Origin of the sequence: Micromonospora sp. NPDC050980 (assembly GCF_040653835.1) — a bacterium.
Lineage (GTDB): Bacteria > Actinomycetota > Actinomycetes > Mycobacteriales > Micromonosporaceae > Micromonospora.
The window spans coordinates 57672-115342 of sequence record NZ_JBFAGS010000004.1; the positions used below are offsets into that span (position 1 = coordinate 57672).

51 protein-coding genes (2 of these 51 cut by a window edge) are annotated in these 57671 nt (G+C 73.8%); 21 read left to right on the top strand and 30 right to left on the bottom strand.

All coding sequences use genetic code 11. From position 1 onward, the window contains the following. Window positions 1-359 carry the 3' end of a hypothetical protein gene (locus AB0H28_RS08605; RefSeq protein WP_358036063.1) on the top strand. Its footprint begins 2461 nt before the window's first position, so 359 of the gene's 2820 nt are visible here — the last part of the coding sequence; its start codon lies beyond the left edge, outside the window; it ends in the stop codon at window positions 357-359. On the opposite strand, the gene AB0H28_RS08610 is transcribed toward AB0H28_RS08605, so the two are convergent. The 4 genes from AB0H28_RS08610 to AB0H28_RS08625 are packed head-to-tail and all read right to left on the bottom strand — an operon-like array spanning window position 356 to window position 2947. After that, complete coding sequence (locus AB0H28_RS08610) at window positions 356-1024, bottom strand: hypothetical protein (protein ID WP_358036065.1); 669 nt, start codon at window positions 1022-1024, stop codon at window positions 356-358. The genes AB0H28_RS08605 and AB0H28_RS08610 overlap by 4 nt on opposite strands. Beyond that, entirely contained in the window at window positions 1021-1290 is a 270-nt protein-coding gene (locus tag AB0H28_RS08615) for a zf-HC2 domain-containing protein (protein WP_358036067.1), read from the bottom strand. Before AB0H28_RS08615 ends, AB0H28_RS08610 begins: the two co-directional genes overlap by 4 nt. Then, window positions 1268-2524 (bottom strand): GNAT family N-acetyltransferase, encoded by a 1257-nt coding sequence (locus AB0H28_RS08620; RefSeq protein ID WP_358036069.1) that lies wholly within the window; start codon window positions 2522-2524, stop codon window positions 1268-1270. The genes AB0H28_RS08615 and AB0H28_RS08620 overlap by 23 nt, the downstream gene beginning before the upstream one ends. A 54-nt stretch (window positions 2525-2578) precedes the next feature. Beyond that, window positions 2579-2947 (bottom strand): DUF3499 domain-containing protein, encoded by a 369-nt coding sequence (locus AB0H28_RS08625; RefSeq protein WP_358036071.1) that lies wholly within the window; start codon window positions 2945-2947, stop codon window positions 2579-2581. 155 nt (window positions 2948-3102) lie between these two features. Here AB0H28_RS08625 and AB0H28_RS08630 point away from each other — a divergent pair, with 155 nt between their 5' ends. Then, the gene (locus tag AB0H28_RS08630) at window positions 3103-3552 is read left to right on the top strand and encodes a metallopeptidase family protein (RefSeq protein WP_018787548.1); all 450 of its coding nucleotides are present in this window, start codon (window positions 3103-3105) and stop codon (window positions 3550-3552) included. A 57-nt stretch (window positions 3553-3609) separates the two neighbouring features. On the opposite strand, the gene AB0H28_RS08635 is transcribed toward AB0H28_RS08630, so the two are convergent. From AB0H28_RS08635 to AB0H28_RS08660, 6 genes are all read right to left on the bottom strand, one after another. Continuing rightward, window positions 3610-3870 (bottom strand): WhiB family transcriptional regulator, encoded by a 261-nt coding sequence (locus AB0H28_RS08635; RefSeq protein ID WP_013284161.1) that lies wholly within the window; start codon window positions 3868-3870, stop codon window positions 3610-3612. 455 nt (window positions 3871-4325) lie between these two features. Next, entirely contained in the window at window positions 4326-4664 is a 339-nt protein-coding gene (locus AB0H28_RS08640; RefSeq protein ID WP_358036073.1) for a phospholipase, read from the bottom strand. A 12-nt stretch (window positions 4665-4676) separates the two neighbouring features. Then, on the bottom strand, window positions 4677-6074 hold the full coding sequence (locus AB0H28_RS08645) for a DUF4331 domain-containing protein (protein WP_358036075.1): 1398 nt from the start codon (window positions 6072-6074) through the stop codon (window positions 4677-4679). 72 nt (window positions 6075-6146) lie between these two features. After that, window positions 6147-6437 carry a hypothetical protein gene (locus AB0H28_RS08650; RefSeq protein ID WP_358036077.1) on the bottom strand — a complete coding sequence of 97 codons (291 nt, stop codon included), beginning with the start codon at window positions 6435-6437 and terminating at the stop codon, window positions 6147-6149. 151 nt (window positions 6438-6588) lie between these two features. After that, window positions 6589-9084: a bifunctional FO biosynthesis protein CofGH gene (locus AB0H28_RS08655; RefSeq protein WP_358036079.1), complete on the bottom strand. Its 2496-nt coding sequence runs from the start codon at window positions 9082-9084 to the stop codon at window positions 6589-6591. A 97-nt stretch (window positions 9085-9181) separates the two neighbouring features. Next, window positions 9182-10246, bottom strand: a complete 1065-nt coding sequence (locus AB0H28_RS08660) for a hypothetical protein (RefSeq protein ID WP_358036081.1) — start codon at window positions 10244-10246, stop codon at window positions 9182-9184. A gap of 99 nt (window positions 10247-10345) precedes the next feature. Between AB0H28_RS08660 and cofD the strand changes: the two genes are divergently transcribed. Beyond that, entirely contained in the window at window positions 10346-11293 is a 948-nt protein-coding gene (gene cofD / locus AB0H28_RS08665; protein ID WP_358036083.1) for a 2-phospho-L-lactate transferase, read from the top strand. Next, window positions 11290-12375, top strand: a complete 1086-nt coding sequence (locus tag AB0H28_RS08670; protein WP_358036086.1) for a coenzyme F420-0:L-glutamate ligase — start codon at window positions 11290-11292, stop codon at window positions 12373-12375. The genes cofD and AB0H28_RS08670 overlap by 4 nt, the downstream gene beginning before the upstream one ends. A 118-nt stretch (window positions 12376-12493) precedes the next feature. On the opposite strand, the gene AB0H28_RS08675 is transcribed toward AB0H28_RS08670, so the two are convergent. Continuing rightward, complete coding sequence (locus tag AB0H28_RS08675; protein WP_358036088.1) at window positions 12494-13492, bottom strand: winged helix-turn-helix domain-containing protein; 999 nt, start codon at window positions 13490-13492, stop codon at window positions 12494-12496. A gap of 294 nt (window positions 13493-13786) precedes the next feature. Here AB0H28_RS08675 and AB0H28_RS08680 point away from each other — a divergent pair, with 294 nt between their 5' ends. Further along, window positions 13787-14365, top strand: a complete 579-nt coding sequence (locus tag AB0H28_RS08680; protein WP_358036090.1) for an NUDIX hydrolase — start codon at window positions 13787-13789, stop codon at window positions 14363-14365. Window positions 14366-14395: 30 nt separating this feature from the next. Here AB0H28_RS08680 and AB0H28_RS08685 read toward each other — a convergent pair whose 3' ends face one another. Beyond that, entirely contained in the window at window positions 14396-15487 is a 1092-nt protein-coding gene (locus AB0H28_RS08685) for a sugar phosphate nucleotidyltransferase (RefSeq protein WP_358036092.1), read from the bottom strand. Window positions 15488-15554: 67 nt separating this feature from the next. Next, window positions 15555-16700, bottom strand: a complete 1146-nt coding sequence (locus AB0H28_RS08690; RefSeq protein ID WP_358036094.1) for a glycosyltransferase family 1 protein — start codon at window positions 16698-16700, stop codon at window positions 15555-15557. Window positions 16701-16850: 150 nt separating this feature from the next. On the opposite strand from AB0H28_RS08690, the gene AB0H28_RS08695 reads away from it, so the two are divergent. Beyond that, entirely contained in the window at window positions 16851-17540 is a 690-nt protein-coding gene (locus AB0H28_RS08695; protein ID WP_358036096.1) for a TIGR03089 family protein, read from the top strand. Between the two features lie 83 nt (window positions 17541-17623). Here the strand turns inward: AB0H28_RS08695 and AB0H28_RS08700 are convergent, their stop codons facing one another. Continuing rightward, window positions 17624-19591 carry an acetoacetate--CoA ligase gene (locus AB0H28_RS08700; RefSeq protein WP_358036098.1) on the bottom strand — a complete coding sequence of 656 codons (1968 nt, stop codon included), beginning with the start codon at window positions 19589-19591 and terminating at the stop codon, window positions 17624-17626. A 299-nt stretch (window positions 19592-19890) separates the two neighbouring features. Then, window positions 19891-20406, bottom strand: a complete 516-nt coding sequence (locus AB0H28_RS08705) for a hotdog domain-containing protein (protein ID WP_358036100.1) — start codon at window positions 20404-20406, stop codon at window positions 19891-19893. 23 nt (window positions 20407-20429) lie between these two features. Between AB0H28_RS08705 and AB0H28_RS08710 the strand changes: the two genes are divergently transcribed. Further along, the gene (locus AB0H28_RS08710) at window positions 20430-21089 is read left to right on the top strand and encodes a hypothetical protein (protein ID WP_358036102.1); all 660 of its coding nucleotides are present in this window, start codon (window positions 20430-20432) and stop codon (window positions 21087-21089) included. 95 nt (window positions 21090-21184) lie between these two features. Here AB0H28_RS08710 and AB0H28_RS08715 read toward each other — a convergent pair whose 3' ends face one another. Next, the gene (locus AB0H28_RS08715; protein ID WP_358036104.1) at window positions 21185-22348 is read right to left on the bottom strand and encodes an acyl-CoA dehydrogenase family protein; all 1164 of its coding nucleotides are present in this window, start codon (window positions 22346-22348) and stop codon (window positions 21185-21187) included. A gap of 245 nt (window positions 22349-22593) precedes the next feature. Here AB0H28_RS08715 and AB0H28_RS08720 point away from each other — a divergent pair, with 245 nt between their 5' ends. Next, window positions 22594-24021, top strand: coding sequence for a UDP-glucose/GDP-mannose dehydrogenase family protein (locus tag AB0H28_RS08720; protein WP_358036107.1), 1428 nt, complete (start codon window positions 22594-22596; stop codon window positions 24019-24021). Window positions 24022-24173: 152 nt separating this feature from the next. Next, window positions 24174-29087: a permease gene (locus tag AB0H28_RS08725; protein WP_358036109.1), complete on the top strand. Its 4914-nt coding sequence runs from the start codon at window positions 24174-24176 to the stop codon at window positions 29085-29087. Between the two features lie 358 nt (window positions 29088-29445). Here AB0H28_RS08725 and purE read toward each other — a convergent pair whose 3' ends face one another. The 3 genes from purE to AB0H28_RS08740 all read right to left on the bottom strand — a co-directional run bounded on the left by purE (window position 29446) and on the right by AB0H28_RS08740 (window position 33321). Beyond that, window positions 29446-29937, bottom strand: a complete 492-nt coding sequence (gene purE, locus AB0H28_RS08730) for a 5-(carboxyamino)imidazole ribonucleotide mutase (RefSeq protein WP_358036605.1) — start codon at window positions 29935-29937, stop codon at window positions 29446-29448. Between the two features lie 110 nt (window positions 29938-30047). Continuing rightward, the gene (locus tag AB0H28_RS08735; protein WP_358036111.1) at window positions 30048-31208 is read right to left on the bottom strand and encodes a 5-(carboxyamino)imidazole ribonucleotide synthase; all 1161 of its coding nucleotides are present in this window, start codon (window positions 31206-31208) and stop codon (window positions 30048-30050) included. A gap of 76 nt (window positions 31209-31284) precedes the next feature. After that, the gene (locus AB0H28_RS08740; protein ID WP_358036113.1) at window positions 31285-33321 is read right to left on the bottom strand and encodes a thioredoxin domain-containing protein; all 2037 of its coding nucleotides are present in this window, start codon (window positions 33319-33321) and stop codon (window positions 31285-31287) included. A gap of 143 nt (window positions 33322-33464) precedes the next feature. Between AB0H28_RS08740 and AB0H28_RS08745 the strand changes: the two genes are divergently transcribed. Further along, window positions 33465-34490: a phosphatidylinositol-specific phospholipase C domain-containing protein gene (locus AB0H28_RS08745; protein ID WP_358036115.1), complete on the top strand. Its 1026-nt coding sequence runs from the start codon at window positions 33465-33467 to the stop codon at window positions 34488-34490. Window positions 34491-34631: 141 nt separating this feature from the next. Here the strand turns inward: AB0H28_RS08745 and AB0H28_RS08750 are convergent, their stop codons facing one another. From AB0H28_RS08750 to mca, 3 genes are all read right to left on the bottom strand, one after another. Next, the gene (locus AB0H28_RS08750) at window positions 34632-37121 is read right to left on the bottom strand and encodes a bifunctional diguanylate cyclase/phosphodiesterase (protein WP_358036607.1); all 2490 of its coding nucleotides are present in this window, start codon (window positions 37119-37121) and stop codon (window positions 34632-34634) included. Window positions 37122-37342: 221 nt separating this feature from the next. Continuing rightward, window positions 37343-37627: a hypothetical protein gene (locus tag AB0H28_RS08755; protein WP_358036117.1), complete on the bottom strand. Its 285-nt coding sequence runs from the start codon at window positions 37625-37627 to the stop codon at window positions 37343-37345. 48 nt (window positions 37628-37675) lie between these two features. Next, the gene (gene mca, locus AB0H28_RS08760) at window positions 37676-38557 is read right to left on the bottom strand and encodes a mycothiol conjugate amidase Mca (RefSeq protein WP_358036119.1); all 882 of its coding nucleotides are present in this window, start codon (window positions 38555-38557) and stop codon (window positions 37676-37678) included. A gap of 245 nt (window positions 38558-38802) precedes the next feature. Between mca and AB0H28_RS08765 the strand changes: the two genes are divergently transcribed. Together AB0H28_RS08765 and greA are read left to right on the top strand one after the other, a co-directional pair. Further along, window positions 38803-39237, top strand: coding sequence for a DUF4307 domain-containing protein (locus tag AB0H28_RS08765; protein ID WP_358036121.1), 435 nt, complete (start codon window positions 38803-38805; stop codon window positions 39235-39237). A gap of 148 nt (window positions 39238-39385) precedes the next feature. After that, window positions 39386-39886: a transcription elongation factor GreA gene (greA, locus tag AB0H28_RS08770; protein ID WP_091060540.1), complete on the top strand. Its 501-nt coding sequence runs from the start codon at window positions 39386-39388 to the stop codon at window positions 39884-39886. 63 nt (window positions 39887-39949) lie between these two features. On the opposite strand, the gene ilvA is transcribed toward greA, so the two are convergent. From ilvA to AB0H28_RS08800, 6 genes are all read right to left on the bottom strand, one after another. After that, complete coding sequence (ilvA, locus tag AB0H28_RS08775) at window positions 39950-41170, bottom strand: threonine ammonia-lyase (RefSeq protein WP_358036123.1); 1221 nt, start codon at window positions 41168-41170, stop codon at window positions 39950-39952. Beyond that, complete coding sequence (locus tag AB0H28_RS08780; protein WP_358036125.1) at window positions 41167-42165, bottom strand: DUF4328 domain-containing protein; 999 nt, start codon at window positions 42163-42165, stop codon at window positions 41167-41169. The genes ilvA and AB0H28_RS08780 overlap by 4 nt, the downstream gene beginning before the upstream one ends. Before the next feature lie 50 nt (window positions 42166-42215). Further along, window positions 42216-43628, bottom strand: a complete 1413-nt coding sequence (locus tag AB0H28_RS08785; RefSeq protein WP_358036127.1) for an amidase family protein — start codon at window positions 43626-43628, stop codon at window positions 42216-42218. A gap of 17 nt (window positions 43629-43645) precedes the next feature. Next, the gene (locus tag AB0H28_RS08790) at window positions 43646-44788 is read right to left on the bottom strand and encodes a cystathionine gamma-synthase (protein ID WP_358036129.1); all 1143 of its coding nucleotides are present in this window, start codon (window positions 44786-44788) and stop codon (window positions 43646-43648) included. 67 nt (window positions 44789-44855) lie between these two features. Further along, window positions 44856-45071 carry a hypothetical protein gene (locus tag AB0H28_RS08795; RefSeq protein ID WP_358036131.1) on the bottom strand — a complete coding sequence of 72 codons (216 nt, stop codon included), beginning with the start codon at window positions 45069-45071 and terminating at the stop codon, window positions 44856-44858. Between the two features lie 141 nt (window positions 45072-45212). Beyond that, window positions 45213-45677 carry a hypothetical protein gene (locus tag AB0H28_RS08800; protein WP_358036132.1) on the bottom strand — a complete coding sequence of 155 codons (465 nt, stop codon included), beginning with the start codon at window positions 45675-45677 and terminating at the stop codon, window positions 45213-45215. Window positions 45678-45783: 106 nt separating this feature from the next. On the opposite strand from AB0H28_RS08800, the gene AB0H28_RS08805 reads away from it, so the two are divergent. From AB0H28_RS08805 to AB0H28_RS08835, 7 genes are all read left to right on the top strand, one after another. Beyond that, window positions 45784-46197 carry an HIT family protein gene (locus tag AB0H28_RS08805; protein WP_358036134.1) on the top strand — a complete coding sequence of 138 codons (414 nt, stop codon included), beginning with the start codon at window positions 45784-45786 and terminating at the stop codon, window positions 46195-46197. A gap of 76 nt (window positions 46198-46273) precedes the next feature. Then, a complete protein-coding gene (msrA, locus tag AB0H28_RS08810) occupies window positions 46274-46936 on the top strand; it encodes a peptide-methionine (S)-S-oxide reductase MsrA (protein ID WP_358036136.1) in 663 nt (220 codons plus the stop codon). Between the two features lie 199 nt (window positions 46937-47135). Continuing rightward, window positions 47136-48926, top strand: a complete 1791-nt coding sequence (locus AB0H28_RS08815) for an N-acetylglutaminylglutamine amidotransferase (protein WP_358036138.1) — start codon at window positions 47136-47138, stop codon at window positions 48924-48926. A 2-nt stretch (window positions 48927-48928) separates the two neighbouring features. Beyond that, a complete protein-coding gene (gene ngg, locus AB0H28_RS08820) occupies window positions 48929-50767 on the top strand; it encodes an N-acetylglutaminylglutamine synthetase (RefSeq protein WP_358036140.1) in 1839 nt (612 codons plus the stop codon). Further along, on the top strand, window positions 50764-51948 hold the full coding sequence (locus AB0H28_RS08825; RefSeq protein WP_358036142.1) for an osmoprotectant NAGGN system M42 family peptidase: 1185 nt from the start codon (window positions 50764-50766) through the stop codon (window positions 51946-51948). Before ngg ends, AB0H28_RS08825 begins: the two co-directional genes overlap by 4 nt. Before the next feature lie 626 nt (window positions 51949-52574). Continuing rightward, window positions 52575-53504: a ribonuclease Z gene (locus AB0H28_RS08830; RefSeq protein WP_358036144.1), complete on the top strand. Its 930-nt coding sequence runs from the start codon at window positions 52575-52577 to the stop codon at window positions 53502-53504. Then, window positions 53501-54010, top strand: coding sequence for a GNAT family N-acetyltransferase (locus tag AB0H28_RS08835; RefSeq protein WP_358036146.1), 510 nt, complete (start codon window positions 53501-53503; stop codon window positions 54008-54010). The genes AB0H28_RS08830 and AB0H28_RS08835 overlap by 4 nt, the downstream gene beginning before the upstream one ends. A gap of 19 nt (window positions 54011-54029) precedes the next feature. Here the strand turns inward: AB0H28_RS08835 and AB0H28_RS08840 are convergent, their stop codons facing one another. After that, window positions 54030-55400, bottom strand: a complete 1371-nt coding sequence (locus AB0H28_RS08840) for a cystathionine beta-synthase (RefSeq protein WP_358036148.1) — start codon at window positions 55398-55400, stop codon at window positions 54030-54032. 76 nt (window positions 55401-55476) lie between these two features. Next, window positions 55477-55833 (bottom strand): YkvA family protein, encoded by a 357-nt coding sequence (locus AB0H28_RS08845; RefSeq protein ID WP_358036150.1) that lies wholly within the window; start codon window positions 55831-55833, stop codon window positions 55477-55479. Window positions 55834-55961: 128 nt separating this feature from the next. Here AB0H28_RS08845 and AB0H28_RS08850 point away from each other — a divergent pair, with 128 nt between their 5' ends. After that, on the top strand, window positions 55962-57008 hold the full coding sequence (locus AB0H28_RS08850) for an SGNH/GDSL hydrolase family protein (RefSeq protein WP_358036152.1): 1047 nt from the start codon (window positions 55962-55964) through the stop codon (window positions 57006-57008). Between the two features lie 76 nt (window positions 57009-57084). Further along, on the top strand, window positions 57085-57671 hold the 5' portion of the coding sequence (locus tag AB0H28_RS08855; RefSeq protein WP_358036154.1) for an SGNH/GDSL hydrolase family protein. 226 nt of this gene lie beyond the right edge of the window; the window shows 587 of its 813 coding nt (coding positions 1-587); it begins with the start codon at window positions 57085-57087; its stop codon lies beyond the right edge, outside the window.

Genomic DNA, 57671 nt, shown 5'->3' on the forward strand with positions numbered 1-57671 from the left:
CCAACTCGCTCGACCCCGTCGTCAGCGCGCCGGACGAGTACACCAGCCAGTTCTACGACGAGATGACGACCCGGGCCGCCGGACGGGTGCCCGGGTGGGTGGGGCGCGGCGCCTTCCCGGACATCCTCGCGGCGTTGGTCGAGCCGACCGCCGGCGTCGTGCCGGACGGCGCGCTCGCCGGCACGGACGCCGGGGCGCTGGCCGCCACGCTCTTTCCCCGCGGTCCCCGGCCGAGTGAGCTGTACCAGCGCCGAGGCCCCTTCACGGACTACTGGGGGGACGTGGTGGAGCGCCTGGACCTGGACGCCGAGGTCGAGTTGGACGCTGTCGACCGGCTCGCCGAGGCGCTGGCCGGTTAGGTCGCGTCGGCGGGCAGCCGGAGACGGTCCACCAGCCACCCGGTCTGCCAGCGCCGCTCCTCTTCGTGGCGGTCGCCGTCCGGTTCGGGCCGGCGGGCCTGCGCCGCCCGGGCGGCGACGTAGCCGAGCGCGGGCGCCGGGTAGGTGGTGGCCATCTCGACCGCGTCGGCCAGGTAGCCGCACACCAGGGCCGCCGTGGGTCGGCCGGCCCGAGCCGCCGCCTCCTGCCGGCGCAGCGCCAGCTCACGCAGGCCGGCGCACGGGTCGGGGCCGGCGGGCGCGGCGCCGGCCGGTGCCAGGAGACGGTCGGCCGCCGCGGTCAGGGCACCGTCGTCGAGGTCGCCGCACTCGGCGGCGGCGTGCCCGGCGGTACGCCCCACGCAGGCCAGGGCGAACGCGGCCGAGGTGCCGGGGTTCCAGCCGGACACGCGGGCCGACAACCGGCCGCGTCGACCGACGACCTTGTGCCCCACCACGGTGACCGGCCCGTCGAACTCGACCGACCACAGCTCGTCGTGCAGCCAGTAGGGCAGGTCCGCCACCCGGCAGGCGTGCAGCCCGCGGTGGCACGGAGCGACCTCCGGCGTCTCCAGCCAGTCGGCGGACCAGACCTGCCCGCTGAAGGGTGCGACCTGGCCCGCGCCGAGGAACTTGTAGTACGTCACGACGCCGGCTCGCTTCCGGTGGACGCCGGTGCGGGGTTCGCCGCGGCGGACGCCGGCGCCGGGGCGACCAGGTGCGCCGGGGCCTGCCGGCCGGGCAGCGCGGCGAGGTGGCTCCGGACGAGCTGCGCCTTGCGGACGTGCCGCAGGCAGGTAGGGCAGGTCAGCAGGTGCATCTCCACCAGTTCCCGCGAGTCCGCGGCCACGGTGCCGTCGGCGAGGCGCGCGGTGAGCGTCACCACCCGGTCACAACGCAGGAAGGCGTCCACCCTGCTCCTCCCTGTCGAGTCGCCGGTCGATGAGCGCGACCACCTCGGCCCGCGCGACGCCCACCAACTCCTGGTATTCCTGCTCGGCGCGCCCGACGACGGCCGCCGCCTCGGCGGGGGCGACGCCGAGCACGTCGGCCAGGATGAGGGCGACCCGGGGCAGCGGGGGCAATCGTCGGACGGCCTGCGCGACGAGGTGCGGCTGCGGCGTGTCGTCGGACCAGTCGGGCGGGTCGGTGCGCCACCACCCGGCCCACGGCTCGTCCTCGCCGGCGAACCACCACTGGAGCACGGCGCCGTCGGCCGGTTCCGCCGACACGAAGAGCAGTCCGTCGTCCGAGAGCGTGTCGAGCAACTCGGTCAGCACGGCGACCCGGGGCCGGGGCAGTCGTTCCCCGCCGGCGAGCCGGGCCAGCACGCGCGCCCAGACGGTGTCGAGCACCGCGCCGGCCCGGTCGTCGGTGGACAACAGGTCCAGTGCGGCGGCGGTCGGCGGGTAGTCCCGGCGGAGCAGCTCGGCCGTCACGTCGAGGGTGGGTATCTCCGCGTACCGGTCGGGGGTCAGCGGGACGAGCGCGGCCGGCTGCCGGTCGACGGCGGTGAGCAGGGCGGCGAACTCGGGATCGTCTCGGACCTCCGGCCCCTCGGCGTCTTCGTAGTAGTCGACGACGAACGACCGGACCAGGTCCTGCGGGACGGTTTCACCGCCCGGCCGGACGGCGAGGAACATGCCGCGTTCCCGGCGCGCGTCGTCGCGTACCCGCGGTTGCACGAACGGGACCGGCAGCAGGCCGAAGCCGGCCCGTTGGTAGAAACGGAGCCGGGCGGTGGGGTCGCCGAAGTCGCCGGCGGCGTGCGCACGGGGGTCCTCGACCTCGGCGAGCACCACGTCGGATCCGCAGCGGCGTCGCCAGGCCGGCAACACGTGGTCGAGCAGGACCGCGCCGACCCCGCTGCCGCGCAGGCCGGGACGGACCGCCAGGTAGCTCAGCAGCAGCACGCGCTCGAACGGGTCGGTCACGATGACGCCGACCGGCGCGCCGTCGTGCAGGGCGACGCCGACCCACGTCGTGCCGGGGGTGGCGAGGGATTCGAAGCTCACCATCTGGTCCGGGGTGAAGCTGGGCGCGAGCACTTCCCGGTAGGCCCGCCGCAGCAGGGCGGGGTCGGGTTCCGTCGACAGATCACGCAGGTGGATCCGCCCGAGGGCGGCGTCGACGGTCGGCGGGATCATGCCCACATCCTCAGCCCCGGACGACCCGCCCGCAAGGGGCCGGCGCCTCGGGGGTCAGTGGTTGGGTGGGATCACCCGGAGATGCCCCCGGCGGCCCTGCTGGGGGGCCTGCGGCGTGGAGCGGTCGCTCTCCGGCGGCCGGGGCGGGGCCGGGCGGGCGGCCTCGCGTACCGCCTCGGCCAGCGCGACCAGGTCGTCGGTGGTGGGCGGCGGCGGCTCGAACTCGCCCTCGTGCCGCACCACGTCCCAGCCGCGCGGGGCGGTCAGGCTGCGCGCGTGCTGCTCACACAGGTCGTACGTGTGCGGTTCGGCGAACGCCGCGAGCGGCCCCACCACCGCCGTCGACTCGTTGTAGACATAGGTCAATGTGGCGACCGCTTGCCGGGGGCAGCCGTTACGGGAGCAGCGCCGTGGTGACCTCACGTGCGGCAGGGTATCCCCATTACCGGGTCCGGCGCACCGCTTCGCGTTACGACACGCCCGTCACGGTGATCACAATTCGCATGATCGGCGCACCGGCGCGCCGGGCGTGCCGCGCGGCGGCGGTCGGGCCGGCTCACCGGGCTACCCTGTCCGTCATGACGAGCCCGCAGAACCGCCGCCCCGGCTCCGGCCGGCGCACCCACCGCGACCGGCACGGTCGGGGGCTGCGCGGGCGGCTGGTGCCGGCCACCGTGCCGCTGGCCCGGACCAAGGCGGAGGTCTTCGACGACCTGGTGCTCGACACGGTGGAGACGCTCGAACGCCGGTTCGCCAAGGAGTTGGCCGGGGTGGAGTTCGCGGTCGAGGACGTCCCGCCGGACCTGAACGTCTACGACTCCGACGTGCTGGAGGACGGCGAGGTGCCGCTCGCCCGGTTGCTGCCGGGCCGGCCCGGCCGCCAGGAGGTCCCGCCGCGGATCGTGCTCTACCGGCGACCGCTGGAGTTCCGCGCCATGGACCGGGAGGACCTGGCGGATCTCGTGCATGACGTGATCATCGAGCAGGTGGCGAACCTGCTCGGGGTCGACCCCGACGAGCTGGCCTGAGCGCCGAGGTCGGCCCCACGGACCGGGCGGCCCCCACCGCCCCGGCCCGTACGCCGCTCAGGCGGCTACCCGCCGCTTGAGCTTGCGCCGCTCCCGTTCGGAGAGGCCGCCCCAGATCCCGAACCGCTCGTCGTGGCCGAGCGCGTACTCCAGACATTCCGTCTTCACTTCACACCGCGAGCAGATGCGCTTCGCCTCGCGGGTCGAGCCGCCCTTCTCGGGAAAGAACGCCTCCGGGTCGGTCTGCGAGCAGAGCGCCCGCTCCTGCCACTCCGGCGCGTTCCCGAGCAGGTCGGCCACCTCGAGCTGGCCGTCCATCGATTGCCTCCTTGTCGCGCACCGGCGTCATTCGCCGCTGCAACCCCCCACGCGAAAGGCGTGCTTGTTCGTACGGGCCCAATTGGTGCGCTTCCGTGCGAACAACCCCATTCAAATTACACGCGTGTAATGCGTGCGCCGTCAAGCCAAACTTGATAATGGAGTCGCCCTCCCGACACGTCCGGGACGGCCGCCCCGGCCGCCCGTAGCCTCGCAACCTGCCCTATCGATTCAGACCCCGCACGAGTAACGCCCTCCCCGGCGAGTTGCCCGAAGTTTTCTGCCGTGGCGCGTCGACGCGCGGGCGCCGGCGCCCCCGCCGGCCGTCGCCCAAGATCACTTTTGGTGGGGCAAAGGGTAACGCGCCCGGCGCGGTGGCGCCCCTCCAGACGGCCAACGCCGCTCGCGCCCTGTCCACCAAGTGGACAGGGCGCGTGGGCCGGCGAAGTCGCCGGTCAGTCGTTTCGCGACGGTGAGCTGGTCGGCCAGCCGAATTCCGCGATCGACCCGCCGATGACGGAAATCGCACCGGCGGGTGTGTCGTCGTCCCACCAGACGGTATACACGCCCGCTTCCAGGTCCGGGTAGACGGCACTGTGGAAGACGCCGTCGCGCACGTGCCGCTCCCGTACCGCCGAATGGACCCGCCGGCCGTCACCGTCCCCGCGACTGATCTCGATCTCCCGTCCGTGCAGGTCGCGACCGGTGTGGATGATCAGCGCGCCGGTGTCGCCGCCGAGGTCGAGCAGGACGCTGCCGCTGAACGACGGACCGAGATCGTGGTGCTGGTGCATGTCGTGCTCCCGTCAGGACTTCTTCGCCGGCGGGTTGTTGAACCCGTCGTACGGGGTGCCGAGGAAGGGGAAGTCGGCGAGGAACGGCGCGGTCACGTCGCCGGCGTCCATACCGGGCGTGACGGCGGCCGCCGCCGCGTCCGGCGTGAACGTCTTGTCCACCAGCGGCACGGTGAGCCCGGCGATCGCCCGCAGCGCGATGGTCACCACGTCGTCGCCCACCCGCCGGCCGTTGGGGAAGCCGGCCAGGTCGCCGCCGAGCACCCCGAACCGGTCCGGCTTGGCGCTGGGCCGGATCGCCGTGTTCAGCCGCAGCATGTCCGCCTGGGTGTCCCCGGTGGTGTTGGCGAAGCCGTCGATCAGCCCGGCCGGGATCCCGGTGAGCAGGATCGCCACCAGGTCCGCGCGCGGCTTCTTCGTCTTGTGCAACGTGTCGAGACGGGGAAAGACCCCCGGATAGAGCACCGGCAGCAACCCGGCCAGCTCGGGCCGCTCGACGAACCCGGCGAACCGCTTGTCCTCCGACGGTGGCAGGGTGTTCCACAGGTCCTTCTTGGACATCGGCACGATCACCTCGTTGAACAACGGGTTGCCGAGCCGCGACACCTGCGTGAACGGGCCGGTGGCGACGTCCGCCGACACCCGGTCGCCGAGCACCCGGACCTGCTGGCGGGACGCGCTGGTCCAGACGCCGATGGTCGACGCGCGGTCGGCGTAGCCGTACCGGCTGGCCCTGCGGCGCACCTTGGCCAGCGGCACCTGGACCGCGATGCTGTGCACGTTCAGCCGGTCCAGCGCGTTGACCGGCTCGCCCTCGGTCCGGAACAGCTTCTTGCCGGCCACGTGCAGTTGCTGGAACGGCCGCAGCGTGCCCAGGTCGAACACCGCGCCCAGGTCCACGAAGAAGCCGTCGGCGCGCTGGCCGGCGAACACCTTCTCGCCGGTGGACAGCTTGAACGTCGCCTGGCGCACCAGGTTCTGGTAGTCCGGCGTGGACAGTGGACCGACGTTGCACGGTGGGCAGGGCAGCTTCGTCGCCAGCACGTGCTCGCGACCGTCCACCACCCGGGTCAACCGGTAGAACTGACGCCGGTTCCAGTTCTTGCTGTCCAGCGACTCGATCGGCCCGGTGTTGTAGAGAAAGCTGTTCTGATTCGTGATCTCGGTGGTGAATTCGAACCGGTAGGTGACGTCCGGGTGACCGTCACCGTCGTTGTCGACGTGGATCTCGTACCGGACGTCGTCGCCGAACTCGAAGAAGTTGGGGCCGCCGGACGGAAGCTGCACCGGCACGTAGTTGGCGATCAACGTGACCGTGTCCGGCCGGGTCGGGCTGACGAACGCGTACAGGTCGGAGCTGTCGGCGACCGGATCCTTGGCGATCTCCGGGGCCTCGCGGTGAGAGGACATGGCGGACCACACCTTCGTCGGGAACGTGAGTCGGACCGGCGTCGGGAGCCCGCGCCGGGGAGGGGGCGCAGATCAGCGACGGGCGGCACGCACCAGGCGGTCGGCCAGACCGCGGTCGCGTACCTCGACCCGCGTCGTGCCGACGAAGACGTCCATCGTGCCGGTCGCGGCGTCGCGGAGATGGACCACGATCGGCTCGTCGCGCCGACCCGCCGACGGGGCGTTCTGCGCGGCCGACAGGCCCGGCACGGTGAGCGCCGCCGCGCCGAGCGTGGCGCTCGCGGCGGCCGTCAACGTCTGCCGGCGGGTCAACCGCGGCCAGGCCCGCCGCCTCGGCGCGTCGGTGGTCTCGTCAGTGCTCATCGGCAACCTTTCCGCAACCAGGCGCCACGGCGCCGCGGGGGCGGGCACCCGGACGCGGCCGGGTCCCGGGGCTGGGGTCACCGGCGGCGGTCCTCGCCGCAACCGCCGCCGGCATCCACAGGTACGGCCGGCGGCGAGGAAAGGTTCGACGTCAGGCGCCGGCGTGACCGTACGCGGTCGTCCGCTTGCGGAACGGCCGCCCGGCAGCCGTGGCGATGGCCCGCAACTGCTCCTCGGTACGCGCCGAACCGTTGCCCGAGCCGGCCATCCGGGAGATGGTCTCCTCCATCAGCGTGCCGCCGAGATCGTTGCAGCCGCCGCGCAGCAACTCCACCGTGCCGGCGTCGCCGAGCTTCACCCAGGAGCACTGGATGTTGTCGATCCGGCCGTGCAGCAGCAGCCGCGCCATCGCGTGCACCACCCGGTTCTCCCGCCACGTCGGCCCCGGCCGGGCGATGCCGGCCAGGTAGATCGGCGCGTTGGTGTGCACGAACGGCAGCGCCACGAACTCGGTGAACCCGCCGGTGCGGTCCTGCACCCCGGCCAGCACCCGGAGGTGTGCCAGCCACTGGCCGGGATGGTCGACGTGGCCGTACATCATCGTCGAGCTGGACCGGATGCCCAGCTCGTGCGCCGTGCTCACCACCTCGACCCAGGCGGCGGCCGGCAGTTTGCCCTTGGTGAGCACCCAGCGCACGTCGTCGTCGAGGATCTCGGCGGCGGTGCCCGGGATGGTGTCCAGGCCCGCCTCGCGCAGCCGGGTCAGCCACTCCCGCACCGGCACGCCGGCCTTCGCCGCGGCGGTGACGATCTCCATCGGGGAGAACGCGTGCACGTGCATCCCCGGCACCCGTGCCTTGATCGCGCGGACGATGTCGGCGTACCCGGTCACCGGCATCTTCGGGTCGATGCCACCCTGGAGGCATACCTCGGTGGCGCCGGCCGTCCACGCCTCCTCGGCCCGGTCGGCCACCTGCGACAGCGACAACCGGAACGCGTCCGCGTCGCTCTCCCGCTGGGCGAACGCGCAGAACCGGCAGCCCACATAGCAGACGTTCGTGAAGTTGATGTTCCGGTTGACCACGTAGGTCACGTCGTCGCCGACCGCGTCGCGGCGCGCGTCGTCGGCGATCCGGCACAACTCGTCGAGCGCCGGGCCGTCCGCGCCGAACAGCGCCAACGCCTTCGCCTCGTGCGCCGGCGCCAGCAACGCGGCCGGTTCGGTCGCGGCCAGTCGCAGCCCCGCGCGCAGGTCGCCGTCCGCGCCCTCGGCCCCGGGCACGCCGGGCGGGCGCTTGACCTTGTTCGCCACCTCGGACCAGTCGCCGTAGACGCTGTCGAAGTCGCCCCGCCGGTCCTCCGTCCGGCCGGTCACGTCGATCGTGGCGTGCAGGTCGGTCCGGCCGCCGAAGACCTCCTCCGGCTCCTGCCACGGCCGCCCCACCGGGTGGGCCGCCTCCACCGCCAACCCGGTCACCGGGTCGGCGAGCGCGGTGACGTGCGGCAGCAGGCGCGGATCCAGCCACGGCCCGCCGGCCCGCACGTACTCCGGGTAGACGGTCAGCCGCTCGCGCAGGGTGAACCCGGCGGCGGCGGTACGCGCGGCCAGCTCGTCGAGCTGCGGCCAGGGCCGTTCCGGATTGACGTGGTCGGGCGTGACCGGCGAGACCCCGCCCCAGTCGTCGATGCCCGCGCGCAGCAGCAGGTCGTACTCGCCCGCGATCAGGTTGGGCGGCGCCTGGATGCGGGCCCGCGGGCCGAGCAGCACCCGGGCCACCGCCACGGTGGCGGCCAGGTCGTGCAGCTCCGCGTCCGGCATGCCGCGCATCGCGGTGTCCGGCTTGGCGCGGAAGTTCTGCACGATCACCTCCTGGAGGTGGCCGTACTCGCGCATGGCGCGACGGATCGCGAAGAGCGCGTCGACCCGCTCGGCGCCGGTCTCGCCGATGCCGATCAGGATGCCGGTGGTGAACGGCACTCCCACCCGGCCGGCGTCGTCGAGCACCCGCAGCCGCACCGCGGGCTCCTTGTCCGGGGAGCCGAAGTGCGGGCCGCCCGGCTCCGACCAGAGCCGCGTCGCGGTGGTCTCCAGCATCATGCCCATGCTCGGCGCGACCGGCTTGAGCCGCTGCAGCTCCGACCAGGTGAGCACGCCCGGGTTCAGGTGCGGCAGCAGGCCGGTCTCCTCCAGCACCGCCACCGCGCAGGAGCGCAGGTAGTCGAGCGTCGAGTCGTAGCCCCGCTCGTCCAGCCACTCCCGGGCCGCCGGCCACCGTTGCTCCGGACGGTCGCCGAGCGTGAACAGCGCCTCCTTGCAGCCCTGCGCGGCCCCCTCCCGGGCGATCGCCAGCACCTCGTCGCGCTCCAGGTAGGCGGCGGGCAGCCGGTGCGGCACGGTGGCGAAGGTGCAGTAGTGGCAGCGGTCCCGGCAGAGCCGGGTCAGCGGGATGAACACCTTCTTGGAGTACGTCACCACGCCGGGCCGGCCGGCCTCGCGCAGTCCGGCGTCGCGGATGTCGCCGGCGACGCCCAGCAGCTCGTCGAGGGCCGTACCGCGGGCGGTGAGCAGCGCGCCCGCCTCGTCCACGTCCAGCGCCCGGCCGGTGGCGGCGCGGCCGAGCGCCCGCCGCACCCTCGCATCAACCATCGGCCCAGCCTATGCACCCCTGCCGGGTGTAAGGAGGGGCCCCCTGTTAACGCCTCCGGTAGAGAAGGGGGCCCCGCTTAACACCTGCGCTCCGGCGTCACCGGGGCTGGTTCGGGTCCTCGCGGTCGAAGCGCTGGGTGCGCTCCTCGTCGGCCGGGGAAGTCGGCTGGCCCGGCTCGGCGGACTGGCGCGGGATCGCCTGGGTCGGGTCGGCGGACGGCGGCTGGCCGAACGGCGGCGCCGACGGCGGGCCGAAGTGCGGGCCACCCTGCTGCGGGCCACCCTGCTGCGGAAGGCCGGACTGCGGAGCGCCGGACGGCGGAGCGCCGAACTGCGGGGCGCCGAACTGCGGAGCGCCGAACTGCGGAGCGCCGGACTGCGGGCCCGGGTGCGCACCGGGCTGCGGGGGGCTGAACGGGGGGGCCGACTGCGGGGCGTGCGGCGGGGCGGTGTTGAACGGCGGCGCCGACTGCGGCTGCCCGTACGGACCGGCCTGCGGCCAACCGGGCTGCGGCGGCGCGCCCGCGTGCGGGTAACCCGCCGGGGCCTGGCCCGGCTGCGGGGGCACCCCGGCCGGCGGATAGCCGCCCGGAGCCGGGTAGCCGCCGGGCTGACCGGGTTGCTGCGGCCAGCCGGGCTGGGCCTGACCGTAGACGCCGGGCTGCGGCTTGGGCTTCGGCACGTAGTAGAGCGTGCGCCAGATCTTGAACACGACGTACCCGGCGACCGCGAAGACCGCCAGCCAGGCCACCCGGGTGAGCAGCCCGAGGAACGCATCCAGCACCGCGCCGTCGGCGAGCCGGCCGACCAGCCACGCCAGGAACGTCAGCGCGCCGAAGACCGCGGAGACCGCGTACTCGACGATCGCCACCTGAGTGATCAGTTTCGCCCTCGGCAGCGTCGGGCGGACGTGCGTGGCGAGCAGGACGGCCAGCAGCGGCAGGACCGTCGCCTCCAGCCCGACGAAGGCGAAGAATGCGCTCCCGGCCCGGCCGCTGAACGTGCTGTAGTCGTCGGCCGGCACCAGCAGGCGCAGCAGGGCGGCGAAGAGCAGCACGGCGTTCGCGCCGAGCAGAACGAGCGCGGCCAGCTCGCGTAGCGGTTTGGTCAGTTGGCTGGCCTGCGCGGCGTCACCGGACGCGGGCTCGACGGGGCTGGTCACGGACTCCCCCAGGGGACGAAAGCGGACAGTTGGCGAAGTGAGCCTAGTCTCTCCGGCCATCGGACGATCGACGGCGGCACGTGCGCAAGGATGGACGGCATGCGCATCGTGGTACTGACCGGCGGCATCGGGGGCGCGCGCTTCCTGCTCGGCGTCCGGGCGTACGCCCGGGAGGTGGGCGCCGAGGTGACCGCCGTGGTCAACGTCGGCGACGACCTGTTGCTGCACGGCTTGAAGGTCTGCCCCGACCTGGACAGCGTGCTCTACACGCTGGGTGGCGGCGCGGACCCGGAACGCGGCTGGGGCCGGGTCGGCGAGACGTGGACGGTCAAGGCGGAACTGGCCGCGTACGGGGCGGAGCCGAGCTGGTTCGGCCTCGGCGACAAGGATCTCGCCACTCATCTCGTGCGCACCACGATGCTCAACGCCGGCTACCCGCTGTCCCAGGTCACCGAGGCGCTCGCGACCCGCTGGCAACCCGGCGTACGCCTGTTGCCGGCCACCGACGAGCGCCTGGAGACCCACGCGATCATCGACGACGGGCCGGGCCGGCGGGCGATCCACTTCCAGGAGTGGTGGGTGCGCCACCGGGCCGACGTCCCGACGCACCAGTTCGTCTTCGTCGGCGCGGACGCGGCGAAGCCCGCGCCCGGCGTGGTCGAGGCGATCGCCGCCGCGGACGTGGTGTTGATCGCGCCGAGCAACCCGGTGGTCAGCATCGCCCCGGTGCTGGCCGTTCCCGGCCTGCGCGACGCGGTGGCCGGCGGCCCGGCCCCCGTCGTCGGGGTGTCGCCGATCATCGGCGGCGCGCCGGTACGCGGCATGGCCGACCGTTGTCTGGCGGTGCTCGGGGTCGAGTGCAGCGCGGCGGGGGTGGGCGGCCTCTACGGCGGTCGGTCGGCCGGCGGCCTGCTCGACGGCTGGCTGGTCGCCCCGGAGGACGCCGGGGCCGTGGTGCCGGACGTGGCGGTCGCCTCGGCGCCGCTGCGGATGACCGACGAGGCGGCGACCGCCGCGATGGTGCGCGCCGCGCTGGAGTTGCGGTGAGGCTGGAGATTTTGCCGGTGCCGGGCATCGGCCACGTGACCGAGGGCGACGACCTGGCGGCGCTGATCGCCGGCGCGGCCGGATGGCTGCGCGACGGCGACGTGCTGGTGGTGACCAGCAAGATCGTGTCGAAGGCGGAGGGCCGGCTGGTCGACGTGCCGGCGGACGGCCCGGAACGTCTCGCCGAGCGGGACCGGGTGCTGGCCGCCGAGACCGCCCGGGTGGTCGCCACCCGCGGCGCGACCCGGATCGTGCAGACCCACCACGGGTTCGTGATGGCGTCCGCGGGCATCGACGCGTCCAACGTGGACAAGACCCGGCTGGTGCTGCTGCCGGTGGACCCGGACGCCTCCGCCCGGGCGTTGCGGGCCGCGCTGCGCGACCGGTACGGCCTCGACGTCGCGGTCATCGTCAGCGACACCATGGGCCGTCCGTGGCGCAACGGTCTCACCGACGTGGCGCTCGGGGTGGCCGGCCTGCCGGCGATCCGCGACCACCGGGGTGAGGTCGATCCGTACGGCAACGAACTCCAGCTCACCCAGATGGCCGTGGTCGACGAGCTGGCCGGTGCCGGTGAGCTGGTCAAGGGCAAGTGCGACGAGGTGCCCGTCGCGGTCGTCCGTGGCTATCTCGACGCGACCCGGGACGACGACGAGGGTGCCCGCACGTTGGTGCGGGACGCCTCGCTGGATCTCTTCTCGCTGGGCACGGCCGAGGCGCGCGCGGACGGTCTGCGGTCGGCGGCCACCCTCGCCGACGGCGTCGGCCCGGCGTCCGCCGAGCCGGCCGCGGTGGCCCGGGCGATCGCCGCGGTCGCCGGCGTGGTCGCCCCCGGCACCGTCTTCACCCACGTCACCGACGAGGAGGTACGCGCCGGACTCGCCGCCACCGTGCCCGACTGGCCGGCCGCCGCCACCGGTCTGGTGCTCGGCGCGGCACCCACCCCGGTCGACCGGCCGGATCTGGTCCGGTTCGGCGCGGACCTGCAACGCCTGCGTACCGCGTTGGCCGCCGAGGGTGTCGCGTCGACGCTGTTGCCGCCGCCGGCGGGCACCACCGCCAGCGCCACGTTGGCGCTCTGACCGCCCGGCCCGTTTCCGCGCGCTCCCCGCGCCAGTTCCCCGGCATGGTGGTCTCCGCACCGCGGCGAGGCTGCCAGTTCGGGGAACTGGCCGGACGGCCGGGCCGCAGCGACGTCGGTCAGGCGTCGAGGACCGCGCGGCCCAGCGGCGTCAGCGTGTGCAGCACGGTGTTGCGGTCGCGGTGGCTGACCAGCAGCCCGGCGTTGCGGAGCACGCTTGTGTGCTGGCTGGCCGCGGCGGCGGAGATGTGCAGCCGTCGGGCCATCTCGCCGGTGGTGCAACCCTCGTCGGCGACCTGGAGCACTGCCGCGCGGGTGCGCCCGAGCAGCGCGGCGAGCGCCTCCCGCTGGGCGGCGTCGCCGTCCCGCCCGCCACCGGCCTCGGGGGTGAGGCCGCCGAGCCGGTCGACCGGGTAGACCAGCACCGGTGGCAGGCTCGGGTCGAGCAGCGCGACCGGCGTGCGGGAGCAGAAGAACGAGGGGACGAGCAGCAGGCCCCGGCCGTCCAGGTGCAGCTCCCGGGTGTCCGGGTAGTCGAGCACCTCGAGCACCCCGTCGGCCCACCGCATGGCGGGCTTCAGGCTGTCCAGCAGCCCTTCGGCGCCACCGTCGAGCATGGCCCGGGCGCGGCGGGCCCGGTCCGCTTCGACCGCGGCCTGGACCCGGGCCCAGTAGGGCGTCACCGCCAGCGCGTGGTAGCGCGCCATGGTGTCGGTGAGGTCCTGGAGCACCTCCGGTTCGCCGCGGGCGAGCGCGGACGCCGACGGCGGCAGTGCGGTCTCCCCGGCGAGCACCGTCAGGTCGCGGCGCAGCCTGCCGAGCGGGGTGCCCCGGACCGCTTCCAGCCCGGCCTGGAACCCGTCCCGGCTGGCGGACGGGGTGAGGAAGTCGGGAAAGTAGCCGACCGGCGGGTTGAGCGCGAGGAGCAGTCGGTAGCGCTCGGCGTTGGGGTCGGTGCGCAGGCCCTGCGCCACGCCGCGCCGCCAGGTGGTCGACAGCGGGTCACGGCTGCGTCCCTGGAGCAGGTGCAGACTGAGGACCAACTCCCAGAGCGGGTCGGCGGCCGGGGCGACCCGGGTCCGCAGAATGTCCTCGCTCGAGAAAATGATCTTCAACATGGAGTGCTCCCGGGTGGACGGCGGAGGTGCCCGCCACCCCTGGCACTTTACCCGCCGGTACTAATCTCCATCTTTAAGCGTGACGTGAAAGACCTCGACGTCGGAACGGCCGATTCGGCAGACTCTTCCTTGCCCGCCGACGCCGGGGTGCAGTGTCGACCCGGTCGCCGGCTGACGGGCGTGGCCGGACGGCACCACGAGGGTCTGCGGATTCGTTCCGCAGGGGTGCCGTCCGGCCTTCGCTCATCCGGTCCGCGGCACCGTCCACCGCCGCGACGCTCGTAGAGTGTCCGGGTGTCCGACACCGATCCCGCCGCCTTCACCGACCTGCACGCCGACACCGTCGCGCGGCTGAGCCGCTGGGCGGCGACCAGCCCGGCCGCAGCGGCCAACACCGACCGAACGCTGGCGCTGCTGGCCGCCGGGCCGGTGGCGATGAGCCGCGCGCACCGGCCGGGCCACGTGACCGCAAGCGCGCTGGTCCTCGACCCGACCGGCGGGCGGGTGCTGCTCTGCCTGCACCGCAAGCTCCGCCGGTGGGTGCAGCTCGGTGGGCACTGCGAGCCCGGCGACCGGAGCCTCGCCGCCGCCGCGCTGCGCGAGGCCACCGAGGAGTCGGGAATTCCCGACCTGACCCTGGACCCGACGCCGATCGACGTGGACATCCACCCGGTCACCTGCCAGGGCGGTTCGCTGCACTACGACGTCCGGTACGCCGTGTTCGCCCCGGCCGGCGCGACCGAGCGGGTCAGCGACGAGTCCGAGGCGCTGGGCTGGTTCCCGTCGGACCGTCTGCCGGAGCCGCTCGCCCACGCGACCGCCCAACTGGTGGCGCCGGCGTTGTCCGCGCTGGCCCGCCGCGCCGCCGGCTGAGGCCACCCCGCCACCCCGGCGGCACCCGGGTCAGATGAGCCCTTCCTCGCCACGCTCCTTGAGCTGGTCGACGACCTTCTTCACGTCCTGCGCCCGGTCGCGGGGACAGACCAGCACCGCGTCCGGCGTGTCCACCACGATCAGGTCGCGTACGCCGACCGTGGCGACGAGCCGACCCGAGTGCGGCACCACCACGGTGCCGGTGGTGTCGTGCAGCAGCACCCCCGGCTTCGCGTCGCCGCCGAGCACCACGTTGCCGGCGGAGTCGGCCGGAAGCACCTCGCCCAGGGTGTGGAAGTCGCCGACGTCGTTCCAGCCGAAGTCGCCCGGCACGGTCGCCACCCGGCCGGCGGTCGCCGCGCCCTCCATCACCGCGTAGTCGACCGAGATCTTCGGCAGCGTCGGCCACACGGTGCCGAGCACGTCGTCCTGCTCGGGGGTGCCCCAGGCCGCCGCGATGGCGGTGATCCCGGCGTGCAGCGCCGGCTGCTGGCGGGCCAGCTCGGCCAGGAAGACGTCCACCCGCCAGACGAACATGCTGGCGTTCCAGAGGTGCCGGCCGGAGCGGACGTAGCCCTCGGCCACCTCGGCCGCGGGCTTCTCCTTGAACTCGCGCACCGGCCGCAGCGGCCCGTCGGCCACCGGATCGCCGGTCTCCAGATAGCCGTAGCCGGTCTCCGCACGGGTCGGGGTGATGCCCACCGTCATCAGCAGCCCCTGCTCGGCGCCGACGATCGCCTGCCGCACCACCACGGCCAGGCGGTCCGGGTCGCCGATCAGGTGGTCGGCCGCGAACGAGCCCATCACCGCGTCCGGGGCACGTTCGGCGATCACCGCGGCGGCCAGCGCGATGGCCGCGCAGGAGTCTCGCGGGGACGGCTCCACCAGGACGTTCTCCTCCGGCAGGCCAGCCAGTTGCCGTGCCACCGCCGCGGCGTGCGCGGCCCCGGTGACCACCAGCGTGCGCTCCGGTGTGGTCAGCGGCGCCAACCGGTCGACAGTGGCCTGCAACAGCGAGGCGGGGGTGCCGGTCAGCGGGTGGAGGAACTTCGGATGGCCGGCGCGGGACAGCGGCCACAACCTCGTGCCGCTGCCGCCCGCCGGGATGACGGCGTAGAACATCAGCACATCATGCCCGAAGCGGGCGAGCCGCCACGGCGCGTCGGCCGGGCGTCACCGCGTCGGACGGTCAGGACCGGGCCCGCCGCCAGGCGGCGATGTGCACCTCCGCGCTGGACTCCCAGGTGAACTCCTTGGCCCGGTCGAAGCCGGCCTTGGCCAGGGAGAGCCGTCGCTGCTCGTCGTCGAGCAGGGCGGCCAGGTCGGCGGCGATCTGGTCCGGGTCCTCGCTGGTGTACGCCACGGCGTCGCCACCCACCTCGGGCAGGGAGAGCCGCGGCGTGGTCAGCACCGGCGCCGCGCAGGCCATCGCCTCCAGGATCGGCAGTCCGAACCCCTCGCCGTAGGACGGGTAGGCGGCGACGAGCGCGCCGCCGAGGAAACCGGGCAGGTCGGCGTAGCGCAGGTAGCCGGGGCGCAGCAGCCGCAGGTGCGAGGGGACCTCGGCCACGGCCCGGTCGATGTCGTCGTCGTGCCCCTGGCCGCCGGCGACCACGAGCGCCGGCGGGTTGGGCCGGTCGGCCACCGCCCGGGCCCAGCCGCGGATCAGATTGGGTACGTTCTTGCGCGGCTCCTTGGCGCCCAGGAACGCGATGTAGCTGTTGTCACCCAGCCCCAGGCGGGCCCGGACCCGGGCCTTCTCCTCGTCGCCCGGCGCGTGGAAGGCGGCCTGGTCGACGCCGTGGTAGGCCACGTCGATCCGGGTCGGGTCGGCGTCGAGCAGCCGGATCAGCTCGTCCCGGGTGGCCTTGCTCGGCACGATCACCCGGGCGGCGCGACGCAGCGAGGTCTTGATCGCGCTGCGGAAGAACGTCCGGCGCGACTTGTCGTAGTGCTCCGGCTCGGTGAAGAACGTCGCGTCGTGCACGGTGACCGTGACCGGACACCCGGCCCGCAGCGGGCAGGTGTAGAACGGCGAGTGCAGCACCTCCGCGCCGATCTGCTGGGCCAGCAGCGGCAGGCCGGTCTGCTCCCAGGCGAGCCGGGCCGGCCGGTGCGCCACCGCCGCCGGGGCGGGGATGATCTCGGCGCCGGGCAGCATCCGGGTGTAGCGCTCCAGGTCGGTGCGGAGGCTCACCACGGCCAGGTCGACGCCGTCGCCGCAGACCCGGCCGAGCGCGCCGAGCAGGCCGTCGACGTATCTACCGACGCCGCCGCGATCGGCGGGGACACTCGTGGCGTCGATGAGAACGCGGGGCGGACGACCGGCGGTCACGGGGCGACTCCTCAGGTGGCGCGGTTGTGGGGAACAACACTGTCGGCAAGCCTACGCCGGGCGGGGTGTCCGACGCTGACTGCGACCCGACGGTACGCCGACTTGTCGTTGTCATCGAGTACGCACTCCGGGCGCGTATCGTTCGCGCCGATGGCCGACAACATTGCCCGGGTGTTCGCCGACGCGATCGCGACCGACCCCACCCGACCGCTGCTGACCTGGTATGACGACGCCACCGGCGAACGCACCGAACTTTCCGGCGCGACGCTGGCGAACTGGGTGGCCAAGACCGCCAACCTGCTCGTGGACGAGATCGGCTGCGCGCCCGGTGATCCGGCCGGCGTGCTGCTGCCGCCGCACTGGCAGACCGCCGCGGTGCTGCTCGGCTGCTGGTCGGCGAAGCTCACCGTGGTCGACGCTCCGGGGCCGGTGGAGGTGCTGTTCACCGCCGTCGACCGGGTCGACGAGGCGCGCCGGTGGCCGGCCGGCGAGCGGTACGCGCTGGCGCTGGACCCGTTCGCCCTGCCGATGCGCGAGGTGCCGGCCGGGTGCGCCGACTTCGTCTCGGCGGTACGCGGGCACGGCGACCACTTCACCCCGTACCCCGATGCCGGCGAGGGGGACGCGGCGCTGCTGGCCCGCGCGCAGGCCCGCGCCGCGGAGCTGGGTCTCACCGCCGGCGACCGCCTCCTGGTCGACGTGACGCGGCACCCCGACCCGGTCGACTGGCTGCTGGCCCCGCTGACCGCCGGGGCCAGCGTCGTAGCCTGCGCCCACCCCGACCCGGCCCGCCTGCCCGCCCGCGCCGGGACGGAGAAGGCCACCCACCCCCTGACCTGAGCCCCGCCCCCCGATCCCGCACCCTCCCGACCCCGAGCCCGGCCGGTTCGCCCCTTTCGTCGGGGGCTGCCGGATCAGCAAGGTCAGGCGGTGCGCTGCCGGGCCAGAGCGGCGAAGGCGGTGAGGGACTCGGGATTGGCCAGGGCGCCCTTCGCCGCCGCGCGGTCCACCGGGGTGCCGGTGAGGATCTTCTTGACCGGCACCTCCAGCTTCTTCGCGCTCAACGTGCGCGGCACGGCGCGGACCTGGTGGATCTCGTCCGGCACGTGCCGGGGCGACAGGGCGGTACGCAGCTCGCGGCAGATCTTCTTCCGCATGTCGTCGTCGAGTTCGAGCCCGTCGGCCAACACCACGAACAGCAACAGCTCCCCCGCGCCGCCCTCGTCGTCCTCCAGGTGCACCACCACCGAGTCGAGCACCTCGTCGAGGCCCTCCACCACCGAATAGAACTCGGCAGTGCCCAGCCGCACCCCGCCCCGGTTCAGCGTGGCGTCGGACCGGCCGGTGATCACGCAACCGCCGCGCTCGTTCACCGTGATCCAGTCGCCGTGCCGCCACACCCCGGGATAGACCTCGAAGTACGCCTCCCGGTAGCGGGCGCCGTCCGGGTCGTTCCAGAACCCGACCGGCATGCTCGGCATCGGCTCGGTGATCACCAACTCGCCGAGCTGGCCGATGACCGCCGACCCGTCGGCGGACCGGGCCTCCACCTTCGCGCCCAGCGCCCGGCAGGCGATCTCACCGGCGTGCACCGGCAGCAGCGGCACCCCGCCGACGAACCCGGTGCAGACGTCCGTGCCGCCGGAGAGCGACTGGAGCTGGAGGCGGTCGCCGACGTTCTCGTACACCCAGGTGAAGCCCTCGGCGGGCAGCGGCGCGCCGGTCGAGCCGAGGCCGCGCAGCGCGGACAGGTCGGCGATCTCCCGCGGCACCAGCCCGGCCTTGCGGCAGGCCAGCAGGAACGGCGCCGAGGTGCCGAAGTAGGTGGTGCCGGTCTCCGCCGCCAGCCGCCACAACGCGCCCAGGTCCGGGTGGCCCGGGTTGCCGTCGAACAGCACGATCGCCGCGCCCACCGCCGGCCCGGAGACCAGGAAGTTCCACATCATCCAGCCGGTGGTGGTGAACCAGAGGAACCGGTCGGACGGGCCCAGGTCGTGGTGCAGCGCCAGCATCTTCAGGTGCTCCAGCAGGATGCCGCCGTGGCCGTGCACGATCGGCTTCGGCAGGCCGGTGGTGCCCGAGGAATAGAGCACGTAGAGCGGGTGGTCGAACGGCACCGGGGTGAACGACGCCGGCTCGTCGGTCTCCGCCGCCAGCTCCGCCCAGGCGATCGCGCCCTCCGGCAGGTCGCCGTCCGGATCGAGATACCCGATGGCGACGGTGTGCCGCAGCGACGGCAGCGCGGCCCGGATCGCGGCCACCTCGGCGCGTCGGTCGACCGGCTTGTCGCCGTACCGGTAGCCGTCCACCGCCACCAGCACCGACGGCTCGATCTGCTGCCAGCGGTCGGTGACGCTGCGGGTGCCGAACTCGGGCGCGCACGAGGAGAAGACCGCGCCCAGGCTCGCGGTGGCCAGCAGCAGCACGTACGTCTCCGGGATGTTCGGCGCGTACGCCGCCACCCGGTCGCCCGCGCCCACGCCGAGCCGGCGCAGGCCGGCGGCCACCCGGCGGACCCGGTCGCGCAGCTCCGCCACGGTGAGCGTCTCCGGCGCGCGGGTCTGCCCGTGGGCGATCACCGCCGGGTCGTCGTCGCCGAGCCCCGGCATCCGCAGCACGTTCTCCGCGTAGTTGAGCGTCGCGCCGGGGAACCAGCGGGCGCCGGGCATGGACCTCCCGGCCAGCGTCGCGGTCGGGGGCGTGTGTGCGAGCACCTGGAAGTAGTCCCAGATCGAGGACCAGAACCCGTCCAGGTCGGTCACCGACCACTGCCACAGCGCGTCGTAGTCGGCGAACTCCAGCCCCCGGTGCTCGGCCAGCCAACGCAGGTAGGCACCGATCCGGGACCGTTCACGCACGTCGGCCGGCGGCGTCCAGAGCACGTCACCCACAGTTCCACCCTCCCTGGGCCCGGCACGACTCTGTGCATGGGCCGTGGCGCCATCTTGCCCTACCTGGTGCCGCCATTCTCCGCACCGACCCCCGCCGACGGGGCGTGCCCACCCCACACCCCCCGCCCCTCATCCATGTGGGCCGGACGTAAGGAGGGGCCCCCTGTTAACGCATTCTGCATAACAAGGGGCCCCGCTTAACACCCCGCGCCCGGCGCGACGACGTCAGCGCGGGCCGGGCCGTCAAGCGGGGCGCATAGCTCTACCGGAGGCGTTAAGAGGGGGCCCCTCCTTACACCTCAGGCGGCGCGGTGGGCCTGGATGGCGCGGCGGCGAGCCAGGCGGTGGGCCCGCCGGATCTCCGCCTCCCGGAAGCGGCGCTCGTCCTCCGCCGTCTCGGGCAGCACCGGGCGCACCGCGCGGGGCGCGCCGCCGACGTCCACCCCCACGAAGACGAGGTAGGCGGTGGCGACCCGCACCGGTTCGTCCTCGGCCGAGTCCCAGCGCTCGCCGACCACCCGCACGCCGACCTCCATCGAGGTGTTGCCGGTCCAGTTGACCTGGGCGTGCGCGTGCACCAGATCCCCCACCCGGACCGGCTCGGCGAAGACGATCTCGTCGATGGAGGCGGTGACCGCGGTGCCGCCGCTGTGCCGGGCCGCCGCCGCGCCGGCCACGTCGTCGACGAACTTCATCAGTACCCCACCGTGCACGGTCCCGTACAGATTGACATCGACAGCGGTCATGATGCGACTCAGCGTGACGCGGGAGTACGAGGTCGGCTTACCCGACGGGACCGCGGGATGATCTGTCATGCCGGAAACGGTACGGTGCGCGGATGCGACATCTCTGGAGCTTCCTCGCCGGGGTGGTGGTGGCGCCCGTCACCTGGGTGCTCGTCACCCTCGGTCAGGACGGATCTGGGCGGACCGTCGACCGCTGGGTGGAGATCGGTACGTACAGCACCCCCAACCTGATCGAGCCGGCCGTCTATCTCGGCGTCGCCGGCGTCCTGCTCGGCCTGCTCGGCACGCTGCGCTTCTCACCGCTCGGCCCGCTCGTGGCGGGACTGCTGCTGGTGGCCCCCTACGTCGGACTGTTCGTCGCCCCGTTCAGCGTGCGGGACCGGGTTCCCGGCGACCTGAAGCTGCTCGGCGACCCGCTGCCGCTACGCCAGCCGCTGGACAACGGCACGCTGTTCCTCATCGGCATGCTGCTGCTGATGGCCGTGTTCAGCGCGGCACGGTGGCGGCGTGGACCCGCGCCGCGCACGGACGGGGCGGAGCTGACCCCGGACGGCACACCGGCCGAGCAGCGGCCCGCGCCCGCCGACTGGCCCCCGCCCGCCCCGCCGAGGGACCCGGACACGGCCCCGCTCACACTGGCCTATCCGGAAACCCCCACCGAACCCCTGCCCCGCCGCACCGGCGGTGAGTCGCCCTGGTCGGCGCCGCCGCGCGCCGGCACCCGCCCGGACGGCCCCGACCAGTCCCACTGACCACCCGGTGGACCGGCCGGACGCCGGCCGGTCCACCCGTTCGCCGCCCCGCGGCGCACAGACAGAGTCGGGTCCCGGCCCGACGGCTCCGCCGCTCAGCCCTTGAGCAGTTGGCGGGCCATCACGATGCGCTGCACCTGGTTGGTGCCCTCGTAGATCTGGGTGATCTTGGCGTCCCGCATCATCCGCTCGACCGGGTAGTCGCGGGTGTAGCCGTAGCCGCCGAGCAGTTGGACCGCGTCGGTGGTGATCTCCATGGCGGCGTCCGAGGCGAAGCACTTCGCGGCCGCACCGAAGTAGGTCAGGTCCGCGTCGCCCCGCTCGGACTTGCCGGCGGCGGCGTACGTGAGCTGCCGGGCCGCCTCCAGCTTCATGCCCATGTCGGCGAGCATGAACTGGATGCCCTGGAACTCGGCGACCGCCTTGCCGAACTGCTTGCGCTCCTGGACGTAGCCCTTGGCGTAGTCCAGCGCGCCCTGCGCGATGCCGATCGCCTGGGCGGCGATGGTGACCCGGGTGTGGTCCAGGGTCGTCATGGCGGTGGCGAAGCCGGTGCCCTCGTCGCCGATCATGCGGTCGGCCGGGATCCGGACATTGTCGAAGTAGACCTCGCGGGTCGGCGAGCCCTTGATGCCGAGCTTCTTCTCCGGCGCCCCGAAGCTGACCCCCGGGTCGGACTTCTCCACCACGAAGGCCGAGATGCCCCGCGACCGGGCTGTGGGGTCGGTCACCGCGAAGACGGTGTAGAACTCGGAGATCCCCGCGTTGGTGATCCACCGCTTCACGCCGTTGAGCACCCAGTGGTCGCCGTCACGCACCGCCTTGGTGGTCATCGAGGCGGCGTCGCTACCCGCCTCCGGCTCCGACAGGCAGTAGGAGAACATCGCGTCGCCGGCGGCGACCGGGGCGAGGTATTTCCGCTTCAGCTCCTCCGAGCCGGCCAGCAGCAGCGGCATCGTGCCCAGCTTGTTCACCGCCGGGATGAGCGAGGACGAGGCGCAGGCGCGGGCCACCTCCTCGATCACGATGGCCGTGGCGAGCGCGTCCGCGCCGGCGCCGCCGTACTCCACCGGGACGTGCGGGGCGTGGAAGTCGGCCGCCCGCAGCGCGTCGTAGGACGCCTTCGGGAACTCACCCGTCTCGTCCGCCTCGGTGGCATGCGGAGCCACCTTCGCCGCACAGATCTCACGGACCGCCTCCCGGATCGCCTCGTGCTCCTCCGGCAACCGGTAGACGTCGAACGACTGCTCTGCGGCCATGTCGGCCCTCCCCTTTCACCGCTATCATGCGCAGTCTGTGCCGCCCGGGGGCCGCCGACTGCCGCAGACTGAAGAATAGCCACCAGGCTCGGATCGAACCCTACCGGCGGGTAGGCTCGCGGCCGAGCGTCACCCACCCGACCCACTACCCTCACACCAGAATCCAGTCCCCTCGGTGCCCGGCCTAGGCGCCCCAGCAGATGCGACGCGAGGATGCGCCGCCAGCGCGAGCGGAGAAGACAGGCGTGACGATCCCGTACCCGAACTCCCAGCCGATGCCCGCCATCGCCGCGGTCACCCCGCCGTCGGGCTCGGCTCGCCCCCGGGTGACCTTCCTCGGCACCGGCTACCTCGGCGCGACGTACGCCATCTGCTACGCCGAGCTGGGCTACGAGGTGCTCGGCTTCGACGTCGATGCCGACAAGATCGCCAAGCTGAACGCGGGTGAGGTCCCGATCCACGAGCCCGGCCTCGACGAGCTGCTGCGGCGCAACCTGGCCGCCGGCCGGCTGCGGTTCAGCACCGACATCGCCGAGACCGCAGACTTCGGCGACGTGCACTTCATCTGCGTCGGCACCCCGCAGCGGGCCGACGGCATGGGCGCCGACCTGTCGTACGTCGAGGCGTCGGTGACCAACCTGGCGCAGCACCTGACCCGCAAGGCGCTGATCGTCGGCAAATCCACCGTGCCGGTGGGCACCGCCGAGTGGGTGGAGCAGCTGGTCGGCAAGCACACCCCGGCGGACCTCGGCGTCGAGGTGGCGTGGAGCCCCGAGTTCCTCCAGGAGGGCTTCGCCGTCGACGACGTGCTGCGCCCCAACCGGATCGTGGTCGGGGTCAAGAGCGAGTGGGCCAACGGCATGCTCTTCGCCGCGCACAAGGGCGTCTTCGACCTGGCCGCCACCGAGGACCGCGAGGTGCCCCTGGTGGTCACCGACTTCGCCACCGCCGAGCTGGTCAAGGTCGCCGCGAACGCGTTCCTGGCCACCAAGATCTCGTTCATCAACGCGATGGCCGAGGTCTGTGAGGCCGCCGGCGGCGACGTCACCCAGCTCGCCCGCTCCATCGGCTACGACCCGCGGATCGGCAACCGCTTCCTCCAGGCCGGGCTCGGCTTCGGCGGCGCCTGCCTGCCCAAGGACATCCGCGCCTTCCAGGCCCGCGCTCAGGAACTCGGCGCCGGCGAGGCGCTGCGCTTCCTGCACGAGGTCGACCTGATCAACAACCGTCGGCGTACCCGGGTGGTGCAGCTCGCCGCCGAGCTGCTCGGCCGCCGCTCCGGCCCCGCCGGTCCGGACCTCTCCGGCACCCGGGTCGCGGTGCTGGGCGCCACCTTCAAACCCAACACCGACGACGTACGCGACGCGCCCGCCCTCGCGGTGGCCGCGCTGCTCGGCAAGGCCGGCGCCGACGTGCACGTCTTCGACCCGCAGGGGATCGAGAACGCGCGCCGCGCGGTGCCCGGCCTGGCCTACGAGGAGACCATGAACGACGCCGTGCAGGGCGCCGACCTGGTCTGCGTGCTCACCGAGTGGGCCGAGTTCCGCAACGCCGACCCGGTGGCCATGGGCGAGCTGGTCAACGGCCGCAAGGTCGTCGACGGGCGTAACTGCCTGGACTCCACACTGTGGACGCAGGCCGGTTGGGAGTACCGCGGCCTCGGCCGCCCCTGACCGATCGGGCACGGACCGGCCGGCCGGGGAGCCGGCCGGTCCGTTTTTGTTGCCCGGAACGCGCCGGCAACTGTCGAAATCCCGGCCCGGTCAAGGCATGCTGCCTCTGAGAGGTCCACAGTGCGACGGGCGCGGGCGGACGGGAGACTGTCGTGGAGAGCTTCAGGTGCGCCGCGTGCGGGCGGGAGATCAAACCCGCGGCCGTCTGCCCGCACTGCGGCGCGGAGCAGTCACAGTGGGCCGAGCACCTGGCCGACATCGAGCGCTCGATCGCCGAGATGAAGGCCCGCGACGCCGAGATCGCCCGCGAGCAGCGGCAGATCGCCGCCAAGATGCAGGCCGCCCTCTTCCAACGCGACATCCTGGCGCACGCCGGTGAGGAGCGGATCAAGCAGGCCACCCGGCCCCGCAAGGTGCTGCGCCGGCGTCCGGGGCGCCGCCCGCCCACCGCCGCCACCGGCGCCCCGCCCCGGGTGCCCCGCCAGGGCACCCCGCCACCCGCGCCGGACGACCTGCCCCCGTCGCCGCCGCGCGGCCGACCGCAGTGGCTCGACGCGGACGACCCGGAGCATCCGCCGGAGGCGTCCTCGCGCGAGGTGCAGAACATCCCTCTCGGCCTCGGCGCGCTGCTGCTCGGCGTCGCGGCGGTGGTCTTCGCCGCGGTCGCCACCAGCTCGATGGACGCGCTGGCCCGGCTCGGCGTGCTGCTGGTGGCCACCGTGCTGATGTTGCTCGCCCCGCCGGTGCTGGCCCGCCGCGGTCTCACCTCGACCGCCGAGACCATCGCCGCGGTCGGGCTGCTGCTCGTGCCGCTGGCCGGCTACGCGGTCTGGGCCGTCGACCGGATCGGCGGCGGCACCTCGGGGGCCGCGTTCGCCGGCTCGATCTTTCTGGTCACCACCGTGGTCGCGGTCGGCTATGCGTACGGCACCGGGTTGCGCGCGCCCCGCTTCGCCACCGTGCTGGCCGCCCAGCCGGTGCTGCCACTGCTGGCGTACGAGCGGATCACCGGGCCGACCGGGTGGGCCCTGGCGCTCACCGTGGTGGCCGTGCTGGACCTGGCGCTGGTCCGGTCCGCGGTGGTGCGGGAACGGCCGGTCCGGGCGGACCTGCCGACCGCCGCGCCGCGGGTCGCGGCCCCGCCCCCGCAGCGTCTCGACGACGACCGGCCCGAGTCCGCGCCGGAGGAGTCCGCCGAGGCGCTCGGCGGGGAGCCACCCGCCGGCCCGGCCACCGCCCCGGCGACCCGGCCGGTGCCGTGGCTGGGTGAGTTGACCTGGCTGCTGCACGGCGTGGCGCTCGCGCTCGCGCTGGCGTACGCGGTCACCGCCCTGCTGCGTTCCGCCACCGTGCCGGCCGCCGCGGCCGCCGGCGCGGTGCTGCTGCTGGCCGCGCTCACCGCGTTGGCCGGCACGCTGGTGCTGCGCCGGCCGCCGCTGCCCGACGTGGGTGCCGGCATCGTCACGCTCGCGGTGATCGGCGCGCTCGGCCGGGTCGCCTCGGTGGCCCTCCCCGGCCGGTCCCTGCTGCTGATCGCGGCGGTCATCGCGCTCACCGGGTTCGCGGTCCGGGCGATGCCGGAGGCGGCCCGCCGGGGCCCGCAGGTCGCCTCCGCGGTGGCGCTCACGGTCAGCGGCCTGGTGGTCGCCGGTGGCGCGCTGCGGGCCGGCCTGGCCCCGGTCCGGGCGGCGCTGCCGGCCTGGTCGGCCGACCTGAGCGGCTGGCACGCCGAACTGGCCCGGGCGGTCGGCCCCACCGGTTGGCAGCTCGCCGCGAGCGCCCTGCTGCTCACCGTCGCCGCCGTGGTCGCGCTGCCGGCGGAGATCCGGCGGGAGTTCGCGGTGGTCGGCGCGGCGCTCACCGCGCTCGCCGTGCCGGCCTCGCTCGGTCTGGGCTGGGCGGCGGCCTGCTGGCCGATGCTGCTGACCGCGGTGGCCGTCGGCGTGCTCGGGCTGACCGCCGGCACCGACCGCGCCGCCGCGGCGCACGCGGTGACCGCCGCCGGGCTGGGGTTGGTCGGGGCCGGGGCGGCGCTCGCCCGGCCGGCGCTCACCGCCGCCGCGCTGACCCTGCTCTTCCTGGCCGGCGCGCTGGTCTCGCTCGCACCCCGGGTCCGGATCGCCGCCGCCGCGACGGATCCGGTCTGCGCCTGGGCGGCCGGCGGCGCCGCGTTCGCCCTGCCCGGCGCGGTGGCCGCGTTCGTCGCCGCCACCGTGCCGGCGCCACCGGCACCCACGCCGGCCAACCTGCGCGAGATCACCGTCCCGATCCTCGCCGCGATTTTCCTCGCCGTCTGCGTGACGCTCGCCTACGCCGCCCTGGTCCAGGTGGCGCAGCGGCAACTGAGCACGCCGCACGCGCTCGGCACGGTGCTCGGCGCGGTGGCCGTCGCCGCCGCCGGGTTCGGTGCGCCCGGCGCCACCTCGGCGGACGCCTGGGTGAGCGGCCTGCTGCTGATCAGCGCCGTACTGCTGGCGCTGGCCCCGCGGATCGACGCCGGCCGCCGCGCCGACATGTCGCTCGACGGGTCGGACCTGGCCCTCGCCGCGACCACTGTGGCGCTGGTCGCCACGCTCGCCCGGATCGCCGCGGTGCTCGCGCCGGGCGGCCAACTCGTGGTGGCGGCCGTGCTGGTGCTGGTGGTGGCCGTCGCGGCCCGGGCCCTGCCGGAGGAGTGGCGGCGCGGGCCGATCCTCGGCATCGCGGCCGGCGGCACGCTTATCGGTCTCGTCGCCGCCTGGAGCGCGCTGCGCGGCGGCGTCGGGGTGCTGGCCACCCCCGGCCCGATCTGGGCCGGGGACCTGAGCGGCTGGCCCGCCGCGCCCACCGGCGGGGCGACCTGGCAGGCGCCGGTGGCACTGGCGCTGCTCGCGGTGACCGCCGCGATCCTGCTGCCGCCACCGTGGAAGTACGACGTCTCCGGCGTGGCCGCGGTGCTCGCCACTGTGGGCGCGCCAGCGGCGTTCGACCTGCCCTGGTGGTCGCCGGTGCTGGTCGGCGCCATGGTGGCCACGGTCTACGGAGCGGCGGCGGTGGCCGCCGCGGACCCGCGGGCCGCGTTGTCCCGGGCGACCGTGGCCGGGGTGGTGGCGCTGCACGCCGCCGGTGCCGGGCTGGTCCGGCCCTGGACCACCGCGCTCGCCCTGGGCAGCATCGCGTTGATCGGGGTGACCGTGGCGGCCCTGGCCCGTTCGTTCGCGCCGACCCTGGTGCAGGACGTCCGCGCCGAGGGCATGCCGCCGCACCTGGTCCAGGTGGGCGGCGCCGCCGCCGGGGCGGCCCTGTTCGCTCTGCCCGGCGCGGTGGCCGCGTTGTCCGCCGAGTTCGGCCGTCCCGCCCAGGTGGTGCTCACCGCCGCGCTGGCCGCCGCCAGCATCGGCCTGGCCCTGGTCGCGGCGGTCCGCCGGCAGGTGCCGCAGTACCTTCCGTACGCCAGCGTGGCCGTCGTCGGCGCGGCCACCGTCACCGCCGTCGCCGCCCTCCTCGTCCACCTGCCCGCCGGCGTGTTCGCCGCGGCGGCGGCGCTGCTCGGCGTGCTCGCCGAACTGATCCGGGCGGCCACTGTCCCGCCGGCCGGCTCGGCCCGGCCGGTACGCCGCTGGTCGGCGCTGCTGGACGGGGCGCTGCGCCGGGACCGGGAGGCGCCGACCGAGTTGCGGTGGCGGGTCAGTCCGGCCGCCGGGGCGCTGGCCGCGGCGGCGCTGCCCACCGCGCTGGCGCTGGTCACCCTGGCGCCACCGCTGGTGGTCGCGCTCTTCTCGACGTTCGTGGTGCTCGGTCGGGTGTGGCAGGGGCCGCCGCCGGAACTGCTCACGCCGCCGCCGGACGCCGTGGACCCCACCCATGTGCTCACCGCGCTGCTGCTCACCGCGACCGCGGCGCTGGCGGCGAGCGGCTTCAGCGGGGGTCGCCGGTCCCGGGCGGTGCCGGTGATCCTGCCCGGGGCGGCTCTCACCCTGCTGATCACGCCGGTGGCGCTCGGTCAGGGTTGGCCGGTGACCGCCCAGGCGGGCCTGGTCGTGTTCACCATCTCGATGCTGGGGCTGGCGTTGACGCCGCCGCCGGCGCTGGCCGAGCCGGGACGCTCGATCCGGGTCGCCCGGGTGCTGGTCTTCGTCATCGGGTTGGCCGCCGGCGGCGCCGGGCTCGCCGGCAGCCTCGCCACCCGCGACCTGACGCTGATCACGCTGGGCAGCGCGGTCGCCGTGGGCCTGGTCGCCGCGTTCTTCGGCACCACCCAGCGGGCCCGGATCCTCGGCTGGTTGTTCGCCTCGCTGATGGCCCAGCTCTTCGTGCTCACGCTGGGTCTGGTGGCCGGGCTGGCCGCGGTCTGGTCCGCGTTCGGGGTGCTCGCCGTCGGCGCCGCGTTGCAGGTCTTCGCCGCCACCCTGCCCCGGCTGCGGCGGCCCGAGGCCTACCGGGAGGCGGCCACCGTCGAGTGGAGTGGTTACGGCGCGGCGCTGATCGCGCTGGCCCTGGCGTACGACTCGCCCCGGCACATCGCCGCGCTGCTGGCCGCCTGGGGCGCCGTGCTCGGGGTGGCGGCCAGCCGGCCGGGACGACGTCCGATGGAACGGAACCTGCTGTTCTGGGCGGTGGTGGCCTGCGAGATCAGCGCCTGGTGGATCCTGATGCGGGTGGCCGAGGTGGCGTTGCCCGAGGCGTACACGCTGCCGTTCGCGGCGCTGGCCCTGCTGGTCGGGGTGCTGCAACTGCGTCACCGGCCGGACATGTCGAGTTGGGTGGCGTACGGGCCGGCTCTGGTCGCCGCGTTCCTGCCCTCGCTGGCGATCGTGGTGGCGACCGACTCCACCATGCTGCGGGAGGTGCTGCTGCTGCTCGGCGCCGTGGCGGTGCTGATCTTCGGCTCGACGAGCCGGCAGCAGGCGCCGGTGATCGTCGGTGCCACGGTGACCGCGATCGCCGCGGTGCACGCGCTGTTCAGCCTCGGTCCCTGGCTGGTGCTGATCCCGGTCGGCCTGGTCCTGCTGGTGCTCGGCGCGAGCAACGAGCGCCGCCGCCGTGCCCAGGAGCGCTTGCAGACCGCGCTGCGCGGGATGCGCTGAGGCGACCGGCCACGGCCTGAACACCTCACCGCTCGACGGGCTCGACGGGCTCGACGGGCTCGACGGGCTCGACGGGCTCGACGGGCTCGAACACTTTGCGTGACGACGTGCGGGCCGCGACCGGTAGTGCTTTTCCGCCTTTGCTCTGCAGCCACGGAGGCAGCAGTCACTCGGTGTGACCGCTGCCGTCAAGCGCGGCTTCGCGGCGAAACCCAACGCCGCAGGCAGAAGCGGTGCTGCGTGGAAGGCTGCAGAGCAAAGGCGGCGGCAGGCCCTAACGGACCCCGCCGCAGTCGATCACGGAGAGCGACACCGCGGTGCGAATACTCAGCGTGAGCAATGCACGGGAGGGCGGCGGTCAGGCCAGGGCGGCGCGGAGCGCGGCTTCCTTCTCGGCCACCAGATCCTCCAGGCTCGCCTGGTAGGCGGCCATCTTGTCACGCAACGCGGGGTCGGAGGCGCCGAGGATACGCACGGCGAGCAGGCCGGCGTTGCGGGCGTTGCCGATCGACACGGTGGCGACCGGCACGCCGGCGGGCATCTGCACGATGGACAGCAGCGAGTCCATCCCGTTCAGGTGCTTGAGCGGCACCGGCACCCCGATCACCGGCAGCGGGGTGACCGAGGCGACCATGCCGGGCAGGTGGGCCGCCCCGCCCGCGCCCGCAATGATCACGCGGATGCCCCGAGCGGCGGCTTCCCGGCCGTACTCGATCATCTTGACCGGGGTGCGGTGCGCCGAGACCACGCCGACCTCGTACGGCACGCCGAACTCGTCGAGCGCCTCGGCGGCGGCCCGCATGGTCGGCCAGTCCGAGTCGCTCCCCATGATCAGCCCGACGGTGCTCATGCCGAGCCGACCGGGCATGCCCTCACGGCCCTCGCTCCGCTCGGTGCGTTCGCTCATGCCGAGCCGACCGGGCATGCCCTCACGGCCCTCGCTCCGCTCGGTGCGTTCGCTCATGCACGTCCCTCCTGGAGCCAGCGGGCCGCGCGCGCGGCTCGGGTCCGTACGTCGGCCAGATCGGTCCCGAGCACCGTGACGTGCCCGATCTTGCGGCCCGGCCGGACCTGCTTGCCGTAGAGGTGGACCTTGGCGCCGGGTTCGGCGGCGAACAGATGGTGCAGCCGCTCGTCGATGGAGATCCCACCCGGCTCCCCGCCGAGCACGTTCGCCATCACCACGACCGGCGCGGTGAGCGAGGTGTCCCCCATCGGATAGTCGAGCACCGCCCGCAGGTGCTGCTCGAACTGCGACGTGCGGGCGCCCTCGATGGTCCAGTGCCCCGAGTTGTGCGGGCGCATGGCCAACTCGTTGACGACCAGCCCGGCCGGCGTGTCGAACAGCTCCACCGCCAGCAGCCCGACCACGCCGAGCGCGGTGGCCAGGTCGATCGCGAGCTGCTGCGCCGCGACCGCCTGCTCCTCGGGCAGGTCGGGCGCGGGCGCCAGCACCTCGACGCAGATCCCGTCGCGCTGCACCGTCTCCACCACCGGGTACGCGGCGACCTGCCCGAACGGCGACCGGGCCACCTGCACGGCCAGCTCCCGGCGCAGCGCCACCCGCTCCTCGACCAGCAGCGGCGTGCCGCCGTCGAGCAGCGTCGCGGCCAGCTCGGCGGCCCGGTCGGCGTCGTCCACCAGCCAGACGCCCCGACCGTCGTAGCCGCCCCGGGCGGCCTTGAGCACCACCGGCCAGCCGGTCTCCGCGCCGAACGCGACCAGGTCGGCCGGCGACTCCACCGGACGCCAGGCCGGGTTGGGCGCGCCCAACCCGCCCAGCCGTTCCCGCATCACCCGCTTGTCCTGCGCGTGCACCAGCGCCTCGGCCGGTGGGAAAAGCTTCACGCCCTCGTCGGTCAGCGTGCGGATGTGCGCGTTCGGCACGTGCTCGTGGTCGAACGTGACCACGTCACAGCCCTTGGCGAACGTGCGCAGCGCGGTCAGGTCGGTGTGGTCGCCGTACTGGACGTCGGCGGCGACAAGCGCCGCGCCGTCGTCGGGGGCGACCGCCAGCACGCGCAGTGACTGGCCGAGGGCGATGGCGGCCTGGTGGGTCATCCGGGCCAACTGGCCGCCACCCACCATGCCCACGACGGGAAGTCCGGTCCGGGAGTCCATAACGCCGCCAGCCTATAAGGGCCGCCGGCACCCCCGTCCGCGAGGGCGGCTGCGCCCGACCGGCGTCACCCACCACTCAGCCGAGCTGGGCCACCAGCTCGTCGACCGAGGTCACCGGCCGCTGACAGACGAAACCCCGGCAGACGTACGCGGTGGGCCGCCCGTCGACAAGCGGGCGCTCGGCCAGCAGTGGCACGCCGGGCTGGTCCGGGGCGCCGGCCACCACCACCGCGCCGGGCGGGGCGTGCCGGCGCGCGGCGGCCACCAGCGGGTCACCGACCGGGTCGTCGGTCGCCACCGCGATCTCGTACGGCCCGGACAGCAGCGCCTCGCCGACCGTGGCGGCGTAGCCGGTGAACCGGGCGTGCCGGTCGACGATCGGCGCGACCGTCGACAGCGTCTTCTCGGCCACCTCCCGATAGCGGTTCTCCCCGGTCAACGCCGCGTACGCGACAAGCGCCGCGACGATCGCCGAGCGGCCGGACGGGGTCGCGTTGTCGGTCGGGTCGGCGGGCCGGGTGACCAGGCGTTCGGCGTCGTCGGCGGTGTCGAAGAAACCGCCGTCGGGCGCCGCGAACCGGGCCAACGCCACGTCGAGCAGCTCACCGGCCAGGGTCAGCCAGCGTCCCTCGCCGGTGAGCTGGTGCAGCGCGCAGAACGCCTCCGCGACACAGCCGTGGTCCTCCAGCACCCCGGCCGGCTCGCCGACGACCTTGTCCCGGGACACCCGGCGCAGGCGGCCGTCGACCAGGTGCACGGCGGCCAAGTGCTCGGCGGCGTCGCGCATCGCCCCGTCGGCGACGATGACCACACCCTCCATCAGGTTCGCGTCCTCGTCGTCGGGCGACGCGTAGAGCGCGGCGACCTGCTGGAACTCCGCCAGCGCGGTGATCGCCAACCCGTTCCAGGCGGCCACCACCTTGTCGTCGCGGGCCGGTTGGGGACGGGTGTCCCGGGCGGCGAGCAGCCGGCCCACCACGTCGCGCCAGCGGGCCCGCACCGCCGGATCGGCGTCGTCGACGTCGCGGGCCAGCCGCAACACGCTGCTGCCGTGCTCGAACGTGCCCTCGGCGGTGACACCGAACAGGTCGGCGGCGAACCGGCCGTCGTCCTCCCCCAGCACCTCGGCGAGCTGGGCGGGCGTCCAGACGTAGGTGAGTCCCTCGACGCCCTCGGTGTCCGCGTCCAGCGCCGAGGCGAAGCCGTCGCCCGCCCGGTGCAGCTCGTCGGCGAGGAAACGCGCGGTGTCGCGGGCCACCCGGCGGGCCAGCCGGTCGCCGGTGACCCGCCAGAGCTGGGTGTAGACCCGCAGCAGCAGCGCGTTGTCGTAGAGCATCTTCTCGAAGTGCGGCACGGTCCAGTGGCCGTCCACCGAATAGCGGGCGAAGCCGCCGGCGAGCTGGTCGTTGAGGCCGCCGCGGGCCATCGCCTCGGCGGTGTGCCGGACGATCTCCAGGCTTCGCGCCGAGCCGGTGCGGCGGTGGTGCCGGAGCAGGAAGAGCAGGTTCATGTGCGGCGGGAACTTCGGCGCGCCGCCGAACCCGCCGTTCGTCTCGTCGTACTCCTTGGCGAGCTGGGCGGCGGCGGCGTCGAGCAGCTCGGCGGTGAGCGGGGCGGTCACGCCGCCGACGGCCTGGGCGCCACCTATCGCCTCGACCACGGCGGCGCCCTGGCGCAGCACCGCCTCCCGCTGGTCGCGCCAGGCGGTGGCGACGGAACCGAGCAGCCGGATGAAGTTGGCGCGGGGGAAGTAGGTGCCGCAGAAGAACGGGGTGCCGTCCGGGGTGGCGAAGACCGTCATCGGCCAGCCTCCCTGGCCGGTCATCGCCTGGGTGGCGGTCATGTAGACGGCGTCGACGTCGGGGCGTTCCTCCCGGTCGACCTTGACGCAGACGAAGTCGTCGTTCATCAGCCGGGCCACTGCCTCGTTCTCGAACGACTCGTGGGCCATCACATGGCACCAGTGGCAGGCCGCGTAACCGACCGAGATGAGCACCGGCACGTCGCGTCGTTTCGCCTCGGCGAACGCCTCGTCGCACCAGGGCCACCAGTCGACCGGGTTGTCGGCGTGCTGGAGCAGGTAGGGCGAGGTGGCCTGAGCAAGTCGGTTCACCACCCGACCCTATCCGCCGGCCTGCGGGGTCGCCGCCGGACCGGCGCGAGCCACGGAACGTCCTTTCGCTATTCACCTTCTTCTATTTAGATCGGCGCATGCCCGGCGTCGACCGCCGCCGGGTCGTCCGAAGGAGACGGTCCATGCGCAGACTTCCCGCCCTGCTCGCCCTCGCCGCCCTCGCCGGCGCCGCGCTGGCCCCCGGCGCCGCGTCCGCCGACGTGCCACCGCAGACCAGGTGGTCCGCCAGCACCGCCGTCGGGATCCACAACACGTACGAGCGCGGCACCTACACCTACCTGGCGCAGGCGCTCGACGCCCGACCCGGCCTGATCGAGCTGGACGTCTGGCCGGACGTGCTCACCCGGCAGTGGCGGGTCAGCCACAGCAACCCGTTCGGCAACGACAACAACTGCGTGGCCGCCACCAGCGCGGCGCAGCTCTACACCGGCACCCGGAACAAGAACCTGGAGCACTGCCTGGACGACATTCGCGTCTGGCTGGGCGCGCACCCCGAGGCCGGGCCGATCATCCTCAAGCTGGAACTCAAGACCGGCTTCAGCAGCCGTACCGGGCAGGGGCCGGCCCAGCTCGACGCGGTGCTCGCCGCGCGGCTCGGCGACCGGGTGTTCCGCCCGGCCGACCTGCTCGGCGGCCACCCCACGCTGGACGCCGCCGCCCGCGCGGACGCCTGGCCGACCCGGGCGCAGCTCGCCGGCAGGGTGCTCGTGGAGCTAATCCCCGGCACCGTCGAGGAGGGCAACCCGACCGACACGCTCTGGACCGACGTGGAGTACGCCCGCCACCTGGCCGGCCTGGCGGCAGCCGGCACGCTGGGCACCGCCCGGGCGTTCCCGGCCGTGCACCGCGCCCAGGCCGGCGACCCCCGCTCCCGGTACGCGGACACCGCCCTGCGGCAGTGGTTCGTGCTCTTCGACGGCGACGCCTCGGCGTACCTCGGCGGGAGCATCGACACCGCCTGGTACGACGCGAACCACTACCTGCTGGTGATGACCGACGCGCAGAACGTGTCCCCGGCCGTCCCCGGTGGTGACGCCGACGCGGCGGCGGCCCGGGTCGCCCAACTGGCCCGCGCGCACGCCAGCATCGCCTCCGCCGACTGGTCCACCCTGCCCACGGTCCTCGACGACGTCCTCCCCCGAGGCTGACCACCACCCCGCCCCTCAGCCGCCCTGTTTCACGGAAAGCGTGGCCATCCGGGCCGGGATGGCCACGCTTTCCGTGAATCTGCGGCGGGCGACGGGCGGCGGGGCGACGGGCGGGGGGCGACGGGGGGCGAGCGGTGGGGGTCAGGAGGCGCCGTCGGCGCGCAGCGGGAAGACGTTGCCGCGGGAGGTGTCGCGCAGCGACCCGAGCACCGCGCCGATCTTGTCCGCCGGCATCGGCTTGAAGAAGTGGTAGCCCTGGGCGGCGGTGCAGCCCAGCTCCGCCAGCGCCGTGCGCTGCTCGGCCGTCTCCACGCCCTCGGCCACCACCCGCAGGCCCAGCTCGTGGGCGAGCCCGACGGTGGTACGGACGATCGCCGCCGCCTCCGGCGAGTCGGCCATCCGGAGCACGAAGGAGCGGTCCACCTTCAACTCGTCCACCGCGATCCGGGTGAGGAACGTCAACGAGGAAAAGCCGGTGCCGAAGTCGTCGACGGCGAGCTGCACGCCCATCGTGCGCAGCGTGGCCAGCACCTCGTCGATCACCTCCAGCTCGCTCATCACCACCGTCTCGGTGATCTCCAAGACCAGCCGGTGCGGCGGGACCTGGTGCCGGCGCAACGCCTCCTCGATCTCGGCGGGCAGCCGCGGGTCGAGCAGGCTACGCGCCGACAGGTTCACCGAGATCGGGACGTCGAGCCCTTCCCGCGCCCATCCGGCGGCCACCTCCAGTGCCTTGTCCAGCACGTAGCGGGTGAAGCTGCCGAGCTGCTCGCTGTGCTCCACCGGACGGATGAAGTCGGACGGGCCGAGCCAGCCCCGACGCGGATGCCGCCAGCGGATCAGCGCCTCCACCCCGGTCGGGGCGCCGGTGGCCAGGTCCACCGCCGGCTGCAACGCCAGCACGAGCTGGTCGTCGGCGGCCAGGGCCTCGCGCAGCTCGGCGAGCAACGCCAGGTGGTCGGTGCTCGCCGCGTCCCGCGAGCTGTCGTACGCGGCGACGCTGCCACCGCCCTCCTTCGCCTGATACATGGCGATGTCGGCGCGCCGCAGCAGCTCGGTCAGGTCGGCGGTGCCGGCGTCGGCCACCACCACGCCGACCGACACCTCGACGGACATCCGCACGCCGGCCACCTCGGCCGGGGCGGCGAGCCGCTCGGCGACCTCCCGAGCCTGGCGCAGTGCGTACGCCAGCGGGGCCGTCCGGTCCTCGACGACCGGGACCGAGGTGAGCAGCAGCGCGAACTCGTCCCCACCGAGCCGGCCGAGCAGGTCACCGGGCCGGGTCAGCACGGCCAGCCGGTTGGCGGTCAGCCGCAGTAACTGGTCACCGGCGGCGTGCCCGAGGGTGTCGTTGACCTCCTTGAACTGGTTGACGTCCAGCAGCAGCAGGGCCACCGGGTGGTCGTGCGGACTCTGCCGCAGCGCCTGGTCACCGCGGGTCAGCAGGGCGGCCCGGTTGAGCAGCCCGGTGAGCTGGTCGTGCACCGCCTCGTACGACGACCGGGCGGTGACCAGCCGCAGCTCACGGTGGGTCGCGGCGTCGTGCAGGGCGGCGGCCAGCGCGTCGCCGAAGGCCGCCACCCCGTCGCGTTCGGCGTGGCTGGGCGGGGCGGACCGGGCGAACCGCACCCGCAGTCGGCCCACCTCGACGGCGCCCACGGCGAGCCGCCGGACCAGTTCGTGCTCGCCGGAGCGGACGCACGCCGCGGGCTCCACCTCGCGATCGCGCACCTGCCCCCCGCGGTCGGCCCGGTAGCGGCGCCAGCGCCCGTCCCCGCGCGCCACGTCCACCTCGACCAGCTCGGCGCCGAAGAGGGTGAGCGCGCCACTCACCGCGGCGGTCGCCACCCCGCGCTCGTCGAGCTGGTTGAGCGCGGCGGTGGCCTCGGCGAAGGCCCGCCAGGTCCGCCGTTCCGCGTCGGCGCGCAGCCGGTGCCGGTAGGTCTGCTGGAGCAGCCACAGCGGCGGCGGCAGGAGCAGCAGCCAGCGTGGGTCGAGTGCCAGCAGCGCGACCACCACCAGGCCGACCGCGACGTTGCCGACGAACATGAGCAGCTTGCCGCGCAGCGCGGCGAGCAGCGGCGGCCCGATCGGGATGCCGTGCCGCAGGGCGATCGTGGCGGCGCCCAGCCAGCCGGTGGTGACCAGGTAGGTGACCGCGCCGGCGCTCAGCGCGACTGCCAGTTCCGGGGTGGACCCGGCCAGCAGCGGCCGGCCGAGCGCGCTGGCGACCGCCCCCGCCAGCGCCGTGGCGACGGTGAGCGAGCCGGTGATGCGGACCAGTTCCAGCACCGGGCGCCGGTCGGCGACCAGCGACATCGTGGTCCACGCGGCGCCGGCGCCGAGCAGCGCCGCGGCCGGGAGCCAGCCGGCGGGAACCAGCCAGAGGCAGACCACCAGCGCGGCCTCGCCCCAGGTGATGCTGACCATCCCGGCCGCGGTGCGGAAACGCAGCCGGGCCAGGTGGGCCACGGCGAAGGCCACCGCGGCGAGGCCGAAACGGGCCGGGCCGGGCAGCGGGTCGTCCGCCGGCAGGTGCGCGGGCACGCCGAGACCGAGCACAGCGGCCAGCAGCCCGGTGACCGCGACCGCCACGGAGAGCAGGACGACGCTCAGCGGCGTGCCGCGCAGGCCGAGCCGATCCGGGGGACGGTCGGCCGGTTCGGAGGTCACGGCCCCGCCTCGGCGGCACGTGGAATCGGGGCACGGTCGGGACCCGCTGCTGCCTTCGACATCGGCGTCCCCCTCCCGCGCAGGGTCCGGGGCCTGACGGCCCCCCGGCGGAAGGCTAAGCCAAAGCCGGTGGTCGCAACAGGGGTGAACGACCGGCTCGGGCGTGATTCATGCGGTGTTCAGCCGTTGCGGCGCTGCTGGGGGCCGTTGGGAGCATTCGTCGGTGAATCCTGCTCGACGGCACCGTCTGTCGGATCGACGACTGCCGCGTCCGCCCGGCCCGGCTCGGTCGGGTGCGGGAACCGGTCGGGCAACCGGCGCAGCCGGGCGTTCATGTTGCGGATGAGCAGGACGGTGACGGTGGCCAGCGCGACGATGAGGAAGAGGCCCATCGGGCCGGCCAGACCACCCGTGCGGGTGTCACCGAAGTTGTTCTCCGCGAGCACCTGGGCGGTGGTCAGCATGGTGTTCCTCCGATGTGCGGCTGACGACCAGGGTAGCTCCCACGGGCGTCAGCCGGCATGGCACGTCTCGCGCACCCCGGCGAAGAGGTCCGACTCGGGGAGCGGGCTGTCCACCAGCGAGCGGGCGAGTTGGAAGTCTTCCGTCGGCCAGGCGCGCTGTTGCAGGTCCATCGGCACCTGGAACCAGAACCCGTCCGGGTCGATCTGGGTGGCGTGGGCACGCAACGCGTCGTCGCGGACCGGGAAGTAGGCGGCGCAGTCGACCCGGGTGGTGACCCGCTCCCCCTTGTCGGGCCGGCCCTCCCAGCGCTTCATCCACTCGCCGTAGGGCGACTCGCGGCCGGCGGCGAGCATCGCCTCGTGCAGACTCAGGATCTTGGCGCGGGAGAAGCCCACGTCGTAGTAGAGCTTCAGCGGCTGCCACGGCTCGCCCAGCTCCCGGTGACGCTCCGGGTCGCCGGCCGCCTCGAACGCCGCCACCGTCACCTGGTGGGTCATGATGTGGTCCGGGTGCGGGTAGCCGCCCTCCTCGTCGTAGGTGGTGACGACGTGCGGGCGGAACTGCCGCATCAGCCGCACCAGCGGCGCGGCGGCGACCTCCACCTCCTGCAGGGCGAAGCAGCCCTCCGGCAGCGGCGGCAGCGGGTCGCCCTCGGGCAGCCCGGAGTCGACGAAGCCGAGCCAGGCCTGCTCGACGCCGAGCACGGCGCGTGCGGCGTCCATCTCGGCGCGGCGGATGTCGCCGATGTTGGCCCACACGTCCGGCCGGTCCATCTTGGGGTTCAGCACACTGCCCCGCTCACCGCCGGTGCAGGTGACGACCAGGACATCCACCCCCTCGGCGACGTATTTCGCCATGGTGGCGGCGCCCTTGCTCGACTCGTCGTCGGGATGGGCGTGCACCGCCATGAGACGCAGTTGCTCTGCCACCTTCGGCGCTCCTCGTCTGTGCCCGCCGACCGACCCACCCGGGCCGACCGGCTGACCTGCCGGAATCTCCCCCCGCGCCCGCGAAAGCCCCCGTGCCGGCCGGTCGCCGCCGCCTGCCGGAGTGGCCGGAACCACCCGCGCCGGTCGAGGCCGACCTGCCATCCTTGGCTCAGCGCCGGGCTGGGAAGATGGACCCTGCCATTCTTGCCGATGCCGCCGACAACGACCCCAGGAGATACCCGCCGGTGAGCGAGACGCACGCCACAGTCGCACCGGACGCGCCGGTCTTCCCGCCCGGCCGTTACGGCCGCCGCCGGGAGCCGGGGCGCCGCCGGCCGCTCCTGCTCGCCCTGGTGGTGACCGTCGCGTTGGCCGTCCTCGGGCTGGGCGCGGCGAAGCTCTACACCCAGTACGGCGATCCCGACTACCGGGGCGAGATGATCAGCTACACCGGGATCACCGACTCCCGGGTGGTGGTCGACTTCCGGGTCACCGTGCCGCCGGGCGGCTCCGCCACCTGTCTGCTGCGGGCCCGCTCGTACGACGGCGCCGAGGTGGGCCACGTCGAGGCCACGGTGACCGCCGCACCGGGCCGGCGGCACGTCCGGTCCCGACAGGAGGTGCCGACCAGCGCCCGGCCGTTCATCGGCGAGGTGTTGCGCTGCCGACCGGCCGGCTGAGCCGGGCACCCGGCGAGCCGCCGGGACACGCGACACCGGGGTCCCGGAGCCGGCACCCCGGGCGATCGACCACACCTCGACGGGTGCGGCACTGGTAACTTGGTGGTTTCACCTGTCAGCCAGTCCGCACCAACCGAGGAGATCGCCTGTGTCCACAAACGGAAACGAGGCGCCCGCCACCTGGCTGTCCCAGGACGCTCACGACCGCCTCCAGGCCGAGCTCGACGAGCTGATCGCCAATCGGCCGGTCATCGCCGCCGAGATCAACGCCCGGCGCGAGGAGGGCGACCTGCGGGAGAACGGTGGCTACCACGCCGCCCGCGAGGAGCAGGGCAAGGCCGAGGGGCGCATCCTCTACCTCAAGGAGCTGCTGCGCACCGCCAAGGTCGGTGAGGCGCCGGATGCCGACGCGGTGTCGCCCGGCATGGTCGTCACGATCTACTTCGACGACGACGCCGACGACACCGAGACGTTCCTGCTCGGCTCGCGGGAGATCGCCTCCACCACCGACCTCACCGTCTACAGCCCCGAATCCGCGCTCGGCAAGGCGATCCTCGGCGGCAAGTCGGGCCAGACCTGCACCTACACCGCCCCGAGCGGCGCCGACATCAAGGTGACGGTGGTCTCGTTCGAGCCGTACTCCGGCTGACCCGCGCCCCGGAACGCCCCGGCCGGATCATCCGCCCGGGGCGTTCGCGGCCCCGGGGCGGTCTCACCCCTCGCCGGCGAAGACCACCTGGTAGCCGCTGGCGCGCAACGCGCTGATCAGGGTGTCCGAGTGCTCCACCCCGCGGGTCTCGACCGAGAGTTCCACCTCGACCTCACCGAGCCGCAGGTGCGGGTTGGCACGCTGGTGCGCCACGTCGACCACGTTGGCCCGGTGCTCGGCGATCTCGCCGAGCAGCGAGGCGAGCTGGCCGGGCCGGTCGGTGCAGCGCACCGTGACGCGCAGGAACCGCCCGGCCGCCGCCAGGCCGTGCTCGATCACCCGGAGCATCAGCAGCGGATCGATGTTGCCGCCGGAGAGCACCGCCACCGCCGGCGTGGTCACCTCCACGACGCCCGCCATCAGCGCCGCCACGCCGACCGCGCCGGCCGGCTCCACCACCTGCTTGCCGCGCTCCAGCAGCATCAGCAACGCCCGGGAGATGTCCTCCTCGGACACCGTGACCACGTCGTCGACCAGTTTGCGGACGTGGGTGAACGTCAGCTCGCCGGGACGGCCGACGGCGATGCCGTCGGCGATCGTGGCGAAGGAGGGCAGCCGGACCGGCTCACCGGCCCGCAGCGAGGGCGGAAAGGCGGCGGCGCTCGCCGCCTGCACCCCGATCACCCGGACGTCGGGGTTCAGCGCCTTGGCCGCCACCGCCATTCCGGAGACGAGGCCGCCACCACCGACTCCGGTCACGATGGTGCGCACGTCCGGGCACTGTTCGAGGATCTCCAGCGCCACCGTGCCCTGACCGGCGATGACGTCCGGGTGGTCGAACGGGTGGATGAACACCGCGCCGGTGCGCTCCGCGAAGGTCTGCGCCGCGATCAGCGACTCGTCCACGGTGTTGCCGACCAGTTCGATCCGGGCGCCGTACCCCTTGGTCGCGGCGACCTTCGGCAGCGGCGCGTTCACCGGCATGAAGACCGTGGCGCGCGCGCCGACCAGGCCGGCGGCGAGCGCCACCCCCTGGGCGTGGTTGCCGGCGCTCGCCGCGACCACGCCGCGGGCCCGCTCCTCGGCGGAGAGCCGGGAGATCCGCACGTACGCGCCGCGCACCTTGTAGGACCCGGCGCGCTGCACGTTCTCGCACTTGAGCCAGACCGGCCCGCCGAGCGCGGCGCTGAGCGGACGGGAGGGCTCCAGCGGGGTGGTGCGGGTGACGCCGGCGAGCAGTTCCCGCGCGGCTTGTACGTCGGCGAGGCCGACCATCTCCGTCATGCCCCGATCGTGCCACCCGCCCCCGGCGGGAGCTGCGCCGACGTCGCCGCCGGCCCTCCGGTCCCATCCCCGCCGGACCCCGGCGCGGGACCGGCGGCCCCGGACACGGGAACGGCGGACGCGGGAACGGCGGACACGGGAACGGCGGACACGGGGGCACCGGGCGCGGGCCAACCGGACTGCGTCGGCCAGCCGGGGTGGGCGGCGGGCCAGCCGGGGTGGGCAGGCCACGCGGGCGCGGCCCGGGCGATGCGGTCCTGCTGGGCGGCGGAGATCCGGCGGACCAGCACGACGAACGACACCCCGGCGACCAGGCAGGCCACCGCCGGCACCAGCCGCGGCGCCAACGCCCCGGCGTAGAAGTCGACGTAGGTGCCGAACTCCTCGTCGTTGCGCGGCCACTCGGTCAGCCGCTCGTACCGCCCCTGCTCCATCTGCGCGACCACCCGCTCCCCGATCGAGAAGACCAGCCAGGCCGACCACCAGAGCACGACGAGCCACGGCGTACGACGGCGCCACAGGCTGAGCCGGGCCACCTCGGCCACCACCCGGGCCGGCACGACGAAGTTGGCGAACGGCACCAGCCAACCGGCGATCGCCCAGGCGCTGCTCTGGGCCGGCGCGACGCCGCCGAACGCGTCCAGGTTCCGCCGCACCCGCCAGGTCCAGATCACCACGAGCGTCGCGGCCACCAGGAGCGCCACCACGAACGGCAGGGTGAACAGGACCTCGGCCAGCACCGCGCCGAGCAGCACGTCCCGGTCGAGCTGCTCGGCGGCGGACCGGGCCAGACGGACGCCGACCAGCGGGAAGAGCGCGGAGAGCGTGAACAGCACGGCGGTCGCGCCGACCGCGACGCTGGCGGCCAGCCCCAGGCCCCGGACGGCGTACGTGGGCACGCCGGGCAGCACCGGGGGCTGACCGTTGCGGGTGCCGCAACGCTGGCACTCGTCGAAGGCGGCAGAGGTGGCGTCGCCACAGGTCTGGCAGTGCATCGGGGACCGTCCGAGGGTGCGCACGAAGGGGGTGCGCACAATTTAGCCGATCATGCGGTGCCGGGTGATCCCGTTCCGACCCGGGGATAGCCGGGAGCGTGCCGGTTCCACGGCGCCTGCATCTCGAACTGGCCGGCCACCCCGAGCAGCAGCAGCTCGGAGCCGGGCGGGCCGACGAACTGCACAGCGACCGGCAGTCCGTCCGGGCGGCGACCCACCGGCACGACTATCGACGGCAGGCCGGCGATGTTCCACGGTGCGGCGTAGGGGGCGTACCGGATGTTCGTCCGCATGTTCGCCAACCAGGACCGGCCGGACCAACCGGCGGCCTCCGGCGGCGTCCCGGCCAGCGCCGGGGTGAGCAGCAGGTCGATCGAGCGCTCGTCGAAGAAGTGCACCGACCGCTCCCGCCAGGCGGTCCGGTCGGCCTCCCGGACGTACCCGCGGCGCTGCGCCCACTCGCCGAGTGCGGCGTGCCGGCGGCTGCGCCGCTGGAGCCGGCGCGGCGCCACGCCGGCGGCGCGCACCTCGGTGGCGGCGGCCGCGAACCAGGTGGCGATGCCCTGCAGGCCGAGCCGGGTCGGATAGACCGGGTCGGCTCCGACGGTGTCGTGCCCGGCGGCGGCGAGCAGCCGGCCGGCGGCGGCGACCGCGTCACGGTTCGCCGCGTCCGGGGAGATGCCGCGCACCGGGGAGCGCAGCGACACGCCCACCCGCAGCCGGGACGGTGGGACCAGCTTGTCCGGCCGGCGCCCGGCCAGCACCGAGAAGCCGACCACCGCGTCGGCCACCGTGCCGGTCAACATGCCGTGCTCGGTGAGGCCGAACCAGTCGTCCGCGCCGAGTTGGCAGGGCACCACGCCGCGGCCGGGCTTGAGCCCGACCAGGCCGCAGCAGGCCGCCGGGATGCGGATCGAACCGAGGCCGTCGTTGCCGTGGGCCATCGGCACCATCCCGGCGGCCACCGCGGCGGCGGCGCCGCCGGAGGAGCCGCCGGGGGTACGCGTCGGGTCCCACGGGTTACGGGTCACCGCGGTGTCGTCGTCGGTGAGCGCCCACAGGCCCAGCTCCGGCATCCGGGTCACGCCGAGGATCACCGCGCCCGCGCCGCGCAGCCGGCGGACCACCTCGTGGTCGGCCTCCGCCACACCGGTACGCATCGCGGCCGACCCGTTCCAGGTGGGCAGGCCGGCCACCGGCGTGTTCTCCTTGACCGCCACCGGCACCCCGGCCAGCGGCAGGTCGGCCAGTTCCTCCTGCTCGTCGACCTTCTCGGCCTCGGTGATCGCCTCGCCGCCACGTACCGTGCGGAACGCGGCCAGCTCGGCGTCGACCCGGGACACGTGGTCGAGGTGGTCGGCCACCACCTGGGTCGCGGAGACGTCGCCGCGGCGTACCGCGCGGGCGATCTGTTTGGCGGTCGCCCCGACCCAGGTCGTCGGCAAGATGTCCGGCACTGCCACCCTCCGTCGTCCAGCGGTCAGCCCAGGGCCTGCTCCAGATCGGCGAGCAGGTCGTCGACCGTCTCGATGCCGACAGACAGTCGCACGAGATCACCGGGAACTTCAAGCGGCGAGCCGGCGGCGCTCGCATGTGTCATCCGTCCCGGGTGCTCGATCAGGGACTCGACGCCGCCGAGCGACTCGGCGAGCACGAACAGCCGGGCCCGGTTGCAGATCTCGACGGCGTGTTCCTCGCCGCCCGCCGCGCGGAACGAGATCATGCCGCCGAAGCGGCGCATCTGCTTGGCCGCCACCTCGTGCCCGGGGTGCGCGGGCAGGCCCGGGTAGATGACCTGGGCGACCTTCGCGTTGCCGTCCAGATAGGCGGCGATCCGCTCGGCGTTGTCGCAGTGCCGGTCCATCCGTACTCCGAGGGTCTTGAGACCGCGCAGGGTGAGCCAGGCGTCGAACGGGCCGTTCACCGCGCCCATCGCGTTCTGGTGGTAGCGCAGCTCCTCACCGAGCGTGCGATCGGCGGCGACCAGCGCGCCGCCGACCACGTCGGAGTGTCCGCCGACGTACTTGGTGGTGGAGTGCACCACCACGTCCGCGCCGAACGCGATCGGCTGTTGCAGGTAGGGCGAGGCGAACGTGTTGTCGACCACCAGCAGCGCGCCGGCGTCGTGCGCCACGGCGGCCAGCGCGGCGATGTCGGCGATGCCGAGCAGCGGGTTCGTCGGCGTCTCCACCCACACGATCCGGGTGGTGCCGGGCCGGATCGCGGCGCGGACCGCGTCCGGGTCGGAGACCTTCGCCGGGGTGTAGTCGAGGCCCCAGCGCTCGGCCACCTTCGCGAACAACCGGTAGGTGCCGCCGTACGCGTCGTCCGGGATCACCACGTGGTCGCCCGGCTTGCAGACGGTCCGCAGCAGCGTGTCCTCGGCGGCGAGACCGCTGGCGAAGGCGAGCCCCACCGGGCCGCCCTCCAGCGCGGCCAGGCACTCCTGCAGGGCGTCCCGGGTGGGGTTGCCGGAGCGGCTGTACTCGTAGCCCTCGCGCGGCGCGCCGACGGCGTCCTGCGCGTAGGTGCTGGTCTGGTAGATCGGGGGGATCACCGCGCCGGTGCGGGCCTCGGGGTCCTGGCCGGCGTGGATGGCGAGCGTCTCGAAGCCGTGACTCATGCCGCAGACGTTAGTCGGCCGGCCTGTCGGGGTGCGGGCAGCCCGAGGAGATGGACGGGCTGTCGGCCTACTCGGTCAGTTTGGGATGCCCTGTCCCCGCCGACACGATCCACACGATGCGCTTGTCCGGATCGGGGCAGTACCAGATTCGCCCACCCGCCGTGACCTCGTACTGCCACTGCTGAAGCAACTGTCCGCCGACCTGGCGACTGGCCAGGCTGCCTCGCAGGCGGTGCTGCCGGGCAGGGTTCTCCGGCTGAGTAGGCCGCTCGGTAAGCATCACCCATGCCTCCCAGGTGTTGGACCGAGCCGATTGACAAAGGTGATCCCAGCCCTTGGCTGCCTCCGAGGAGGCGAAACGCGCCTCCCAGCCTCCCGGACGCGCCGGTGGCGCGACTCGGTCGCCTCGCTTGGCGGCCATCGGTCACGCCTCCGTCGGGCCGAGCACCGGCCCGTGATCGTCCGACACCGGCTCGGTCAGCTCACGGACGAGGGACGGATCCGCGTAGACGGCTGCGGTAGCTCGCCACTCCCGAATCGTCTGGGCCAGCAGGGACCAGTGGCCCAGGTCGGCCGAGATCCGCGCCCCGGTCACGAAGTCGTCGACGAACTGCGGCAGGTCGCTCTCAGGAAGAAGGCGGATCCACGGAAACTCTTCCGCGAGCACCTCGATCGCCACGTCGACCGGCAGATGCGCAAGGGCGTTTCGCAGCGCCCGTGCCGCAGCCATCGCGCCCTCCCCGCCTGCCACAGCCCGGTCCTCCCTGGTCAGGAGGAGGGCTGCCCCGTCCCGTCGGCGCACCCTGACGTCACCGGAATCGGCCAGCGCCGCGACGCTCTTGGGGTCACGTTGCAGCTCGCTCCACTGGACTTCCCTGGTAGCAGTCATCACGTAATTCTGAACTTTCTCAGAAGTAACTGCAAGTCGGCCCGACTTGCCGAGCCGATCAACACCTACCCGATGCGCCTCGGTCGTCCGGGCCTAACCTGAGTGGATGAGCGGGTGCGTGTTCTGCGGCATCATCGCCAACGGTGTGCCTTCCTTCACGGTGACCGACGAGCCGGACGGGGTGGCGTTCCTCGACACCCGGCCGGTGTTCAAGGGCCACGTGCTGGTGGTGCCCCGGTCGCACGTGGAGACGCTTGCCGCCCTGCCCGCCGACGCGCTGCCCGGCTACTTCCGGCTGGTTCAGCGGATCGCGGTGGCCGTGCAGTCCGGTCTGGGGGCCGGTGGGACGTTCGTGGCGATGAACAACACGGTGTCCCAGTCCGTCCCGCACCTGCACACCCACGTGGTGCCCCGGACCAAGGGCGACGGGCTGCGCGGCTTCTTCTGGCCCCGCACCCGCTACGCCGACGACGCCGAGGCCACCGACTACGCGCAACGGATCTCGGCCGCGCTGGCCTGAGCGCGGGACGGGCGGGTAAGGAACCGGGGACCGGCGCTGTTGCACACGCTGGGAAAGCCACGAGAGGAGTCCCACCGTGTTCCTCCGCCGCATGAAGGCCGAGATGATCTCTCCTGACCAGGCCCTGCCGGGCCGCCCGCTCGCCATGCCGGTCGCTGACCGGCACGAGGTGCTGCCGTCGACGCTGAAGGGCCCCTTCCCCGAGGGCGCGCAGGTCGCCGTCTTCGGCATGGGCTGCTTCTGGGGCGCCGAGCGCCTGTTCTGGACCCTCCCCGGCGTGATCACCACGTCGGCCGGTTACGCGGGCGGTTTCACCACCAACCCGACGTACGAGGAGGTCTGCTCCGGCATGACCGGGCACGCCGAGGTGGTCCAGGTGGTCTACGACCCGTCGAAGATCGCCTACGAGGACCTGCTCAAGGTCTTCTGGGAGAACCACGACCCGACCCAGGGCATGCGCCAGGGCAACGACGTGGGCACCCAGTACCGCTCGGCGATCTACACCACCACCGACGAGCAGCGCGCCGCCGCCGAGGCGTCCCGGGAGGCGTTCGCGCCGATCGTGGCGCGGGCCGGCAAGGGCGAGATCACCACGCAGATCGCCCCGCTGGGCGACTACTACTTCGCCGAGGACTACCACCAGCAGTACCTGGCCCCGACGAGGAACCCGAACGGCTACTGCAACCACGGCCCGAACGGGCTGAGCTGCCCGGTCGGGGTGGCCCGGACGGCCGGCTGACCTCCGGGTGCGACTACCGGGCCTGCGGTGTTCGTCACACCGCGGGCCCGGCGCGTTTCCGGCATCCGGGCACCGTCAGGCAGGAACCGGAGGCGTGACGGGCGACCACCCTCGGTGACGGGGCACTGTAGCAAGCTGTCACACGTTCGTCATCGTCTCAACAGGCGAACTGCAACAAGCTCTGGCAGCATTGGCTCGTATGTGCGGACTTGCGGGAGAGTTCCGCCGTGACGGTTCACGGGCCGATGTCTCGGCCGTGGAGCGGATGGCGGCCACGATGAGTGACCGAGGGCCCGACGACAGCGGCGTGTGGTCGCAGGGCCCGACCGCGCTGGGACACCGGCGCCTCAAGATCATCGACTTGTCGGCCGCGAGCGGCCAACCGATCGTCGATGCCGCCACCGGCCTCACCGGGGTCTTCAACGGCTGCATCTACAACTACCGCGAGCTGCGCGCCGAGTTGCAGGCCAAGGGCCACCGCTTCTTCTCCTCCGGCGACAGCGAGGTCGTGGTCAAGGCGTACGCCGAGTGGGGCCTCGACTTCGTCGACCACCTGATCGGCATGTTCGCCGTGGCGATCAGCGAGCGGGACACCGGCCGCCTGGTGCTGGCCCGGGACCGCCTCGGCATCAAGCCGCTCTATCTGGCCGAGAGCCCCGGCGTGGTGCGCTTCGCCTCCACCCTGCCGGCGCTGCTGGCCGGCGGTGGCGTGGACACCACCATCGACCGGGTGGCGCTCGCCCACTATCTGAGCTTCCACAGCATCGTGCCGCCGCCGCGGACCATCCTGCGCGGCGTCGCCAAGCTGCCGCCCGCCACGGTCCGGGTGTACGAGGCGGACGGCACCAGCCGCGAGCGGGTCTACTGGGACCCGACGTTCGGCCGCGCCGACGAGCGGGCCGGCTGGTCCGAGCGGGACTGGCAGGACGCGCTGCTCGACTCGCTGACCACCGCGGTGCGCCGCCGGATGGTGGCCGACGTGCCGGTGGGCGTGCTGCTCTCCGGCGGCCTCGACTCCAGCCTAGTGGTCGCGCTGCTGGCCGGCGAGGGGCAGGGCCGCTCCGGCCTGGGCACGTTCTCCATCGGCTTCGACGCGGTGGGCGGCCGGGAGGGCGACGAGTTCGTCTACTCCGACCTGGTGGCGAAGACGTTCGGCACGGACCACCACCAGATCCGGGTGCCCACCGGCGACCTGCTGCCGCCGCTGGAGGCCGCCGTCGCCGCCATGAGCGAGCCGATGGTCAGCCACGACTGCGTGGCGTTCTGGCTGCTCAGCCAGGAGGTCGCCCGGCACGTGAAGGTGGTCCAGTCCGGCCAGGGCGCGGACGAGATCCTGGGCGGCTACCACTGGTACCCGCCGCTGGCCGGCGTGGACCGGGAGCAGGCGCTCCAGACGTACGCCAAGGCGTTCTTCGACCGCGACGCGGCCGGCCTGGCCCGGGTGCTCAACCCCGACTGGCTGGCCGACGGCGACCCGGCGCGCGAGTTCGTGGCCGCGCACCTGGGCCGACCGGGCGCGCAGACCGCTGTCGACGCCGGCCTGCGGATCGACACCCAGGTCATGCTCACCGACGACCCGGTGAAGCGGGTCGACAACATGACCATGGCGCACGGCCTGGAGGCTCGGGTGCCGTTCCTCGACCACGAGTTCGTCGAGCTGGCCGCGAGCTGCCCGCCCGAGCTCAAGCTGGCCCAGGGCGGCAAGGGCGTGCTCAAGGAGATCGGCCGCCGGGTGCTGCCGCACGAGGTCATCGACCGGCCCAAGGGCTACTTCCCGGTGCCCGGCCTCACCCACCTGGAGGGCAAGCTCCTCGACCGGGTACGCGACGCGCTCAGCGCCCCGGAGGCGCGCCGCCGCGACCTGTTCCGCGGCGACTACGTCGACGCGCTGCTCGCCGACCCGAACGCCGAACTGACCCCGTTGAACGGAAACAAGCTGTGGCAACTGGGACTCCTGGAAATGTGGCTCCAGAGCCACGGAATCGACTGACCGTGACCGACACCCTCGCCACCGGCACGGCCCGCACCGACCGGGAACGGGTGCTGGGACGGCGCCGGGAACGCACCGGCCCGGGCGGCGACCCGATCGCGCCGGGCGCCCCGGAGCCGCGCCGCCCGGACCCCGAGCCCGCCGACGCCTCGGGCGTCGTGCTGGACTGCGGCTGGGGCCGGCTGGTCTTCGGCCAGACCTTCGCCGACCAGGTGCACGTGGCCGACGTGCTGCGCTCCGAGGCGAACGGCGCCCGGGACATCTGCATCTACCTGCGCGACCCGCACGTGCTGGTCTCCCGGCTGCCGGACGAGCTGTTCATCGACCCGTCGCTGACCTACCGGCTGCCGCTGGGTGAGCGGCGGCCGGCCGCCACCGAGGGCGGTGAGGTTCCCGGGCTGACCATCCGGGCGCTGCGCGACGCCGACGACGCGGACGCGGTGAACCGGATCTACGCCCGCAACGGCATGGTCACCGCCCCGGTCGAGGTGCTGGTGGACAACGCCGGCACCGAGCGGTTCCTGCACCTGCTCGCCGAGGACGCGACCGGCGAGGTGGTGGGCACCATCACCGGCGTGGACCACGTCGCGGTCTTCGACGACCCGGAGAACGGCGCCAGCCTCTGGTGCCTCACGGTGGACTTCAACACCGCCCCGCCCGGCACGGGCCAGGCTCTGCTCACCGCGCTCGCCGACCGGCTCGACTCCCGCGGCCGGGCGTACGTCGACCTGTCCGTGCTGGCTGAGAACTCGGGCGCGATCCGGCTCTACGAGCGGCTCGGCTTCCACCGCACCGGCACGCTCTGCGTCAAGCGGAAGAACCCGATCAACGAGCGGCTCTTCCTGCCCGCCATGCCCGACGGGTACGACGAGCTGAACCCGTACGCGAAGATCGTCGCGGACGAGGCGATGCGGCGCGGCATCCGGGTGGAGGTCACCGACCCGCACTGGGGTGAGCTGAGGCTGAGCAGCGGCGGCCGGACCATCCACACCCGCGAGTCGCTGTCCGAGCTGACCTCGGCCGTGGCGATGAGCCGCTGCGACGACAAGCGGGTCACCCGACGCATCCTCACCGAGGCGGGGCTGTCCGTGCCGCGCGGGCGCACCGCCACCGGCGAACCCGACGACCTGGCGTTCCTGACCGACGTGGGCCCGGTGGTGGTCAAGCCGGCGCGGGGCGAGCAGGGCAACGGCATCACCGTGGGCGTGCGGACGCCGGAGGCGTTGACGGCCGCCGTCGAGCTGGCCCGCCGGTTCTGCCCGGACGTGCTGATCGAGGAGTTGCGCGCGGGCGAGGACCTGCGGGTCGTGGTGATCGACCACGAGGTGGTGGCCGCCGCGGTCCGCCGGCCGGCACAGATCACCGGTGACGGGGTACACGACGTCACCGAGCTGATCGGGCGGCAGAGCCGCCGCCGCGCCGCCGCCACCGGCGGCGAGTCCCGGATCCCGATCGACGCCATGACCCGCGAGGTGGTGGCAGAGGCCGGCTTCCAGATGCACGACGTGCTCCCGGAGGGGCAGGTGCTGGCGGTCCGGCGGACGGCCAACCTGCACACCGGTGGCACCATCCACGACGTGACCGCCGAGCTGCACCCGGCGATCGCCGAGGCGTGTGTGACGGCCAGCCGGGCGCTGGACATCCCGGTCACCGGGCTGGACCTGCTGGTGCCCGCCCCGGACGCGCCGGAGCACGTGTTCATCGAGGCCAACGAACGGCCGGGGTTGGCCAACCACGAGCCGCAACCGACCGCCGAACGGTTCGTCGATCTCCTCTTCCCGGGCACGCGGGCACCGCAGCGACTCTGGTCGCCGGCCGGTGCGGCAGGCTCTGGGGCATGACCGCACGCAAACCCGAACCGCTCAAGCTCGACCTCGAATACCTGCGCCAGGTGCTGGTGGAACTGCTGGAGATCCCCAGCCCGTCCGGGCGTACCGACCACATCCAGCAGTACGTGGGCGAACGGCTCTCCGCGCTCGGGATCAGCTCCACGCTGACCCGGCGCGGGGCGCTGAGCGCCTGCCTGCCCGGACCCCGGTCGACCGGGGCGGACCGGGCCGTCGTGGTGCACACCGACACCATCGGCGGCCTGGTGAAGCGGCTCAAGGAGAACGGCCGGCTGGAGATCAACCCGATCGGCACGCACAGCGCCCGCTTCGTCGAGGGCGCCCACGTGCGGATTTTCACCGACGACCTGGACCGGGTGGTCACCGGCCAGATACTGCCGCTGAAGGCGAGCGGACACCGCTACAACGAGGCGGTCGACCTGCAGGGCGTCGGCTGGGAGCTGGTCGAGGTCCGGGTCGACGAGCCGGTGCAGGACGAGGCCGGCCTGCGGGCGCTCGGCATCGACGCCGGCGACTTCGTCGCGCTGCTGCCGAACCCGTCCATCACGTCCAGCGGCTACGTCAAGTCCCGGCACCTGGACGACAAGGCCGGCGTCGCCGCGGTGCTGACCGCGTTCAAGGCCATGGTCGACGCCGGTGTCACCCCGGCGGTCACCGCGCACCTGCTGGTCACCGTCACCGAGGAGATCGGCCACGGCGCCAGCCACGGGCTGGACCCGGACGTGGCGGAGATCGTCTCGGTGGACGCGGCGGTGGTCGCGCCCGGCCAGCAGTCCCGGGAGAACGCGGCCACGCTGGCCATGGGCGACGGCGTCGGGCCGTTCGACTACCACCTGACCCGCAACCTGGCCTCGATCGCTAAGGAGCACGGCGTCGACCTGGTCCGGGACGTGTTCGACTACTACCGCTCGGACGCGGCGTCGGCGGTCGAGGCCGGGGCGCACGCCCGGGTGGCGCTGCTCGGCTTCGGCGTGGACGCCACCCACGGCCACGAGCGCACCCACCTGGACGGCCTGCACCAGCTCACCCAGCTGCTCTGCCTCTACCTTCAGAGCCCGCTGGTCTTTCCCGAGTGGGACGCCGAGCCGGAGGGCGACCTGGCCGACTTCCCGTCGCTGGCGGTGCAGCCCGCGCACACCGACGGCCCCCGCGAGGGACCGATCGGCCTGGGCTGAGCGTCACCCGGCCGGCCCGCTGCCCGCTGCCCGGGGGCCGGCCGGTCCTGGGCGCGCCGTGCGCGGCTCGCGTTCGACGACGCGCGATCGCCTTGATGCCGCGCATCATCGGGGGCGCCGACGCAGAGCCGGTTCGCGGGCCTGTCGAGCTGATGTCGGAATCGACTCACGCGCCGTCGCCGGCGGGCGGCAGATGCCCGGCGGGCCGAGGGCCGGACCCGAGCCGGGGTCCGGTCGCAAGTCGGGTCCGGCCATGAGCCGGACCCGGCCGTGAGTCGTTCGTGCTCTCAGCTCGAAAGGCGGCGCGAACCCCCGTGCGGACCGGGGCGCGGTCACGGGCTTCCCAACCCTGTGATCGAAATCCGTTGCCGAGGCCGCCGGGAAGTGGATAGCGTGGCGGTACACGGGAAAGGAGGTGGTCCAGACTTGTATAGCAATCGGACTCGTGAGGTGGCTGTCCGCTAGCCGCTGTCCTCGACAGTGAAGAACGATCGTCGAGACCGTGTGGCAGCGGTGCGGCGAAACCACGACAGCCACCCGACCCCCGGGGTGCCGGCCCAGTCCAGCCGGCCCGCGCGCGAGCGCGGAAGCCCCGGGGGTCGCTTCATGTCGGGCGGGAGAAAACCTTGTCCATGCGTGAGCTGGTGGTGCTGGGGACGGCCAGCCAGGCCCCGACCCGCCGGCGCAACCACAACGGCTACCTGCTGCGCTGGGACGACGAGGTGATCCTCTTCGACCCCGGCGAGGGCAGCCAGCGCCAGATGCTGCACACCGGTGTCACCGCCACCGACCTGACCCGGATCTGCGTCACCCACTTCCACGGCGACCACTGCCTCGGGCTGCCCGGCATGATCCAGCGGCTCTCCCTCGACCGGGTGCCGCGCCCGGTGGCGGTGCACTTCCCCGCCGGCGGCGCCGAATACTTCGCCCGGCTGCGCCACGCGGCCAGCTTCCGCGAGACCGCCGAGCTGACCGTCGAGCCGATCGACGCCGACGGGCAGCGGATCACGCTGGGCATCGGCACGCTGGAGGCCCGCCGGCTGCGCCACCCCGTCGAGACGTACGGCTACCGCCTGGTCGAGCCGGACGGCTGCCGGCTGCTGCCGGAGCGGCTGTCCGCGTACCGCATCGCCGGGCCGGCGGTGGGGCGGCTGCTCCGCGAGGGGCACCTGGACCTCGACGGGCGTCGTGTCACCCGCGACGAGGTGAGCGTCGTGCGGCCCGGGCAGCGGTTCGCGTTCGTGATGGACACCGGCCTCTGCGACGGGGTGTACGCGCTGGCCGAGCACGCCGACCTGCTGGTCATCGAGTCGACGTTCCTGGCGTCGGAGGCCGCGCTCGCCGCCGAGGCCGGCCACCTCACCGCCGGCCAGGCGGCGCGGGTGGCGGCCGAGTCGGGGGTACGCACGCTGGTGCTCACCCACTTCTCCCAGCGGTACGCCGACCCGCTCCGGTTTCACGACGAGGCCCGGGAACACTTCGCCGGGGAACTGGTGATCGCCGAGGACCTCCAGACGGTGCCGATGCCGGCCCGGCGGGTACCGTCGCCGGAGTGACCGTCTCCCTACGCCCCGCGACCGACGCCGACCTGATGGCGGTCGGCGCCCTGCACCAGCGGTCCCGGGTGGCGGCGTACTCGTCGTTCCTGCCGCCGGAGGCGCTGGCCGAGCCCACCGAAGAGGCGATGGGCCGCTACTGGGTGGAGCGGTTGACCTGGGAGGCCGCCGACCATCGGATGACCGTGGCCGAGCGCGGCGGTCGGCTGGTGGGCTTCAGCTACCTGGGGCCGGACGACGCGGGTGACTCGGCGACCGGCCTGCTCAGCGCCATCCATCTGGAGCCGGACGAGCGACGCCGGGGCACCGGCCGGGCGCTGATGACAGACGCGCTGGAGGCGATGCGGGCCCGTGGCTGGAGCCGGGCCGCGCTCTGGGTGCTGCACGACAACGCCCCCGCGCGCCGCTTCTACGAGCGCGGCGGCTGGCAGGCCACCGGCCTGCGCAGCACCGACCGCATCGGCCCCGTCCTCGTTCACCAGCTCCGCTACGCGCGTGAGGTGTGAGGAGGGGCCCCCTTACACCTCAGTGGGCGTTGAGGTGGGCGAGCAGGTCCTGGCGGGTCAGGACGCCCTTCGGCTTGCCGTCGACCAGCACCAGCGCCGCGTCGGCCTTCTCCAGCAGCCCGACCGCCTCGCGGACCGGCTGCCCGCCGCCGATCATCGGCAGCGGCTCGCCCATGTGCCGCTCGATCGTGTCGTGCAGGTGGGCCTGGCCGGTGAAGAGCGCGTCGAGCAGGTCCCGCTCGGCGATCGAGCCGGCCACCTCGCCGGTCACCACCGGCGGCTCGGCCTTGAGCACCGGAAGCTGGGAGACGCCGTATTCCCGCATGTAGTCGATGGCGTCGCGGACCGTCTCGGTCGGGTGCACGTGCACCAGTTCGGGCAGGCCGCCCGGCTTGCCGGCCAGCGCGTCGGCCACGGTCGGCTCGGTGCCCGAGTCGTCCAGGAAGCCGTACCGGGCCATCCACCTGTCGTTGAAGATCTTCGACAGGTAGCCCCGGCCGCCGTCCGGCAGCAGCACCACTACCACGTCCTCCGGCCCGGCCTTGCGGGCCACCTCCAGCGCGCCCACCACGGCCATGCCGCAGGAGCCGCCGACCAGCAGGCCCTCCTCGCGGGCCAACCGGCGGGTCATCTCGAAGGACTGCTTGTCCGACACCTCGACGATCTCGTCGGCGATCGAACGGTCGTACGTCCCCGGCCAGAAGTCCTCACCGACGCCCTCGACCAGGTAGGGGCGGCCGGTGCCGCCGGAGTAGACCGAACCCTCCGGGTCCGCGCCGATGACCTTGACCCGGCCCTCGGACGCCTCCTTGAGGTAGCGGCCAATGCCGGAGATGGTGCCGCCGGTGCCGACGCCGGCGACGAAGTGGGTGATCTTGCCCGCGGTCTGCCGCCACAGCTCCGGGCCGGTGGTCTCGTAGTGCGAGCGCGGGTTCGCCGGGTTGCTGTACTGGTCGGGCTTCCACGCGCCGGGGATCTCGCGGGCCAGCCGGTCGGAGACGTTGTAGTACGAGCGCGGGTCCTCCGGCGCGACGGAGGTCGGGCAGACCACCACCTCGGCGCCGTACGCCCGCAGCACGTCCTGCTTGTCCTGGCTGACCTTGTCCGGGCAGACGAAGACGCAGCGGTAGCCCTTGAGCTGGGCCACCAGGGCCAGGCCGACGCCGGTGTTGCCGCTGGTCGGCTCCACGATCGTGCCGCCCGGCCCGAGGATGCCCGCCTTCTCGGCGTCCTCCACCATGCGCAGCGCGATCCGGTCCTTCACGGAGCCGCCCGGGTTGACGTATTCCACCTTCGCCAGCACCGTCGCCTGGATGCCTTCGGTCACGTTGCGCAGGCGGACCAGCGGGGTGTTGCCGATCAACTCGACGACGTTGTCGTAGTACTGCACCTCGTTGTGCCCTTCGTCGCGCCGCCGGCGTCTGCGGCGGCCGGTCAGCCGGTGTCGCCGCCCAGCGTACGTGTCGTCAGGGCGCAACCTGCCCCGGGATGACGGAGCTGCGACTCGCCTCCCACTGAAGGAACCGTTCGGTTTCGGCGAGCACGCTGCCGGCCAGCCAGGTGACCATTACCGCGTCGTCGGCCAGCCCGAAGATCGCCAGCGGGATCTCCGGCAGCAGGTCGATCGGGGACACCACGTACGCCGCGGCGCCGGCCATCAGCGCCAGCCGCAGCCCGCCGTCGTACTCCCCGCGGCCGGTGGCCCGGATCATCCGGGGCAGCGCCGCCAACCGGGTGCCGAGCGACGGCCCGCTGCGCGCCCCGGCCGCGAGTGCCCGGGCCAGCGCGGCGAACGCGGCGCTGCGCTTCAACGTCTTCCCCATGATTCCGCCCTTCTCCGCCGACCAGGGTGCGCCCCAGGGGCAAGCCCCCATGAGGTACCCAGAACGGCCACCGCCCAGCCACCCGATCACGACGGGCGGGGGTCGTACCGGCGCGATACTGTCGGTTCATGGGGGACGCTGGTTCCGTCGCGCCGGTCCGCTGGCAGCGCGCCTGGCGGATCGCCCGCCTCGCGGCGATCGGCACGGGCGCCACGGTGGCGGCCACGGCCGCCACCGGCGGGGTGCTGCTCGGCCAGGCCCGGCAGGCCCGCCGCACCATTCCGATGGCCGAGGCGCCGCCGCCGCGCTGCGACGGCGTCTACGGCGCCCGCCTCCCCGGGCCGCCGGTCACCATGGTCGTCCTGGGTGATTCCTCCGCCGCCGGTTACGGCGTGCACCGACGCCGCGAGACGCCCGGCTCGCTGCTGGCCACCGGGTTGTCCCGCCGCTTGCACCGGCCGGTGCGGCTGCACCGGTTCGCCGTGGTGGGCGCCCTGTCGGCCGGCCTGCGGCCACAGGTCGAGTCAGCGTTGGAGGTCGAGCCGGACGTCGCCGTGGTGCTGGTGGGCGGCAACGACGTCACCAACCGCACCCCGCCGGCGTTGGCCGTGCGCTATCTGGTCGACGCGGTCCGCACACTGCGCGCCGCCGGCTGCGAGGTGGTCGTCGGCACCTGCCCCGACCTGGGCACGATCCGGCCGATCCAGCCGCCGCTGCGGTGGCTGGCCCGGCGTTGGAGCCGCCAGTTGGCCGCCGCCCAGACGGTGGCCGTGGTGGAGGCGGGCGGCCGGACGGTCTCCCTGGGTGACCTGCTGGGGCCGCGGTTCGCCGCCGAGCCCGGCCGGATGTTCGCCTGGGACCGGTTTCACCCCTCTGCGGAGGGTTACGCCATGGCCGCGGCGGCGTTGCTGCCCACCGTGCTCTCCGCGCTGGGGGCGGCACCCGAACGCAGGCCTTCGCTGGCCGGGCTGGAAGGCGTACGGTCGCTTCCGGAGGCCGCCCACGCGGCGGCCCGGCACGCCGGTACGGAGGTCAGTGGCGCTCAACTGCGGGGGCGCGACCGCGGGCCCGGCGGGCGGTGGGCCCAGCTTCGCCGGCGGGCCCTCTTCGGCGTCGGCGCGGTGCCTCCGACCGGCACCGCCGCCGACCCGGCGACGCTGGAGGGAACGGCATGAGCGAGCACAGCGAGCGAATCGGCAGGCTCGGGGCGGTGCTGCCGGATGGCGGCACGGAGCGAAGCGGAGTGCCGGCATGAGCGGATCGGATGAGGCGGCCCGGTGGGGCCGGGCCGCGGCCCTGTCGCTGCTGGCCGGCACCGTGGGTGGCGCGGCGGTCCTGGCCGGCCAGGCCATCGCCGCCCGCAGCCGGGAATACGCGCAGCCCGAGCTGGGGCTGGTGCTGCGGGCCACGGTCGGCCGGGCCGACGCGCCGCCGCTGCGGCTGGTGCTGCTCGGCGACTCGTCGGCGCTCGGCGTGGGGGTGGACCGCTTCGAGGAGACCATCGGCGGCCAGCTCGCCCACCTGCTCGCCGACGGGCCGACCGGCCGGCGGGTGCACCTGTCCAGCGTGGGCGTCTCCGGGTCGCGGGCCACCGACCTCGCCACCCAGGTGGCCCGGGCGCTGCTCGGCGAGCGGCCCGACGTGGCGGTGGTGCTGATCGGGGCGAACGACGCCACCGCGCTGAGCCGCCCGGCCGACGCGGCGGCCTACCTCGGCTCGGCGGTCCGCCGGCTGCGGGAGGCCCACGTCGAGGTCGTCGTGGGCACCTGCCCCGACCTCGGCGCGGTGCGCGCGGTCGCCGCCCCGCTGCGCCAGGTGCTCGGCTGGTCCGGGCGGCG

Excerpts from the sequence above, each read along its gene's own strand:
- AB0H28_RS08705 (WP_358036100.1), bottom strand. The coding sequence starts at position 20,406 with ATGACAGATCATCCCGCGGTCCCGTCGGGTAAGCCGACCTCGTACTCC.
- AB0H28_RS08640 (WP_358036073.1), bottom strand. The coding sequence starts at position 4,664 with ATGCACCAGCACCACGATCTCGGTCCGTCGTTCAGCGGCAGCGTCCTG.
- AB0H28_RS08800 (WP_358036132.1), bottom strand. The coding sequence starts at position 45,677 with ATGACTGCTACCAGGGAAGTCCAGTGGAGCGAGCTGCAACGTGACCCC.
- cofD (WP_358036083.1), top strand. The coding sequence starts at position 10,346 with ATGCGCATCGTGGTACTGACCGGCGGCATCGGGGGCGCGCGCTTCCTG.
- AB0H28_RS08745 (WP_358036115.1), top strand. The coding sequence starts at position 33,465 with ATGCGCAGACTTCCCGCCCTGCTCGCCCTCGCCGCCCTCGCCGGCGCC.
- AB0H28_RS08655 (WP_358036079.1), bottom strand. The coding sequence starts at position 9,084 with ATGGTTGATGCGAGGGTGCGGCGGGCGCTCGGCCGCGCCGCCACCGGC.
- AB0H28_RS08815 (WP_358036138.1), top strand. The coding sequence starts at position 47,136 with ATGTGCGGACTTGCGGGAGAGTTCCGCCGTGACGGTTCACGGGCCGAT.
- AB0H28_RS08695 (WP_358036096.1), top strand. The coding sequence starts at position 16,851 with ATGGCCGACAACATTGCCCGGGTGTTCGCCGACGCGATCGCGACCGAC.
- AB0H28_RS08635 (WP_013284161.1), bottom strand. The coding sequence starts at position 3,870 with ATGGACGGCCAGCTCGAGGTGGCCGACCTGCTCGGGAACGCGCCGGAG.
- AB0H28_RS08850 (WP_358036152.1), top strand. The coding sequence starts at position 55,962 with ATGGGGGACGCTGGTTCCGTCGCGCCGGTCCGCTGGCAGCGCGCCTGG.
- AB0H28_RS08825 (WP_358036142.1), top strand. The coding sequence starts at position 50,764 with ATGACCGCACGCAAACCCGAACCGCTCAAGCTCGACCTCGAATACCTG.
- purE (WP_358036605.1), bottom strand. The coding sequence starts at position 29,937 with ATGAGCACCGTCGGGCTGATCATGGGGAGCGACTCGGACTGGCCGACC.
- AB0H28_RS08650 (WP_358036077.1), bottom strand. The coding sequence starts at position 6,437 with ATGAGCACTGACGAGACCACCGACGCGCCGAGGCGGCGGGCCTGGCCG.
- AB0H28_RS08805 (WP_358036134.1), top strand. The coding sequence starts at position 45,784 with ATGAGCGGGTGCGTGTTCTGCGGCATCATCGCCAACGGTGTGCCTTCC.
- AB0H28_RS08845 (WP_358036150.1), bottom strand. The coding sequence starts at position 55,833 with ATGGGGAAGACGTTGAAGCGCAGCGCCGCGTTCGCCGCGCTGGCCCGG.
- AB0H28_RS08790 (WP_358036129.1), bottom strand. The coding sequence starts at position 44,788 with ATGAGTCACGGCTTCGAGACGCTCGCCATCCACGCCGGCCAGGACCCC.
- AB0H28_RS08755 (WP_358036117.1), bottom strand. The coding sequence starts at position 37,627 with ATGCTGACCACCGCCCAGGTGCTCGCGGAGAACAACTTCGGTGACACC.
- AB0H28_RS08675 (WP_358036088.1), bottom strand. The coding sequence starts at position 13,492 with ATGTTGAAGATCATTTTCTCGAGCGAGGACATTCTGCGGACCCGGGTC.
- AB0H28_RS08715 (WP_358036104.1), bottom strand. The coding sequence starts at position 22,348 with ATGGCCGCAGAGCAGTCGTTCGACGTCTACCGGTTGCCGGAGGAGCAC.
- AB0H28_RS08780 (WP_358036125.1), bottom strand. The coding sequence starts at position 42,165 with ATGCACTGCCAGACCTGTGGCGACGCCACCTCTGCCGCCTTCGACGAG.
- AB0H28_RS08710 (WP_358036102.1), top strand. The coding sequence starts at position 20,430 with ATGCGACATCTCTGGAGCTTCCTCGCCGGGGTGGTGGTGGCGCCCGTC.
- AB0H28_RS08685 (WP_358036092.1), bottom strand. The coding sequence starts at position 15,487 with ATGTTCTACGCCGTCATCCCGGCGGGCGGCAGCGGCACGAGGTTGTGG.
- AB0H28_RS08620 (WP_358036069.1), bottom strand. The coding sequence starts at position 2,524 with ATGATCCCGCCGACCGTCGACGCCGCCCTCGGGCGGATCCACCTGCGT.
- AB0H28_RS08645 (WP_358036075.1), bottom strand. The coding sequence starts at position 6,074 with ATGTCCTCTCACCGCGAGGCCCCGGAGATCGCCAAGGATCCGGTCGCC.
- AB0H28_RS08735 (WP_358036111.1), bottom strand. The coding sequence starts at position 31,208 with ATGGACTCCCGGACCGGACTTCCCGTCGTGGGCATGGTGGGTGGCGGC.
- AB0H28_RS08630 (WP_018787548.1), top strand. The coding sequence starts at position 3,103 with ATGACGAGCCCGCAGAACCGCCGCCCCGGCTCCGGCCGGCGCACCCAC.
- ilvA (WP_358036123.1), bottom strand. The coding sequence starts at position 41,170 with ATGACGGAGATGGTCGGCCTCGCCGACGTACAAGCCGCGCGGGAACTG.